A 57,179-nucleotide genomic window follows, 5' to 3' on the forward strand; every position below is an offset into this window, starting at 1 on the left:
CCAGACCCGCTACAACTTCGGCTACGTCGATCCCTACTTCACCCCCGATGGTGTGAGCCTGGGCTACAACGCCTTCTACCGCAGCACCGACTACGACGACCTCGACGTCGACGTGGCCAGCTATGCGGTGGACAGTTTGGGTGCCGGTGTCAGCCTCGGCTACCCGATCAGCGAGACCTCGCGCCTGACTTACGGCCTGACCGTGCAGCAGGACAAGTTGAAGACCGGCCGCTACACCGTCGATGAGATCTTCAAGTTCATCCAGGACGAAGGCGACAACTTCCTCAACTTCAAGGCTTCGATCGGCTGGTCCGAGTCGACCCTGAACAAGGGCGTGCTTGCCACCCGTGGTCACTCGCAGAGCCTGACCCTCGAGACCACCGTGCCGGGCAGCGACCTGTCGTTCTACAAGCTCGACTACCGTGGCCAGCTGTTCAAGCCGATCAACAATGACTACACCCTGCGCCTGCACACCGAGCTGGGCTACGGTGACGGCTATGGTTCGACCAATGGTCTGCCGTTCTACGAGAACTACTACGCGGGCGGCTTCAACTCCGTGCGTGGCTTCAAGGACAGCACCCTGGGCCCACGCAGTACGCCGAGCCGTGGCGCGGCCGTGACCGGCAACCAGGGCACCATCGCCGACCCGGACCAGGATCCGCTGCCGTTCGGTGGTAACGTCCTCGTTCAGGGTGGTGTGGAGCTGCTGTTCCCGCTGCCGTTCGTCAAGGACCAGCGTTCGCTGCGCACCTCCGTGTTCTGGGACGTGGGTAACGTGTTCGACACCAACTGCGGTTCCAAGCCGGATTGCACCAAGGTCGGTTTCTCGGACATGGCCAGCTCCGTCGGTCTGGGCGTAACCTGGATCACCGCGCTGGGCCCGCTGAGCTTCAGCCTGGCGATGCCGATCAAGAAACCGGACGACGCCGACACGCAAGTGTTCCAATTCTCTCTGGGCCAGACCTTCTGAGGTCGGCCCTTGCATAACGACAACGGATTATCCAGGAGTGCATCGTGCGTAAGTTGACTCAACTGGCCCTCGTGGCCGCGGCGCTGGTCGCCACCCCGGCTTTCGCCGAAATGAAAGTTGCCGTGCTGAACTATCAGATGGCCCTGCTGGAATCCGATGCGGCCAAGAAGTACGCCGTTGACGCGGAGAAGAAATTCGGCCCGCAACTGACCAAGCTCAAGGGCCTGGAAAGCAGCGCCAAGGGCATCCAGGACCGTCTGATCAAGGGCGGCGACAAGATGCCTCAGCCAGAGCGCGAGCGCCTCGAGCTCGAGTTCAAGCAAAAGGCCCGCGACTTCCAGTTCCAGTCCAAGGAACTCAACGAAGCCAAGGCCGTGGCCGATCGCGACATGCTCAAGCAGCTCAAGCCCAAGCTTGATGGCGCTGTCGAGGAAGTGATCAAGAAGGGCGGCTTCGACCTGGTGCTCGAGCGTGGCGCGGTCATCGATGTCAAACCTCAGTACGACATCACCCGCCAGGTCATCGAGCGCATGAACCAAGCCCGTTGATATGACCGTGACCATGACACTCGGCCAGCTGGCCGAAGCCCTCGGGGCCGAGCTCAAAGGCCCCGAGGCGCTGGAAATTACCGGGTTGGCCACCTTGCAGGAGGCCGTTTCCGGGCAGCTGAGTTTCCTGGCCAACAAGCAGTACCGCAAGTTCCTGGACGACTCCACGGCCAGCGCGGTACTGCTCAAGGCCGAGGACGCCGAAGGTTTCGCCGGCAACGCCTTGATCGTCGCCGACCCGTACCTAGCTTACGCGCGCATCTCGCACCTGTTCGATCCGAAGCCCAAGGCTGTGGCGGGAATCCATCCCAGCGCCGTGGTTGCCGAGGATGCCCAGGTGGATGCCAGCGCCAGCATTGGTCCGTTTGCGGTGATCGAAAGTGGTGCGCACATTGGCGCCAACGTGACGGTCGGCGCGCACTGTTTCATCGGTGCCCGTTGCCTCATCGGCGAGGGTGGCTGGTTGGCACCCCGTGTCACGCTGTATCACGATGTGACCATTGGCAAGCGTGTGGTCATCCAGTCCGGGGCGGTGATCGGTGGTGAGGGCTTCGGCTTTGCCAACGAAAAGGGCGTCTGGCGCAAGATCGCACAGATTGGCGGCGTCACCCTGGGCGACGATGTCGAGATCGGCGTGAACACCGCGGTGGACCGCGGCGCCCTGTCGGATACGCGCATCGGTGATGGCGTCAAGCTCGATAACCAGATCCAGATCGCCCATAACGTGCAGGTCGGTGACCACACGGCGATGGCGGCCTGCGTCGGTATCTCGGGCAGTACCCGCATCGGCAAGCACTGCATGATTGCCGGTGGTGTTGGGATGGTCGGTCACATCGACGTCTGCGACAATGTTTTCGTCTCCGGCATGACCATGGTGACCCGTTCTATTACCGAACCGGGTGGCTACTCTTCCGGAACGGCCATGCAACCTTTGGCTGAATGGCGCAAGAGCGCCGCTCGCATTCGCCAGCTGGACGAGATGTCCAAGCGTCTCCAGCAGCTGGAAAAGCGTGTCGACACCGTGACCTCAGGTGGCCAGCCGACATCAGAAGGCTGATACCATTTACTGAGCGAGCGTTACCGTCGCTAGCTGGCTCCTCTTTGGATCTGCAAAAGGAGCGTGTGGTCAGCACCTGCGCTCCCTATTCTTATACAGGCTTCCCCCCGAAATGATGGACATCAACGAGATTCGCGAATACCTGCCTCACCGTTACCCGTTCCTGCTGGTGGACCGGGTGACGGACCTGGACTTCGAGGCCCAAAGCATTCGTGCCTACAAGAATGTCAGCATCAACGAGCCGTTCTTCAATGGCCACTTCCCGGCACATCCGATCATGCCGGGCGTGCTGATCATCGAGGCGATGGCCCAGGCGGCCGGAATTCTCGGATTCAAGATGCTCGACGCCAAACCGGCTGACGGCACGCTTTACTACTTTGTCGGCTCCGACAAGCTGCGTTTCCGCCAGCCAGTGCTGCCGGGCGACCAGCTGGTCCTGGAAGCCAAGTTCCTCAGCCGCAAGAGCATGATCTGGAAGTTCGAATGTCGTGCCCTGGTGGACGGCAAGCCAGTTTGCTCGGCCGAGATCACCTGCGCGGAACGCTCCCTATGAGTTCGATTGACCCACGGGCGATCATCGATCCTTCGGCCAGGCTGGCCGAGGGTGTCGAGGTTGGCCCCTGGTCGATCGTAGGCCCCGATGTCGAAATCGGGGAGGGCACCATCATTGGCCCGCACGTCGTGCTCAAAGGGCCGACCCGTATCGGCAAGCACAACCGCATCTACCAGTTCTCCTCGATCGGTGAAGACACCCCTGACCTGAAGTACAAGGGTGAGCCGACGCGCCTGGTAATCGGTGACCACAACGTGATCCGCGAGGGTGTCACCATCCATCGCGGCACCGTGCAGGACCGTTCCGAAACGACGCTGGGCGATCACAACCTGATCATGGCCTATGCCCACATCGGCCATGACAGCGTCATCGGCAACCACTGCATCCTGGTCAACAACACCGCGTTGGCCGGGCACGTGCACGTGGGCGACTGGGCGATCCTGTCGGGCTACACGCTGGTGCACCAGTACTGCCATATCGGCGCTCATGCCTTTTCCGGCATGGGTACCGCGATCGGCAAGGACGTGCCGGCCTACGTGACGGTGTTCGGCAGCCCGGCCGAGGCGCGCAGCATGAACTTCGAAGGCTTGCGCCGTCGCGGTTTCAGCGACGAGGTGCTGCATGCACTGCGTCGCGCCTACAAGATAGTCTATCGCCAGGGCCTGACCGTCGAAGAGGCGCTCAAGGAGCTGGACGAGCTGGTGAGCCAGTTCCCGGAAGTCGACCTGTTCCGTCATTCGATCGCCAACTCCGCCCGCGGCATCACGCGCTGACATGGCCCAACTTTGCGTGGCGCTGGTCGCGGGCGAGGCCAGCGGCGACATCCTCGGTTCCGGCTTGATGCGTGCCATCAAGGCGCGCCACCCCGATGTACGTTTCATCGGCGTCGGTGGGCCCTTGATGGAAGCTGAAGGCATGACTTCCTACTTCCCGATGGAACGCCTGGCCGTCATGGGTCTGGTCGAGGTACTCGGGCGTCTGCGCGAGCTGCTCAAGCGGCGAAAGCTGCTGATCGAGACACTGATCGGTGAAAAGCCCGACGTGTTCATCGGTATCGATGCACCTGATTTCACCCTCAATATCGAACTCAAGCTGCGCCAGGCCGGGATCAAGACAGTGCATTACGTCAGCCCGTCGGTCTGGGCCTGGCGGCAGAAGCGTGTGCTGAAGATCCGCGAGGGGTGCGACCTGATGCTCACCCTGCTGCCGTTCGAGGCTCGCTTCTATGAAGAGCAGGGCGTGCCGGTGCGCTTCGTCGGCCACCCGTTGGCGGATACCATTCCCCTCGAGGCTGACCGTGGCGCGGCGCGTGCCGAGCTGGGCCTGGGCGATGGCCCGGTGATTGCCCTGATGCCCGGCAGCCGTGGCGGCGAAGTGGGGCGCCTGGGCGCCCTGTTCCTCGACGCGGCCCAGCGCCTGCGCGAGCTGGTGCCTGGCGCACGTTTCGTGCTGCCGTGCGCCAATGCCGCGCGTCGCGCCCAGGTCGAGCAGATGCTCGAAGGGCGCGAGTTGCCGCTGACCTTGCTCGACGGCCAGTCGCACAAGGCCCTGGCGGCGTGCGACGCGGTGCTGATTGCCTCGGGTACCGCCACCCTGGAGGCGATGCTGTACAAGCGGCCGATGGTGGTGGCCTATCGCCTGGCGCCGTTGACGTACTGGATTCTCAAGCGCATGGTCAAGAGCCCCTACGTGTCGCTGCCCAACTTGCTCGCCCAGCGCCTGTTGGTGCCCGAGCTGCTGCAGGACGCCGCCACCAGCGAGGCCTTGGCGCAAACCCTGGCGCCGCTGGTCAAGGATGGTACGCAGCAGACCGACAGCTTCGACCAGATCCACCGCACCCTGCGCCGCGATGCCTCCAACCAGGCGGCCGACGCGGTGCTTGCCCTGTTGAAGGACCACTGACATGCAGATGGGGCTGGATTTCAACCTGGTCGAGGAACTGGTGGCCGGCGTCGATGAAGTGGGCCGTGGTCCGCTGTGCGGCGCGGTGGTAACCGCAGCGGTGATTCTCGATCCGCGCCGGCCGATCCTCGGCCTGAACGACTCGAAGAAACTCACCGAGGCCAAGCGCGATGCGCTGTTCGACGAGATCTGCGAGAAGGCGCTGAGTTTCTGCATCGCTCGCGCCGAGGTCGAGGAAATCGACCGTCTGAACATCCTCCATGCGACCATGCTGGCCATGCAGCGTGCCGTCGAAGGGTTGCACGTCACGCCGAAGCTGGCACTGATCGATGGCAACCGCTGCCCGAAGCTTTCGGTGCCAGCGGCTCCGGTGGTCAAGGGGGATTCGCAGGTGCCGGCGATCGCCGCCGCATCGATTCTGGCCAAGGTCACCCGTGACCGCGAGATGAGCGCGTTCGAGCTGATCTACCCGGGTTATGGGATCGGCGGGCACAAGGGGTATCCGACTCCAGTGCACCTTGAGGCCCTGGCCCGTCTTGGGCCGACGCCCATTCACCGGCGCTCGTTCGCGCCTGTTCGAGCTGCCTGGGAAGCCCGTGAGGGCGCTTCCACCCTGCTGATCTGATCGGCGCCATTCATCGCGGGGCAAGCCTGCTCCCACGCCGAGTTGCGTGGGAGCAGGCTTGCCCCGCGATGCATTCTGCAATCAACCGCTGACCTGCAGGCGAGGCAAGCGCAGAGCAATACGCTACAATCCCGCCCTTGTCGTTCAGCACTGCTACAGGATCCTCCATGTCGGTCTCCTTCGTTCACCTTCGCGTGCACTCCGAATTCTCCCTGGTCGACGGCCTGGTGCGGATCAAGCCGCTGGCCAAGGCCCTGGCCGGGATGAACATGCCGGCGGTGGCGATCACCGACCAGAGCAACATGTGCTCGCTGGTGAAGTTCTACAAGACCGCCATGGGCGCCGGCATCAAGCCGATCTGCGGTGCCGACCTGTGGCTGGCCGGGGTCGATCCGGAAGCGCCGTTGTCGCGCATCTGTTTCCTGGCCATGAACCCCAAGGGTTACCGCAATCTCACCGAGCTGATCTCGCGTGGTTGGACCGATGGCCAGCGCAATGGCCTGGTGATCATCCAGCGCGACTGGATCGCCCCGGCCAGCGAAGGGCTGATTGCCCTCTCCGCCGGCAAGGAAGGCGACATCGGCATGGCGTTGATGGCCAATCGTCAGGACGAAGCCCAGGCCCTGCTCGCCGACTGGATGAGCATGTTCCCCGAGCGCTTCTACGTCGAGGTTCAGCGCACCAACCGCGCCGGTGACGAGGAGTACGTGCACGCTGCCGTGGCCTTGGCCGACAAGCTCGGTGCGCCGCTGGTGGCAACCAACGACGTGCGTTTCGTCAAGCAGTCGGACTTCGATGCCCACGAGACCCGCGTGTGCATCGGCGAGGGCTGGACCCTGGACGATCCGCGCCGCCCGCGTGGCTACAGCGACCAGCAGTACCTCAAGTCCGCCGAAGAAATGGCCGAGCTGTTCAGCGACCTGCCGGACGCCATTGCCAACACCGTGGAGATCGCCAAGCGCTGCAACATCACCGTGCAGTTGGGCAAGTACTTCCTCCCCGACTTCCCGACGCCCAACGGCATGGGCATCGACGACTACCTGCGGCATGTTTCCCACGAAGGCCTGGAGGAGCGCCTGGCGGTGCTCTGGCCGAAGGAGACCACGCCCAATTACGAAGAGAAGCGCCAGGTCTACCTGGACCGCCTGAAGTTCGAGCTGGACATCATCATCCAGATGGGCTTCCCCGGTTACTTCCTGATCGTTATGGACTTCATCAAGTGGGCGAAGAACAACGACGTGCCGGTCGGCCCGGGCCGGGGTTCGGGTGCCGGTTCGTTGGTGGCCTACGTGCTGAAGATCACCGACCTCGACCCGTTGGCCTACGACCTGCTGTTCGAGCGCTTCCTCAACCCTGAACGTATTTCCATGCCCGACTTCGACGTCGACTTCTGCATGGACGGCCGCGACCGGGTGATCGACTACGTGGCCGAGGCCTACGGGCGCAACGCGGTGAGCCAGATCATCACTTTCGGCACCATGGCCGCCAAGGCGGTGGTGCGTGATGTGGCGCGGGTGCAGGGCAAGTCCTATGGCCTGGCCGACCGCCTGTCGAAGATGATTCCGTTCGAAGTGGGCATGACCCTGGAGAAGGCCTACGAGCAGGAAGAGATCCTGCGCGACTTCCTCAAGGGCGATGAGGATGCGCGCGAAATCTGGGACATGGCCCTCAAGCTAGAGGGTGTGACCCGGGGTACCGGCAAGCACGCCGGTGGCGTGGTGATTGCACCGACCAAACTCACCGATTTTTCGCCGATTGCCTGCGACGAAGAGGGCGGCGGCCTGGTGACCCAGTTCGACAAGGACGATGTCGAGGCCGCGGGCCTGGTGAAGTTCGACTTCCTTGGTCTGCGGACGCTGACGATCATCAAGTGGGCGATGGAGATCATCAACCGCGAGCAGGCCAAGAAGAACCTGCCTGACGTCAATATCGACTTCATCCCGCTGGACGACCGCAAGACCTACGAGCTGTTGCAGAAGGCCGAGACCACCGCGGTGTTCCAGCTCGAATCACGCGGCATGAAAGAGCTGATCAAGAAGCTCAAGCCCGACTGCCTGGAAGACCTTATCGCATTAGTGGCGCTGTTCCGTCCCGGCCCGCTGCAGTCGGGCATGGTGGACGACTTCATCAACCGCAAGCACGGCCGTGCGGAGCTCGCCTACCCGCATTCCGATTACCAGTACGAGGGCCTCAAGCCGGTACTGGCGCCCACCTACGGCATCATCTTGTACCAGGAACAGGTGATGCAGATCGCCCAGGTGATGGCCGGCTACACCCTCGGTGGCGCCGACATGCTGCGCCGGGCCATGGGTAAGAAAAAACCCGAGGAGATGGCCAAGCAGCGCGGCGGTTTCATCGAAGGCTGCGTTGCCAACAACATCGATGCAGACCTTGCCGGTAACATCTTCGATCTGGTAGAAAAGTTCGCCGGTTACGGCTTCAACAAATCCCACTCCGCCGCCTATGGCCTGGTCTCCTACCAGACAGCATGGTTGAAGACCCACTATCCGGCGCCGTTCATGGCTGCGGTGCTGTCGGCGGATATGCACAACACCGACAAGGTAGTGGTGCTGGTCGAGGAAGTTCGCAGCATGAAGCTGCGTCTCGATGCCCCGGATGTGAACTTCTCCGACTTCAAGTTCACCGTCAACAACGATGGCCGTATCGTTTATGGCCTGGGTGCGATCAAGGGCGTGGGCGAAGGCCCGGTAGAGGCGATCGTCGAGGCGCGCGCGCAGGGCGGCCCGTTCAAGGACCTGTTCGATTTCTGTGAGCGCATCGATCTCAAACGCGTCAACAAACGTACCCTGGATGCGTTGATCCGCAGTGGCGCGCTGGATCGTCTCGGGCCGCACTTCCATGACGAGATCAAGGCCTACCAGGCCAACATCGACATCAATCGCGCGATCCTGCTCTCGGCACTGGGTGAGGCCGTCAAGGCCGCCGAACAGGCGGCTCATACCGCCGACAGTGGCCATGTCGACCTGTTCGGCGGCATGTTCGACGAGGTAGATGTCGACGTCTATGCCAATCATCGCAAGGTGCGCGAACTGACGCTCAAGGAGCGCCTGAAAGGCGAAAAGGACACCCTCGGCCTGTACCTCACCGGGCATCCGATCGATGAGTATGAGACCGAGATCCGCCGTTTCGCCCGTCAGCGCATTGTTGATCTGAAGCCCGCGCGGGATACCCAGACCATCGCCGGGATGATCATTGCCCTGCGCGTGATGAAGAACAAGAAGGGTGACAAGATGGGCTTCGTCACCCTCGACGACCGTTCCGGGCGCATCGAGGCCTCGTTGTTCGCCGATGCCTTCATGGGCGCCCAGGCCCTGCTGCAGACCGACGCCATGGTGGTGGTGGAAGGGGAGGTCAGCAACGACGACTTCTCCGGTGGCCTGCGCCTGCGGGTCAAAACGGTGATGACCATGGAGGATGCGCGTACCAAGCTGGCCGAAAGCCTGCGCCTGAAGGTCGCCCACGACGCGCTCAAGGGTGACCGCCTGAACTGGCTGGGCGAGCTGATCACCCGTCACCGCGGTGGCTGCCCGATCACCCTGGAGTACACCGGCAGCGACGCCAAGGCCATGCTGCAGTTCGGCGACCAGTGGTCCATCGACCCGGCCGATGGCCTGATTCAGGCGCTGCGTGACCAGTTCGGACGTGAGAACGTCTTCCTGCAATACCGTTGAAACGACGAATTTTAATCTCGACCTATATGCGCCTGATCCCTTAAGGTAGGGCGCCAAACGGATCAACCGGCCGGCCGCCTGGCCGTAGACCCAAGACGGAAGCCTATGAACCCGAATTTCCTCGATTTCGAACAGCCGATTGCCGACCTGCAAGCCAAGATCGAAGAGCTGCGCCTGGTGGGTAACGACAACTCGCTGAACATCAGCGATGAAATTGCCCGTCTGCAGGACAAGAGCAGCACCCTGACCGAGAGCATCTTCGGCAACCTGACCAGCTGGCAGATCGCCCGCCTGGCCCGTCACCCACGCCGCCCTTACACCCTCGACTACATCGACCACCTCTTCACCGAGTTCGAAGAGCTGCACGGCGACCGTCACTTCTCCGACGACGCCGCCATCGTTGGTGGCACCGCGCGCCTGGACGACAAGCCGGTGATGGTCATCGGCCACCAGAAGGGCCGTGAAGTGCGCGAGAAGGTGCGCCGCAACTTCGGCATGCCGCGCCCTGAAGGTTATCGCAAGGCCTGCCGCCTGATGGAAATGGCCGAGCGCTTCAAGATGCCGATCCTGACCTTCATCGACACCCCGGGCGCCTATCCGGGCATCGACGCCGAAGAGCGCAACCAGAGCGAGGCCATTGCCTGGAACCTGCGCGTCATGGCGCGTCTGAAGACGCCGATCATCGCCACCGTGATCGGTGAGGGTGGTTCCGGCGGCGCACTGGCCATCGGCGTGTGCGACCAGCTGAACATGCTGCAGTATTCCACCTACTCGGTGATCTCGCCGGAAGGCTGCGCCTCGATCCTGTGGAAGACTGCCGACAAGGCCGCCGACGCCGCCGAGGCCATGGGTATCACCGCCGAGCGCCTGAAGAGCCTGAACATCGTCGACAAGGTCATCCAGGAACCGCTGGGCGGCGCCCACCGTGATCCGGCCAAAATGTCGGCGAGCATCCGCGCCGACCTGATCGAACAGCTGGACATGCTCGGCAAGCTCGACAACGACGCGCTGCTCAAGCGGCGTTACGATCGCCTGATGAGCTACGGTCTCTGATGGATTCCAGGGGCCGCTTTGCGGCCCTTTCGCCGGCAAGCCGGCTCCCATGGGGGAATGCATACTTCTGTGGGAGCCGGCTTGCCGGCGAAAGGGGTGTGAAACGCCCCCCGCGATTTCCATCACGGTGAGGTCCAGGTGATCAACCTTACTCGCCAGTTTGCCCCTTGGCTCAACGCCCCCGCCTGGTACGTCGCCTTCTCCGGCGGCCTGGACTCCACCGTCCTCCTGCACCAGCTCGCCGATTACACCCGCAACCATTCAACGCCGCCCCTGCGCGCCATCCATGTCCATCACGGCCTGCAAGCCGCCGCCGATGCCTGGCCCGATCACTGCCGAGCGGTGTGTGCCGCCCTGGGTGTCGAACTCGATGTGGTCCCTGTCCAGGTCGCCCCTGGCGCCAGCCTCGAACAGTCGGCCCGCAACGCCCGCTACGACGCCTTCGAAAAACGGCTGGGCTCAGGCGAAGTGCTGTTCACCGGCCAGCACCGTGACGATCAGGCCGAGACCCTGCTGTTTCGCTTGCTGCGCGGCGCCGGCCTGCGTGGGTTGTCCGCCATGCCGCAACAGCGGCCGCTAGGGCAGGGCAGCCTGGTGCGCCCATTGCTGGGGCTGTCGCGCCAGCAGCTGCAGGCCTACGCCGACATGCACGGGCTGGTATGGATCGACGACCCTTCCAATAGCGATACGGCCTTTGCCCGCAACTTCCTGCGCGGCGAGGTCTTCCCAATCCTGCGCCAGCGCTGGCTACAGGCCGAAGCCAACCTGGCACGCAGTGCCGAACACCTGGGCGAGGCGATGGGCCTGCTGGACGAACTGGCCGCCACCGACCTGGCTCCGGCCTGCGACAATGCGCCGCTGCCCTGGCTCGGTCTTGCCTCCCTCGACCTCGCCGTACTCAAGGCGCTGTCACCGGCGCGCCAGCGCAATGCCCTGCAATACTGGCTCGGCCGCCGCACGCGCCAGCCGGACAGTCGCCACTGGGCCGGCTGGGACGACCTGCGTGACGCGGCAGGCGATGCCTGCCCGATCTGGCGCCTGACCGACGGTCAGTTGCAGCGCAGCCACGGGCGCATCTGGTGGCTGGACGGGCAATGGCTCCAGGCTCCGGCGGGTGAATGGGCGTGGCCGAACCCGTCCAGGCCCCTGGCGTTGCCGGGCAACGGCCAGGTGTGGCTGGAGGGCTGCGTGGACGCCGCCGGCCTGCGCATCGCCTACCGTCAAGGCGGCGAAGTGCTGGAGGTCAGCGGCCGTGGCCGGCGCGACCTCAAGCGTCTGCTCAACGAGCTGCAGGTCCCGCACTTCGTGCGCCCGCGCCTGCCGCTGCTGTACCGCGGCGAGCAATTGCTGGCGGTGGCCAATCTGCCCGGACTCGCTCAGGCCGAAGGCCAACTGCACTGGCAACCGCCGACGAACGTGCAAGGTTTGAGCTGAAGGGTACATTCCGGTAGACTACCCTCCCTTCTTGATACAACTTCTGTGGGTTCCGCGAAAACACAGAGGTTGCCGATTACCAAGCAGTTTTTTGCTGGGCTGATTTCTTAAAATGACGAGCGAGCTCCATGCCGGGGATACCCCTGGTCTGTACAGACGCGGCAGTTTTTCGAGATGCACTGTGATTGACGCAGGTGATCGGGGGCTTCGGCCTTCCTTCGCTTTCTCCGGCGGCGCTGGCCGCCTTAACGCAGACTTCTAGGGTTTTTCATGACGCGCTACATATTCGTCACGGGCGGTGTTGTTTCTTCATTGGGGAAAGGCATTGCCTCGGCTTCCCTGGCGGCCATCCTGGAAGCGCGGGGGCTTAAAGTCACCATGCTCAAGCTGGACCCGTACATCAACGTCGACCCGGGCACCATGAGCCCGTTCCAGCACGGTGAAGTGTTCGTCACCCACGACGGCGCCGAGACCGACCTCGACCTGGGCCACTACGAGCGGTTCATCCGCACCACGATGACCCAGAACAACAACTTCACCACCGGCCGTATCTACGAGCACGTGCTGCGCAAGGAGCGTCGTGGTGATTACCTGGGCGCGACCATCCAGGTCATCCCGCACATCACCGACGAAATCAAGCGCCGCATCATCAAGGGCGCCGGCGATGCCGACGTCGCGCTGGTCGAGATCGGCGGCACCGTGGGTGACATCGAGTCGCAGCCATTCCTCGAGGCCATCCGCCAGCTGCGCGTCGAAGTGGGCTCCAAGCGCGCCATGCTGATGCACCTGACCCTGGTGCCGTACATCGCCACCGCCGGGGAAACCAAGACCAAGCCGACCCAGCACTCGGTCAAGGAACTGCGCTCCATCGGCCTGCAGCCTGACGTGCTGATCTGCCGCTCCGACCACCCGGTCGACGCCTCGTCGCGCCGCAAGATCGCGCTGTTCACCAACGTCGAAGAGCGTGCGGTGATTTCGCTGGAAGACGTCGACACCATCTACAAGATCCCAGGCGTTCTGCATGCCCAGGGCCTGGACGACTTCGTCGTCGAGCGCTTCGGCCTGCAGTGCAACAGCGCCGACCTGTCCGAGTGGGACAAGGTCGTCGACGCCAAGCTCAACCCTGAGCAGGAAGTGACCATCGCCATGGTCGGCAAGTACATGGAGCTGCTGGACGCGTACAAGTCGCTGATCGAAGCGATGAGCCACGCCGGCATCACCAACCGCACCAAGGTCAACCTGCGCTACATCGACTCCGAAGACATCGAGAACCAGGGCACCAGCCTGCTCGAAGGCGCCGATGCCATCCTGGTCCCGGGCGGTTTCGGCCTGCGCGGCGTCGAAGGCAAGATCACCGCGGTGCAGTACGCCCGTGAGAACAAGGTCCCGTACCTGGGCATCTGCCTCGGCATGCAGGTCGCCGTGATCGAATTCGCCCGTAACGTGATGGGCTGGAAAGACGCCAACTCCACCGAGTTCGACCGCAACAGCGGCCACCCGGTTGTTGGCCTGATCACCGAGTGGGCCGATGCCACCGGCGCGGTCGAGACCCGTACCGAAGCGTCCGACCTGGGCGGCACCATGCGCCTGGGCGCTCAGGACTGCCAGCTGGCAGCCGGCTCCAAGGTGCACGACTGCTACGGTAAGGACATCATTACCGAGCGCCATCGTCACCGCTACGAAGTCAACAACGTGCTGCTGCCGCAGTTGGTTGAAGCTGGCCTGCAGGTATCCGGCCGCTCCGAAGATGGCGCGCTGGTCGAGGTGGTCGAGTCGAAGGATCACCCATGGTTTGTCGCCTGCCAGTTCCACCCGGAGTTCACCTCCACCCCGCGTGACGGTCACCCGCTGTTCAGCGGCTTCGTCAAGGCGGCCCTGGCACAGAAGAACAAGGCCTGATCCATGACTCAGAAGATCATTCGCGTCGGTAACATCGAGATCGCCAACGACAAGCCGTTCGTCCTGTTCGGCGGCATGAACGTCCTGGAGTCCCGTGACCTGGCCATGAAGGTCTGCGAGGAGTATGTACGAGTTACCGAGAAGCTCGGCATCCCGTACGTGTTCAAGGCCAGCTTCGACAAGGCCAACCGTTCGTCGGTCAGCTCGTACCGGGGCCCGGGCATGGAAGAGGGCCTGAAGATCTTCGAGGAGATCAAGCAGACCTTCAACGTGCCGGTGATCACCGACGTGCACGAACCTTACCAGTGCGAACCGGTGGCCAAGGTGTGCGACATCATCCAGCTGCCGGCCTTCCTGTCGCGCCAGACCGACCTGGTCGTGGCGATGGCCAAGACCGGCGCTGTGATCAACATCAAGAAGGCGCAGTTCCTGGCGCCCCACGAGATGAAGCACATCCTCGCCAAGTGCGTCGAGGCCGGCAACGACCAGCTGATCCTCTGCGAGCGTGGTTCGAGCTTCGGCTACAACAACCTCGTTGTGGACATGCTCGGCTTCGGCATCATGAAGCAGTTCGAGTACCCGGTGTTCTTCGACGTGACCCACTCGTTGCAGACCCCGGGCGGTCGCGCCGATTCCGCCGGTGGCCGCCGCGCCCAGGTTACTGACCTGGCCAAGGCCGGCATGAGCCAGGGCCTGGCCGGCCTGTTCCTCGAGGCACATCCGGACCCGGACAACGCCAAGTGCGATGGCCCGTGCGCCCTGCGCCTGGACAAGCTGGAACCGTTCCTCAGCCAGCTCAAGCAGCTGGATGACCTGGTGAAAAGTTTTCCGACGGTAGAAACCGCGTAAAGCTCATTTCTCGGGTAAAGTACCGCCCGTTCCACCCCTGACCTTTCGGTCAGGGGCTCCCTTCGCCAGGCCTGCCCGTGCCATGTCGCCTGGTGAACGGCAAGAATTCCCAAAGCTGCGTTGTTTTCGTCAATTCTGGAGTGCTTACAACAATGGCAAAGATCGTCGACATCAAAGGTCGTGAAGTTCTCGATTCCCGTGGCAACCCCACCGTGGAAGCCGATGTACTGCTCGACAACGGCATCATCGGCAGCGCCTGCGCGCCGTCGGGTGCTTCCACTGGCTCGCGCGAAGCGCTGGAGCTGCGTGATGGCGACAAGAGCCGTTACCTGGGCAAAGGCGTGCTGAAGGCTGTCGCCAACATCAACGGCCCGATCCGCGACCTGCTGCTGGGCAAGGACCCATCGGACCAGAAAGCCCTGGACCGCGCGATGATCGAGCTGGACGGCACCGAGAACAAGGCCAAGCTGGGCGCCAACGCCATCCTCGCCGTGTCCCTGGCTGCCGCCAAGGCCGCCGCCCAGGACCAGGACCTGCCGCTGTACGCGCACATCGCCAACCTCAACGGCACCCCGGGCCAGTACTCCATGCCGGTACCGATGATGAACATCATCAACGGCGGCGAGCACGCCGACAACAACGTCGATATCCAGGAGTTCATGGTCCAGCCGGTTGGCGCCAAGACCTTCTCCGACGGCCTGCGCATGGGCACCGAGATCTTCCACCACCTCAAGGCCGTACTGAAGGCCCGTGGCCTGAACACCGCCGTCGGTGACGAAGGTGGCTTCGCGCCGAACCTGGCTTCCAACGAAGACGCCCTGGCCGCCATCGCCGAAGCTGTCGAGAAAGCCGGCTACAAGCTGGGCACCGACGTGACCCTAGCCCTGGACTGCGCCGCTTCCGAGTTCTATGAAGACGGCAAGTACAGCCTGTCCGGCGAAGGCAAGTCGTTCGACGCCGAAGGTTTCGCCGAGTACCTGAAGGGCCTGACCGAGCGTTTCCCGATCATCTCGATCGAAGACGGCCTGGACGAGTCCGACTGGGCTGGCTGGAAGATCCTGACCGACAAGATTGGCGAGAAGGTTCAGCTGGTTGGTGACGACCTGTTCGTGACCAACACCAAGATCCTGAAAGAGGGTATCGAGAAGGGCATCGGTAACTCGATCCTGATCAAGTTCAACCAGATCGGCTCGCTGACCGAAACCCTCGAAGCCATCCAGATGGCCAAGGCCGCTGGCTACACCGCGGTGATCTCGCACCGTTCCGGTGAAACCGAGGATTCGACCATCGCCGACCTGGCCGTGGGTACTGCCGCTGGCCAGATCAAGACCGGCTCGCTGTGCCGCTCCGACCGCGTCAGCAAGTACAACCAACTGCTGCGTATCGAAGAGCAACTGGGCGCCAAAGCCGTGTATCGCGGTCGTGCCGAGTTTCGCGGCTAAGCAAGAGATGGTAAAAAGGCAGCAGCCGGGGCCCGCTGAACGTTCGTACTGATCGTTTGGCTGTCTCAACGGGTTTCTGTCGACGAAGCCTGGCCTCGGCCAGGCTTCGTGCTATCGGAAGCTCGCTGCGGCGGCCTTTTTTACCCTGGATATCTTCATGCGCAGTCCCTATTGGTTGTTCCTCGTCCTGCTCCTGCTGCTCGGCGGCCTGCAATATCGCCTTTGGGTAGGTAATGGCAGCCTCGCGCAAGTGACCGAACTCAAGCAACAGATCGCCGACCAGCATGCGGAAAACGAGCGCCTGCTGGAGCGCAATCGTGTGCTCGATGCCGAGGTCCTGGAGTTGAAGAAAGGTATGGAGACCGTGGAAGAACGGGCTCGTCATGAACTGGGGATGGTCAAGGAGGGTGAAACCCTCTACCAGCTGCCACAGAAATGACAAACGAACTGCCGGCCTTCTGGGCCGTGATTCCCGCCGCGGGCATTGGTGCCCGCATGGCTGCCGACCGGCCCAAGCAATACCTGCAACTGGGCGGGCAGACCATTCTCGAGCATAGCCTCGACTGTTTCCTCGACCATCCCATGCTCAAGGGGGTGGTGGTCAGTATTGCCGAACACGACCCTTACTGGCCCGGCCTGCGCTGTGCCAGCGATCCGCGTATCCAGCGTGCCCCAGGTGGTGACGAGCGCGCTGACTCGGTGCTCAATGCGCTATTGCTGCTGCACGCCCAGGGCGCGTCGGATGACGACTGGGTGCTGGTGCACGATGCCGCGCGGCCGAATCTGGCGCGCAGCGATCTGGACAAGTTGCTGTCAGCCCTGGCTGAAGATCCCGTCGGTGGATTGCTCGCCGTACCCGCTCGGGACACGCTCAAGCGTGCCGACGGCGAGGGCAGGGTGGCGGCGACGGTCGACCGCAGCACCGTCTGGCAAGCCTACACACCGCAGATGTTCCGCCTCGGCATGTTGCATCGGGCGCTGGCCGAGTGCCTGGTGTCCGATGTAGCAGTCACCGATGAGTCGTCCGCCATCGAGTGGGCCGGGTATGCGCCGCGCCTGGTCGAAGGGCGCAGCGACAATATAAAGGTGACCCGGCCAGAGGACCTGGAGTGGCTGCGCCAGCGATGGGCTGGGCGTTGCTGAAATAGGCGCTCCCACGCTGTTTAGAGAGTCCTATACTCTGGCAACTGCGCCAATCCTTCCTTGAGATAGTCCACCAACCGCCGCACCTTTGGTGACAGATGCCGCTGCTGCGGATACAACGCCCACACCGCTGTATTCGGCGGTTGGTGCCCCTCCAGCAGTGATACCAGCGCCCCGCTGTGCAAGTGTTCGAGCACGTAGTAGTCCGGCAACTGGCACAAGCCCATCCCCTGCAGCGCCGCATCCAGCACCGCCTGGCCGCTGTTGCAGCGCCAGTTGCCCTGCACCCGCTGGCTGATCTCGCGACCCTCCTGTTGCAGCGCCCACAGGTCGGAGCTGCCGACCAGGCAATTGTGCCGCGCCAACTCCGACACGCTGTGCGGCCGCCCATAGCGCTCCAGGTACGCCGGTGATGCGCACAGGAACATGCGCCGCGGCGCCAGGCGCGTGGCCACCAGCCGGGAATCCTGCAGGCGGCCCAGGCGGATTGCCAGGTCCATGCCTTCGTGCAACAGGTCTAAGGTGCGGTTGCTCAGTTCCACTTCCACCCGTAGCTGCGGATACAGCGCCATGAACCGCGTCACCAACGGCACGATGAAACGCTCGCCATAGGCCACCGCGCAGGTCATGCGTAGCAGGCCCTTGGGTTCGCTGGCCAGGTCGCCCATGGCGCGCAGCGCTTCCTCGCGGCCATCCTGCAGGCGCTGGCAGTGCTGGAGGAATGTCTGGCCGGCTTCGCTGAGGGTCACTCGCCGCGTGCTGCGGTACAACAGGCGAGTCTGTAGGCGCTCCTCCAGGCGGGCGATCTGCCGGCTGATGTGCGAAGACGACACTCCGAGGCGTTCGGCGGCGGCGGTGAACTGGCCCATTTCTGCCACCGCGACGAATTCGTCGATGCCTTCCCAGCGACTGCTCATGGATTATCCCTGCATGGCAATAATGTTTTGTGAATGCCTGGATTATTCACAAAAAGTCAGTGAATTACACTGACAGCCTGCAATCGACATCTTCTCTGGAGACCCTTGATGATCAAGTCCCGTGCCGCCGTCGCCTTCGAGGCCAAGAAACCCCTGGAAATCGTCGAAGTCGACGTAGCCATGCCCAAGGCCGGTGAAGTGCTGCTGCGCGTCGTCGCCTCCGGTGTCTGCCACACTGACGCCTACACCCTGTCCGGCGCCGACCCGGAAGGCATCTTCCCTTCGATCCTTGGCCATGAGGGCGGGGCGATCGTCGAGGCGATTGGCGAGGGCGTGACCTCGGTGGCGGTGGGCGACCATGTCATCCCGCTGTATACCCCGGAATGTGGCCAGTGCAAGTTCTGCCGCTCGGGCAAGACCAACCTGTGCCAGGCCATCCGCGCCACCCAGGGCAAGGGCCTGATGCCCGACGGCACCACCCGTTTCAGCTACAAGGGCCAGCAGCTGTTCCACTACATGGGCACCTCGACCTTTTCCGAGTACACCGTGCTGCCGGAAATTTCCGTGGCCAAGATCCAGAAAGAGGCTCCGCTGGAGAAGGTCTGCCTGCTCGGCTGCGGCGTGACTACCGGTATTGGCGCGGTGCTCAATACCGCCAAGGTCAAGCCGGGTGACACCGTTGCCATCTTCGGCCTCGGCGGCATCGGTCTGTCGGCAGTGATCGGCGCGGTCAAGGCCAAGGCTTCGCGCATCATCGCCATCGACATCAACCCGGCCAAGTTCGAGATCGCCCGCCAGCTGGGCGCCACCGACTGCATCAACCCGAAAGACTACGATCGCCCGATCCAGGAAGTGATCGTCGACCTCACCGACGGTGGCGTGGACTTCTCCTTCGAGTGCATCGGCAATGTGCAACTGATGCGCGCGGCGCTGGAATGCTGCCACAAGGGCTGGGGCGAGTCGGTGATCATCGGCGTGGCCGGTGCCGGCCAGGAAATCGCCACCCGTCCGTTCCAGCTGGTCACCGGTCGCGTCTGGCGCGGTTCGGCCTTCGGCGGTGTGCGTGGCCGCAGCGAGCTGCCGAGCTACGTGGAAATGTCCGAGAAAGGCGAGATCCCGCTGGACACCTTCATTACCCATACCATGGGCCTGGAGGACATCAACAAAGCTTTCGACCTGATGCACGAAGGCAAGAGCATCCGCAGCGTGATCCACTTCTGAGGCCCTCGCCATGACGCTGGAAAACATCTCTTGCCAGAAAAGCTACGGCGGCTGGCACAAGCGTTACCGGCACAGTTCCAAGGTGCTTGGCTGCGACATGGTGTTCGCGGTGTACCTGCCGCCCCAGGCCGAGCAGGGCGAAAAGCTGCCTGTTCTGTACTGGCTCAGCGGCCTGACCTGCACCGACGAGAACTTCATGCAGAAGGCCGGCGCCCAGCGCCTGGCCGCGGAGCTTGGGCTGATCATCGTTGCTCCGGACACCAGCCCGCGTGGCGAGCAGGTGCCGGGCGATCCGGATGGTGCCTGGGACTTCGGCCTCGGCGCGGGGTTCTACCTCAATGCCATCCAGCAGCCCTGGGCCCGCAACTACCAGATGCACGACTATGTGGTGCACGAGTTGCCGGCATTGATCGAGGAACATTTCCCGGCGTCCGACCTGCGCAGTATCAGTGGCCACTCGATGGGCGGGCATGGCGCGCTGGTCTGCGCCTTGCGCAACCCGGGGCGCTACCGCTCGGTGTCGGCGTTCTCACCGATCAGCAATCCAATGGATTGCCCGTGGGGCGAGAAGGCCTTCAGCCGCTACCTGGGCGAAGACCGGGCACAGTGGCGCGAGTGGGATGCCAGTGTGCTGCTGGCCGAGGCGGACGAGTGCCCGCCGTTGCTGGTGGACCAGGGGGATCGCGATGACTTCCTTGAAAAGCAGCTCAAGCCAGAGGCGCTGGAGCAGGCGGCGCGCAAGGGCGGCCATGGGCTGACCCTGCGCCTGCAGCCAGGCTACGACCATAGCTACTACTTCATCGCCAGCTTCATCGATGAACACCTGCGCCATCATGCGGTGGCACTGGGCAGGGTCTGAGCCGCAGGGCCGTGAAGCAGCCCCATTACCGCAAAAGCAGGTAGAATCACGCCCTGACTCAATCAGGGCGTTTTCTATGCGTATTGGCCACGGCTACGATGTCCATCGTTTCTGCGACGGTGATTTCATTACCTTGGGCGGGGTGCGTATCCCCCACAAGTTCGGCCTGCTGGCCCACTCCGACGGCGACGTGCTGTTGCACGCCCTGAGCGATGCCTTGCTGGGCGCCGCGGCGCTGGGCGACATCGGCAAGCATTTCCCCGACACCGACCCGCAGTTCAAGGGCGCCGACAGCCGGGTGCTGCTGCGCCACGTGGTCGCTGTCGTGCGCGACAAGGGCTGGAAGGTCGGCAACATCGACGCCACCATCGTCGCCCAGGCACCGAAGATGGCCCCGCACATCGAGACCATGCGCCAGCAGATCGCCGCAGACCTGCAGGTCGAGCTCGACCAGGTCAACGTCAAGGCCACTACTGAAGAAAAGCTGGGCTTCACCGGTCGCGAGGAGGGCATCGCCGTGCATGCGGTCGCCCTGCTGCTATCAGCATGACCGAACTGGAACTGCTGGGCCCTCGGGCCTCGGGCGATGTCTTGGGCACCGCGGTGCTCAAGGCGGTGGCTGAAGACTTCCAGGTTGATGAAGTCCTGGATATCCCGCTGTCCGGCCAGGGCGAACACCTGTGGCTGTGGGTCGAGAAGCGCGACCTCAACACCGAGGAGGCGGCTCGCCGCCTGGCCCGCGCCGCCGGCGTGCCGGTGCGCGCCATCAGCTATGCCGGCCTCAAGGACCGCCAGGCCCTGACCCGCCAGTGGTTCAGCCTGCATCTGCCGGGCAAGGCCGACCCCGACCTGTCCCGTGCCGAGGACGACACCCTGCGCGTGCTCAAGCAGGTGCGCCACCAGCGCAAGCTGCAGCGTGGTGCGCATTCGGCCAATGGCTTCACCTTGCGCCTGACCGCGCTGCAGGCCGACCACCAGGCCCTCGATGCCCGCCTGGAGCAGCTCAAGCAGCAGGGCGTGCCCAACTACTTCGGTAGCCAGCGCTTCGGCCATGGCGGTGGCAATGTACACGACGCCCAGGACTGGGCCGCTCGCCAGGCGCTGCCCGAGCAGCGCAACTTGCGTTCGCGGCTGCTGTCGGCCGGGCGCAGCTACCTGTTCAACCAGGTGCTTGCCGCCCGTGTCGCCGACGGCAGCTGGCAGCGCGCCCAGGTCGGCGACCTGCTGGCCTTCACCGACAAGCGCAGCTTCTTCGTGGCCGGCGAGGCCGAGTGCAACGACCCGCGCCTGGCCATTCTCGACCTGCACCCGACCGGCCCGCTGTGGGGCGCCGGTGCGGCACCGAGCCAGGGCGCGACCCTGGATCTTGAGTCCACGGTGGCCGGACGACATCCGGCGCTGTGCGATTGGCTGGCGCAAGCGGGCATGGATCACGAACGGCGCATCCTGCGGCTCCCTATTGGGCGGCTGACGTGGCATTATCCCGAGCCTGATATCCTGCAACTGGAATTCGTCCTTCCGGCCGGATGCTTCGCCACCGTGGTGGTGCGCGAACTCGTCGATCTGGTGCCGGCAGGGCAGACGGACAGCCCATGCGTATTCTGATTTCGAATGACGACGGTGTTACCGCACCCGGCCTCGCCGCGCTGCATGAAGCGTTGGTGGACCATGCCGAGTGCGTGGTGATTGCCCCGGATCAAGACAAGAGCGGTGCCGGCAGTTCGCTGACACTGGACCGGCCGCTGCACCCGCAGACCTTGGCCAACGGCTTCATCAGCCTCAACGGCACGCCCACCGACTGCGTGCACCTGGGGCTCAACGGCCTGCTGCCGGAAACCCCCGACATGGTGGTGTCCGGCATCAACCTGGGCGCCAACCTGGGGGATGACGTGCTCTATTCGGGCACGGTGGCTGCGGCGTTGGAGGGGCGCTTCCTCGGCGGCACCTCGCTGGCCTTCTCGCTGCTGTCGCGCCTGCCCGATAACCTGCCGACCGCCGCCTACATTGCCCGGCGCTTGGTCGAGGCGCAGTCGCGCCTGGCGTTGCCGCCGCGCACCGTGCTCAACGTCAACATCCCCAACCTGCCGCTGGAGCATATCCGTGGCATCCAGCTCACCCGCCTGGGGCACCGCGCGCGGGCCGCGGCGCCGACCAAGGTGGTCAATCCGCGGGGCAAGGAAGGCTACTGGATCGCCGTGGCCGGCGATGCCGAAGACGGCGGCCCGGGCACCGACTTCCATGCCGTGATGCAGGGCTACGTATCGATAACGCCACTGCAGCTGGACCGCACCTTCAACGATGCCTTCGAGCGCCTCGACGGTTGGCTGGAGGGCCTGCTCTGATGCGCGAACAGGACGATCTGCAGCGCCGCGGCATCGGCATGACCTCCCAGCGTACTCGGGAGCGGCTGATCCAGCGGCTCTATGAGGAAGGCGTGTCGAACGCCAAGGTGCTCGAAGCCATTCGTCGTACCCCGCGCCACCTGTTCGTCGATGAAGCCCTGGCCCATCGCGCCTATGAAGACACGGCGCTGCCGATCGGCCACAACCAGACGATTTCCCAGCCGTTCATGGTCGCGCACATGAGCGAGCTGTTGCTCGAGGCGGGCCCCTTGGACAAGGTGCTGGAGATCGGCACCGGTTCAGGCTACCAGACCGCGATCCTCGCCCAACTGGTCGAGCGGGTGTTCTCGGTGGAGCGCATCAAGGTGCTGCAGGACCGGGCCAAGGAGCGTCTGGTCGAACTCAACCTGCGCAATGTGGTGTTCCGCTGGGGCGACGGCTGCGAAGGGTGGCCGGCGCTGGCGCCGTACAACGGCATCATCGTCACCGCAGTCGCGCCTGAAGTGCCGCAGGCACTGCTCGATCAGTTGGCGCCAGGTGGGCGCATGGTGATCCCGGTCGGGCCGGCGGGGGAGACCCAGCAACTGATGCTGATCGTGCGCGAAGAGCATGGCTTCTCGCGCCGGGTACTTGGGGCCGTGCGCTTCGTGCCGTTGCTCAATGGCCCACTGGCCTGAACGGGGCCACGGAATATTTGCGCCGACGACGAATTCTTGCGTCTGGGCCCTGTCTATCTGGCGTGGCGCTTTTCGGACACCGATCAGGCCAACAGCGAGTCACCCCAAGCAGGATGGCTCGGTTATAATTGAAACAATATTGCATTTTGTATCGTCATTTTTGACAGCATGAGGGGAGCGCGGGTGGGTCACACAGGCATGCGGCAGCGCAAGGATCGGTCGGTATTGAAGCTTCTGGTGATCGCGCTGGCCATGGGGACCCTGCTGGCTGGCTGTTCCAGCACCAGCTCGAACGGCGCCCGCGTGGTCGACCGCAACAACGCCGCGCCCAAGCGCCCGACCGTCACCTCTGGCCAGTACATCGTCAAACCCGGCGACACGCTGTTCTCCATCGCCTTCCGCTACGGTTGGGACTACAAGGAGCTGGCGGCGCGCAACAATATTCCCGCCCCCTACACCATCCGCCCGGGCCAGCCGATCCGTTTCAGCAGCGGCGCGGGGGGCAGCACGACGGTCGTCGGCAGCACTTCGTCGTCGAGCCGGACCACCGTGATCCGCCGGCCGGTCGCCACCACGGCACCGGCGACCAGCAATGGCAAAAGTGCCACAACTGCCCCTTCCACCACCTCGCAAACGGTTGCCCAGGTGCCCGCCGCAGAGCGCGCCGTCGGCGGTTGGACGTGGCCGGCGAACGGCGTGCTGATTGGAAAATTCGCTTCAAACGGTAGTTTGAATAAAGGCATTGATATCGCCGGTGATTTGGGACAGCCTGTTTTTGCTGCGTCTGATGGAGCGGTGGTCTACGCCGGCAGTGGCTTGAGGGGCTATGGCGAGCTCATCATCATCAAACACAGCGATACCTACGTCAGTGCCTACGGTCATAACCGCAGGCTTTTGGTTCGTGAGGGGCAGCAGGTCAAGGCAGGGCAGACGATCGCAGAAATGGGGTCCACGGGCACTGATCGGGTGAAGCTGCATTTCGAGATTCGCCGCCAGGGCAAACCCGTCGATCCACTCCAGTTCCTGCCACGCCGTTGATCATTGTCCCAGCCTGTTCCTTGGATGTAGAGGGGACAGGCTCCAGCGCTGCCATGGAAGGGTGACGCTCGAGTCTGAGTTCGAACTCAGCAAAGGACTATAACAATGGCTCTCAGTAAAGAAGTGCCGGAGTTTGACATCGACGATGACCTGCTTCTGATGGAGACGGGCATCGTTTTGGAAACGGATGTGGTGTCAGACGAACCTGCTGTACCTTCGGTTCGGACCAAGTCGAAACAGGGCGCATCGCTCAAGCAGCACAAGTACATCGACTACAGTCGGGCACTTGATGCGACCCAACTGTATCTCAACGAAATCGGCTTCTCGCCCCTGCTTTCGCCAGAGGAAGAAGTGCATTTCGCGCGTCTGTCGCAAAAAGGCGACCCGGCCGGCCGCAAGCGCATGATCGAAAGCAACCTGCGCCTGGTGGTCAAGATCGCCCGCCGTTACGTCAATCGCGGCCTGTCGTTGCTCGACCTGATCGAGGAAGGCAACCTGGGGCTGATTCGTGCGGTAGAGAAGTTCGACCCCGAGCGCGGCTTCCGCTTCTCGACCTACGCGACCTGGTGGATCCGCCAGACCATCGAGCGGGCGATCATGAACCAGACCCGCACCATTCGCCTGCCCATCCACGTGGTAAAGGAGCTCAACGTCTACCTGCGCGCTGCCCGCGAGTTGACGCAGAAACTCGACCACGAGCCGTCGCCGGAAGAAATCGCCAGCCTGCTGGAGAAACCGGTGGCCGAGGTCAAGCGCATGCTTGGCCTGAACGAGCGGGTGTCTTCGGTGGATGTCTCGTTGGGGCCGGACTCCGACAAGACACTGCTCGACACACTGACCGATGATCGTCCAACCGACCCATGCGAACTGCTGCAGGATGATGATCTGTCGCAGAGCATAGACCAGTGGCTGGGTGAGTTGACCGACAAGCAACGTGAGGTGGTGGTACGACGCTTCGGCCTGCGTGGGCATGAAAGCAGTACCTTGGAGGATGTCGGGTTGGAGATCGGCCTGACCCGCGAGCGGGTACGGCAGATTCAAGTCGAAGGCCTGAAGCGCCTGCGTGAGATCCTTGAGAAGAATGGCCTGTCTAGCGAGTCGCTGTTCCAGTAGCCGGTGACAGGTGCCAGGTAAACGCCCCGACCCGTTCGGGGCGTTTTCGTTAGCGGCTTGCAAGAGTGGTTGCAACGAAAAGCCCCGCCATCAAGGCGGGGCTTTTCATTCAACGCAACGTGCAACCGTTACTGGATCTGGCTGACCGAGCGTGGTGCCACCGGCTGGTTGTCGTTGGAGATGGTTACTTCCACACGACGGTTTTGCGCGCGGCCGGAGTTGCTGCTGTTGTCAGCAACCGGATACTCCTTGCCGTAACCCTGGGCAACGATGCGCGCAGGATCCACACCGGCACGCACCAGGGCCATGCGCACTGCGGAGGCGCGACGTTCGGACAGGGTCTGGTTGTAGTTGGCAGAACCAACGCTGTCGGTATAGCCCTCGACGATCACCTTGCGTTCAGGGTTCTCCTGAAGGAACTGCGCCAGCTTGGTGACGTTCGGGTAGGCGCTGCTCTTGAGCTCCGCCTTGTTGAAGTCGAACAGCACGTCGCCGAAGGTCACCAGGGTGCCACGGTCGGTCTGCTTGGCGTTGAGGCTGTCCTGCAGTTTCTTGATCTGCGCATCGCGGGCGTCGAGCTTGGCCTGGGCGCGTTGTGCCGCGGCGTTTTTCAGTTCACCCTCTGCGGTGCGCAGGGCAATGGTCTGCTTGGCCACTTCAACGCGTTGATTGGTGAGGTAGGCGAGCTGGTCGACCTTCTTCTCATCCTCGCGATCCATGTAGGCCTTGTCGGCCTTGTTCAGCCAGTCCTGAGCGTCCTTGGTCTCGAGCGCGGCCACTTTGCTCGACTGCGGATCGCTCTGCAGGGCGGAGAAATTGGTGCGGGCCGACTCGAGGTTGGCGTTCGGGTCGTGGGAGCAGGCGGCGAGGCCGACGCTGAGGGCCAGCAGGGCGGGAATCATGACGTAATTGCGCATAGTGTTCATCCTTTGATCTTTAACGAAGGCAGTGGAAGCTGAGCAGGCTTATTCAGCGCTGCGCAGGCCTTCCTCACGTACGTCCTGGACACCCTGGCGAGCATCCTGCACGGCCTTCTGGGCCTTGGCTGCCTGGGCTTTGCGCTCGGCAAGGCGAGCGTCCCATTCGGCTTGCTCGGCCAGCAGCTTGGCCTCGTCATACTTCTTGTCGTGCATGGCGATTTCGGCTTTCTTGAACTTGTCCTGGGCAGCCTTCATCTCCACTGCTGCGAACTCGGTGCCACCGGCACTGACCGCCGAGTTGACCGCCGATTGGGTCACGGCGTATTGCTCGGTAGGCGGCTTGCCCGCGCAGCCGGCCAGCACCAGGCTGCTGCCCAGGGCCAGCGCGGCCAGCTTGAGCCCGCGCAGATGAGTGGAGGAAGGTTGTGCGATGCGGGTCTTCATGGTGGTCAACTCCATTGGGTCACTCCTGTTAAACGACGATGCCACGCCGTGACAATCGCTGTTCCCCTGTTGCCAGTGTCGGGCGCAAAGGCCCGTGTTTACAGGGTTTTGCCGTGATGGCTATTGGCTGTGACCGGAGTGTTTTTTGAATAGTTCAGAAAAATTTGCACGCTAAAGGTATTTTTTTCTGACTAATCAGTCAGCGGTTTTCGCCTGGAACTTCCGCTGTAAATGACGGTATGCCGGGCAGTGCCCGGCACCCGAAGTGGCTCAGTGCGAGGGGTCTTTATGCACACGGCCAAGGGCTTGCAGATGGCGCCTGGAGAGAGCCAGAAAGCGCGGAGTAGGGCCGATGTCCTCGTACAGCGGGTCACCTTCCTCGTCGGTGGCAATCACTTGCTGGCCCTTGACGTAGGGGAAGCTGGCCTCCAGCTCTTCCAGTGCCGCCGCCACCAACTCGCCCAAGAGCTCCTCGGGGCTACGCTTGGGATACATGTCGATCAGCGCGGCCAGACGCGCTTCTGCTTCCATGTCCAGGTGCAGGACATGGCCGGTGGGGCTCAGGCGGCCGGCGGCGTTTTGTTCCCAGTGCTGGGCGAGTTGGCGAATTTTCATGATGACCTCTGTCAAAGCCTGGAGTGGCATTGCTTCGAATGATCTGTGTTCACTTTAGTTGCTTTGGCAGCATGCGCCTTGCCAGGAATGGTCGCGAGTGGGCACTCTTGGGCGCATGCGGTTTCCTGGAGTGGAGAAGGCTGATGAGTGATATCGATCTGCGCTTGCGCGAGGATGTGCACCTTTTAGGAGAACTGCTTGGCGAGACTATCCGCCAGCAGCATGGCGAGGCATTCCTGCAGAAGATCGAGGATATCCGCCACAGCGCCAAGGCCGACCGCCGTGGAGCGGGCGAGCAACTGAGCTCGACCCTGGGCGACCTGGCCGAGCAAGACCTGCTGCCGGTGGCGCGGGCGTTCAACCAGTTCCTCAACCTGGCCAACATCGCCGAGCAGTACCAGCTGATCCGCCGCCGTGACGCTGGCCAACCCGAACCGTTCGAGGCGCGGGTGCTCCCCGAGTTGCTGGCGCGCCTGAAGGCCGCTGGCCATGGCAACGATGAGCTGGCCAGGCAACTGGGCAAGTTGAACATCGAACTGGTGCTCACCGCGCACCCCACCGAGGTGGCGCGCCGCACCTTGATCCAAAAGTACGACGCCATTGCCGCGCAGCTGGCCGCGCAGGATCACCGCGATCTGATCCCGGCCGAGCGCCAGCAGGTGCGCGAACGCCTGCGCCGGCTGATCGCCGAATCCTGGCACACCGAGGAAATCCGCAGGACCCGGCCCACACCGGTGGACGAGGCCAAGTGGGGCTTCGCCGTGATCGAGCACTCATTGTGGCAGGCTGTGCCCAGCCACCTGCGCAAGGTCGATGCGGCTCTGTTCGAGGCGACTGGCCTGCACCTGCCGCTGGAGGCGGCGCCGATTCGCTTCGCCTCGTGGATGGGCGGTGATCGTGACGGCAATCCCAATGTCACGGCGGCGGTAACCCGCGAAGTGCTCTTGCTGGCGCGCTGGATGGCCGCCGACCTGTTCCTGCGCGATATCGACTACCTGGCCGCCGAGCTGTCCATGCAGCAGGCCAGCGCCGCGCTCAAGGAAAAGGTCGGGGACAGCGCCGAACCATACCGGGCGCTGCTCAAGCAGTTGCGCGACCGCCTGCGTGCCACCCGCGCCTGGGCCCACGCCTCGTTGGCCGCGACGCAGCCGGCCAGCGCGGCGGTGCTGGTGGACAATCGCGACCTCATCGCGCCGCTGGAGCTGTGCTACCAGTCGCTGCATGAGTGTGGCATGGGCGTGATCGCCGACGGCCCGTTGCTCGACTGCCTGCGCCGGGCGGTGACTTTCGGTCTGTTCCTGGTGCGCCTGGACGTACGTCAGGACGCTGCCCGCCATCGCGACGCGCTGTCGGAAATCACCGACTACCTCGGCCTGGGCCGCTACGCCGAGTGGGACGAAGAGCGACGCATCACCTTCCTCCAGACCGAACTGAAGAACCGCCGCCCCCTGCTGCCGGCGTATTTCCAGCCCCAGACCGATACCGCCGAAGTACTCGCCACCTGCCGCGAAATCGCTGCGGCCCCGGCGGCGTCGCTGGGGTCGTACGTGATTTCCATGGCCGGCGCGGCGTCCGATGTACTGGCGGTGCAGCTGTTGCTCAAGGAGGCCGGGCTGACCCGGCCGATGCGCGTGGTACCCCTGTTCGAGACCCTGGCCGACCTTGACAACGCAGGCCCGGTCATGGAGCGCCTGCTCGGGCTCCCCGGCTATCGTGCCGGCCTGCACGGCCCGCAGGAGGTGATGATCGGCTATTCCGACTCGGCCAAGGATGCCGGCACCACGGCGGCGGCATGGGCCCAGTACCGCGCCCAGGAAAACCTGGTACGTATCTGCCGTGAGCACCAGGTAGAGTTGCTGCTGTTCCATGGTCGCGGTGGCACGGTCGGGCGTGGCGGCGGCCCAGCCCACGCGGCGATCCTGTCGCAGCCGCCGGGGTCGGTGGGTGGCCGTTTCCGCACCACCGAACAGGGCGAGATGATCCGCTTCAAGTTCGGTCTGCCGGGCATCGCCGAACAGAACCTCAATCTCTACCTGGCCGCGGTGCTGGAGGCGACCCTGTTGCCACCGCCGCCGCCTGAGCCGGCCTGGCGCGTACTGATGGACCAGCTGGCCGCCGACGGGGTCAAGGCCTACCGGGCCGTGGTGCGCGAAAATCCGGACTTCGTCGAGTACTTCCGTCAGTCCACCCCCGAGCAGGAGCTTGGCCGCCTGCCGCTGGGCAGTCGCCCGGCCAAGCGCCGCGCCGGCGGCATCGAAAGCCTGAGGGCGATCCCTTGGATCTTCGGCTGGACCCAGACACGGCTGATGCTGCCGGCCTGGCTCGGCTGGGAGACCGCGCTGAGCAATGCCCTGGCACGCGGGCAGGGGGCGCTGCTGGCGCAGATGCGCGAACAATGGCCGTTCTTCCGTACCCGCATCGACATGCTGGAGATGGTCCTGGCCAAGGCCGATGCGCAGATCGCCGAGGCCTACGACGAACGTCTGGTGCAACCCGAACTGCTGCCGTTGGGCGCGCACCTGCGCGACCTATTGTCGCAGTCGTGCCAGGTGGTACTGGGTCTGACCGGGCAGTCGGTGCTACTGGCGCACAGCCCGGAAACCTTGGAATTCATCCGCCTGCGCAACACCTACCTGGACCCGCTGCACCGCCTGCAGGCCGAGTTGCTGGCACGCTCGCGCAGCCGCGAAGCCGCTCTGGACAGCCCGTTGGAGCAGGCCTTGCTGGTGACCGTGGCCGGGATCGCGGCTGGGTTGCGCAACACCGGTTGAGTTCAGCCCAGTCCGGGCGTGGTGAGGGCCGCGCTGGATCGTGATCGGTCCTCGCGCGGCCGGTTGCGCCTGGCGCAACCTGTCCTCTGGCAGGCTACAAGTGGCGCGTTCCTGCCACTTTGGGACGCTTGTCGGGGGGGCGGGTGCTGTGTATCTTGAGCAGCCTTTTGACCGATTTTGCGGTCTCGACCGATTTTTCCGGAATTGGCCTTGTGCGCCGAATCCGTTGATTTGCATAAAAAATATGAGGAGCACAAGATGCGCGTAATTCTGCTGGGAGCTCCCGGGGCCGGTAAAGGTACTCAGGCAAAGTTCATCACCGAGAAGTTCGGTATTCCCCAGATCTCCACCGGTGACATGCTGCGTGCCGCCGTCAAGGCCGGTACCCCACTGGGCCTGGAGCTGAAAAAGGTCATGGATGCCGGCCAGCTGGTCTCCGACGAGCTGATCATCAGCCTGGTCAAGGAGCGCATCGCGCAGGCTGACTGCGCCAACGGCTGCCTGTTCGACGGCTTCCCGCGCACCATCCCGCAGGCTGAAGCCATGGTCGCCGCTGGCGTCGACATCGACGCAGTGGTCGAAATCGCCGTGGACGACGAAGAAATCGTCGGCCGCATGGCTGGCCGCCGCGTGCACCTGGCATCCGGCCGCACCTACCACATCCAGTACAATCCGCCGAAGGTGGAAGGCAAGGACGACGTCACCGGCGAAGACCTGATCCAGCGCGATGACGACAAGGAAGAAACCGTGCGTCACCGCCTGTCGGTCTACCACAGCCAGACCAAGCCGCTGGTGGACTTCTACCAGAAGCTGTCGGCCGCCAACGCCGGCAAACCGAAGTACAGCCACATCGAGGGCGTCGGTTCGGTCGAATCGATCACTGCCAAGGTGCTGGCAGCCCTGAGCTGATCCATCACCGTGTGTCACGACGGCCCGCTTGCGGGCCGTTGTCGTTTATACTGCCGCTCTTTTCCCTGTTGCCTGGATACCTTGCTCGATGACCACCTTGCTGGCCCTGGATACCGCTACCGAAGCCTGTTCCGTCGCCCTGCTGCATGACGGCAAGGTGACCAGCCATTACGAGGTGATCCCGCGCATGCACGCGCAGAAGCTGCTTCCGATGATCAAGCAGTTGCTGGCCGAATCGGGCGTGGCGCTGAGCGCGCTGGATGCCATCGCCTTCGGCCGTGGCCCGGGCGCCTTCACCGGCGTGCGTATCGCCATCGGCGTGGTCCAGGGCCTGGCTTTCGCCTTGGAGCGCCCAGTGCTGCCGACATCCAACCTGGCGGCCTTGGCTCAGGGCGCCTTGCGTGAGCGTGGCGTGCAGCAGGTGGCCGCGGCCATCGATGCGCGCATGGACGAGGTGTACTGGGGTTGCTACCGCGCCGAACAGGGCGAGATGCGTCTGGTCGGCCACGAGGCGGTACTGCCACCGGAGGGTGTGGCCCTGCCACAAGGCGCGGGCGAGGCATGGTTCGGTGCCGGTACCGGCTGGGGCTACGCCGAGCGCCTGGCCGTGCAGGTATCTGCCATCGATGCGGGTGCGTTGCCCAGCGCCCTGGATATCCTCTCCCTGGCCGGCTTCGCCTGGGCACGGGGCGAGGCGGTGGTCGCCGAGCAGGCGCAACCGGTCTACTTGCGCGATAATGTGGCTACGCCCAAGGCGCGTTGAAGGCATTTCGTCGGCTATCGCCGTTCACGATAAAACCTTTTGCGCGAACTGTGGTCCAGTTATCAGTTCGGGCATTAGCGAAGGATTCCTGATGCTGCTAAATTGCCATCATTGATCCTGAGTGCCTTTGTCATGCGTATCGACGGCTTCTCCTCACAGAGCTACCCCATCAAGCGTGCGCCACGCAAGGCGCCGGCGCGTGACGAAGCCATCGATGAAGCCGATGCCGAGATCATCGAGGACATCGACGCGCAGATCAGCCGCGCCAGCCGTCGCGGCGAGAACCTGCCGGCCCGCCAGCAGGACCTGATCTTCCCCCGCGCCCGCAACCGCCGTACCTCCACCGCCCTGGCCAGCTACCTGACCACCGCCGGCTTCACCGACTGGGAGATGGAAGTGCTGGGGCTGGACCTGTACATTTGATGGATGACGCCATCATCTCTGCCTTATTTCCTCGGTTGCCCGTCCTGGGCTGAAAACGCCTGGCGCGATTACCTCTATCCCGCCGACGCCCGTAGCGGCGAGTTCCTCGGGCTCTACAGCCAGGTATTCAACGCCGTTGAAGGCAATACCACCTTCTATGCCCGTCCCGCGCCGGCGACCGTCGAGCGTTGGGCGCAGATCATGCCGTCGGGGTTTCGCTTCACCGCCAAGTTTCCCGGCGATGTGAGCCATGCCGGCGACCTGCGTGAACAACTCGATGCGGCCGTCGACTTCACTCGGCTGATGGCTCCCCTGGGTGAGCGCGTGGCGCCGTATTGGCTGCAGTTGCCGGCAATGTTCGGCCCGTCGCGGCTGGGCGAGCTGGCGCATTTCCTTGATGAGATCGGTGTGGCGGTAGCGGTTGAGGTGCGCAACGACGCCTTCTTCGCCCGGGGCGAGGAGGAGCGTCAGCTCAATCGCCTGCTGCATGAACGTGGAGTCGAGCGTATCTGCCTGGATCCGCGTGCGTTGTTCAGTTGCACCTCGCGCGAGCCCGCGGTGCTCCATGCCCAGGCTAAGAAGCCCAAGGTGCCGCCGCGGCCAGCGGCCTTCAGCCAGTCTCCGCAGGTGCGCTTCATCGGCCATCCGCAGCTCGAGGCCAACGAGACCTTCCTCACCCCATGGATCGACAAGGTCGCTGCATGGATTGAAGAGGGCCGCAGCCCCTACGTGTTCCTGCATACCTCCGACAATCGCCTGGCGGCGGCGCTGGCCCAGCGTTTTCACCAGCGGCTGATGGCTCGCCTGCCGGGCCTTGCAGCGCTGCCTGAATTGCCCCGCGCCCCTGAGGTCGAACAACTGGGGTTACTTTGATCTGACTGCCGGGAGGTTGAACCATGGATGTGCAAACCCTGCGAGCCGAAGCTTTCAAGGCGCTCCACGAGCGAGATGGCGCGTTCGTCATCCCCAACCCGTGGGACGCCGGCTCCGCCAGGCTGTTGGCCAGCCTGGGATACGAAGCGCTGGCCACGACCAGCGCGGGGCTGGCGTTCAGCCTGGGGCGGCCGGATGCCGAGGGCGCGCTGACGCTCGAGGAAACCCTGGGCAACGCCCAGGCGATCGTCGATGCCACGCCATTGCCGGTGGCGGCGGACCTGGAAAACGGCTTCGGCGAATTGCCCGAAGACTGCGCACAGAGCATTCTGCGCGCCGCCGAGGTGGGGTTGGTGGGCGGTTCGATCGAAGATGCCAGCGGTCGCGCCGAAGTGCCGATCTACGACTTCGACCTGTCCGTGGCGCGTGTACGCGCCGCCGTGCAGGCTGCCCGCGGCCTGCCGTTCCCCTTCACCCTTTGCGCGCGCGCCGAGAACCTGCTGCACGGGCGTCTCGACCTGGATGACACCATTCGCAGGCTGCAAGCCTATGCCGAGGCCGGCGCCGATGTGCTGTATGCCCCGGGGCTGCGCAGCGTCGATGAGATCCGTGCGGTGGTGCAGGCCGTGGCGCCAAGGCCGGTGAACGTGCTGATGGGCATGGCGGGCGTACCCTTGAGCGTGAACCAGTTGCAAGACCTGGGCGTCAAGCGCATCAGTGTCGGCTCATCGCTGGCGCGTGCCGCCCTGGGCGCTTTGCAGCGGGCCGCGCTGGAGATCCATGAGCAGGGCACTTTCAGTTATGGCGAGCAGGCTTTGCCATTCGCTCAGCTCAATGACCTTTTCCGTCGCTGAGGCTGCATGGGCAAAACGTTGACCGTACTGGCCAGCCTGCTGCTGGCCGTGCTTGTTGCCTGGTGGCTCGGTTTGCGCCCGGCGGATGCCTGGAACCCATGGGCGGTGCTGGATGTGCGGCAGCCGCCGAACCTGCTGACACCCTACAAGCTGTCGCGCCTGCGCGCCGACCCCGAGCTGTGCCGCCAGGCCTTGCAGACTTCATCATTGCGCTATCGGCCGCAAAGCGACAGCCCGGCGGCGGCCAACTGCCCGTTGCGCAACGTCTGGCGCATCGAAGGCGGGCAGGCGCGGCTCAGCAGCAGCTTCCTCGCCAGCTGCCCGCTGGCCGTGGCCTATGCGCTGTTCGAAGTGCATGGGTTGCAACCGGCTGCGCAGCGGGTGTTCGGCCAGCCAGTGACCCAGGTCGATCACCTGGGCAGCTTTGCCTGCCGCAACGTCTACCACCGCAAGCAAGGTCGGCTCAGCCAGCATGCCAGCGCCAATGCCCTGGATATCAGTGGTTTTCGCCTGCAGGACGGCCAGCGCATCGTGCTGGCGCGGGACTGGCAGGGAGATGGGCGCAAGGCGGACTTCCTGCGCCAGGTGCAGGAGGCGGCGTGCGCAAGTTTCAGCACGGTGCTGGGGCCGGAGTACAACGCCGCCCATCACAATCACTTCCATGCGGACATGGGTTTCTGGCAGATCTGCCGCTGAGGTTCAGGCGTGCAGGCGCACGTTGTTCAGCACAACCGGGCGCGCCCAGTGGATATCGAATTCCAGGTCGTTCTGCTGTTTGGCCAGCGTGCTGTCGTCGAAGGGCTCGGGCGCAGGGTCGAGCAGGCCGGTCTCGAACTCGGCGATGGGCAGGAACAGCGGGCGTGGCGTTGGGCCAGGGCCGGGCTCGGCGATGGGGTGGCCCTGGCTCATGACCACTGGACGCACCCAGCTGTTGTCGATGTCGAGCTGGCGTTGCTGCTCGATCAACTCGACGGTGTCGAAGGGCTCGGGGGCAGGTGGCAGCAGTTTGGCCTCGAGTTCCGCCTTGGGCAGGAACAGCGGCTCGGGTGGTGCCACCTCGGTGTCGTGAACCGGCAGGGCGCGCTGGGCATCGATCAGGGCCAGGGCGCGGGCGCCGCCGATCGGTTCGCCGCTCTCCTGGTCGCACTGCATCAGCGCCTGGCTGAAACCGTCGACTTCGCCTTTTTGTTGCTCTGCCATGGCGCGGGCAAAGAAATCCTGCCACAGGTGGCTGACGCCACCCAGTGCCTGGGTATTCTGTCGACCGTAGTTGCCGACGGGCGACAAGTAGGTCAAGCCAATGGGAAGAGTGTCTGTCATGGCAGTCGCGGGCGTTGTGCTCTGGCAGAATAGCGGGATATTGCCTGTATCGGCTCTGGCCGGGGTTACATTAATTTTTTTCGAGTGCGCGAATCGATGTTAGAGCAACAACAGGCGGCGGGTATCAGGGTCGAGGCGTTGGCCGCGCAATTCCAGGCGCAGGCCGAAGCATGGGCGCAGCGACTGGGCTTGCCGCTGGTTGACGAGGCGGCGGAGTTTGCCGTGCAGCTGGGCGCCGAGGGCCTGCAGATCCAGCAACTGGGGCCGCAGGCGCCCGGGCCTGTGCGGGTGGATTTCGTCGAGGGGCAGGCGGCGCATCGACGGCTGTACGGCGGTGGCAACGGGCAGATGATCGCCAAGGCGGTCGGTATCGCCCAAGGCGTGCGGCCGCGGGTGCTCGATGCCACGGCGGGGCTGGGCAAGGACGCGTTCGTGCTGGCCAGCCTGGGCTGCGAGATGACCCTGATCGAGCGCCAGCCATTGATTGCCGCGCTGCTGGAGGACGGTTTGGCGCGGGCGCGGGGGGATGCCGAAATCGGCCCGATCGTCGCGCGCATGCAACTGCTGACAGGCAATGCCATCGAGCGCATGCGTGCGTGGGAGAGGGAGGCGCCGCAGGTGATCTACCTCGATCCGATGTTCCCGCATCGCGACAAGAGCGCGCTGGTGAAGAAGGAGATGCGGGTGTTCAGGCCGCTGGTCGGCGATGACCTCGATGCACCTGCCCTGCTCGAGGCCGCCCTGGCGCTGGCCACCCACCGGGTGGTGGTCAAGCGGCCGCGCAAGGCGCCGATCATCGAGGGAGGCAAGCCGAGTCACAGTCTCGAGGGGAAATCGAGCCGGTACGATATCTATCCCAAGAAGGCGCTGAAGGGGTGAATGTCGGTCGTTGACTCAATCTGTGGGTTGTGGCGACCCCTGCGCCCGGCGATACCGCCCGGCGGGTCTGCCGCGGTGGCGCAGACTCGGTTATACTCGCGGGCTTTTCACCGAATTCGCACGAGAGCTGCCCGCCCATGGAAATCCAACCGATCCTGAACACCATCAAGGACCTCACCGAGCGTTCCCAGTCTATTCGGGGGTATCTTTGACTACGATCACAAACATGATCGTCTGGTCGAAGTAAACCGCGAGCTGGAAGACGCCGCAGTCTGGAACAAGCCCGAGTATGCCCAGGCCTTGGGCCGTGAGCGCGCGATGCTGGCACAGGTGGTCGAGACCCTCGATAAACTGGCCAACGGTCTGTCCGACTGCAAGGACCTGCTCGACATGGCTGTCGAAGAGGGCGATGAAGGCGCTGTCGGCGATGTCGAGACCGAGCTGCAAGGGCTCGAGGAATCCCTCGCCCAGCTCGAGTTCCGTCGCATGTTCAGCGGCGAGATGGACATGAACAACGCCTATCTGGATATCCAGGCCGGCTCCGGCGGCACCGAGGCCCAGGACTGGGCCAACATTCTGCTGCGCATGTACCTGCGCTGGGCCGACAAGCGCGGCTTCGACGCCACCATCATCGAACTGTCCGAAGGTGAAGTCGCCGGCATCAAGGGCGCCACCGTGCACATCAAGGGCGAGTACGCCTTCGGCTGGCTGCGCACCGAGATCGGCGTGCACCGCCTGGTGCGCAAGAGCCCGTTCGACTCCGGCGCCCGTCGCCACACCTCGTTCTCGGCGGTGTTCGTCTCGCCCGAGATCGACGACAAGGTCGAGATCGAGATCAACCCGTCCGACCTGCGCATCGACACCTACCGCTCCTCCGGCGCCGGTGGCCAGCACGTCAACACCACCGACTCGGCGGTGCGTATCACCCACGTGCCGACCAACACCGTGGTGGCTTGCCAGAACGAACGTTCCCAGCACGCCAACAAGGACACCGCCATGAAAATGCTGCGGGCCAAGTTGTACGAGCTGGAGATGCAGAAGCGCAATGCCGCCTCGCAGGCGCTGGAAGACAGCAAGTCGGACATCGGCTGGGGTCACCAGATCCGTTCCTACGTGCTCGACGACTCGCGCATCAAGGACCTGCGTACCGGCGTCGAGCGCAGCGACTGCCAGAAGGTCCTGGACGGCGACCTCGACCAGTACCTGGAAGCGAGCCTCAAGCAGGGGCTGTAAGCATCACCGCCGTGGCGGGCCCGTGGGAGCGGGCTTGCCCCGCGATCCCTCACCCGCGAGGGCAACGAACACCTGATGGAAAGAATGACGACATGAGCGACCTCAAGACCGAAGCGCAAGACCTGCAACAGGAAGAAAACACCCTGATCGCGCTGCGCAAGGAAAAACTTGCCGCCGAGCGCGCCAAGGGCAACGCCTTCCCCAACGACTTCCGTCGCGACAGCTACTGCAACGACCTGCAGAAACAGTACGCGGACAAGACCAAGGAAGAGCTGGAAGCCGCCGCCATTCCGGTCAAGGTTGCTGGTCGCATCATGCTCAACCGTGGCTCGTTCATGGTCATCCAGGACATGACCGGCCGCATCCAGGTCTACGTCAACCGCAAGACCCTGCCGGAAGAGACCCTGGCCGCGGTCAAGACCTGGGACCTGGGCGACATCATCAGCGCCGAAGGTACCCTGGCCCGTTCCGGCAAGGGCGACCTGTACGTCGAAATGACCAACGTGCGCCTGCTGACCAAGTCGCTGCGCCCGCTGCCGGACAAGCACCACGGCCTGACCGACACCGAGCAGCGCTACCGCCAGCGCTACGTCGATCTGATGGTCAACGAGGAAACCCGCCACACCTTCCGTGTGCGTTCGCAGGTGATCTCGCACATCCGCAAGTTCCTCATCGAGCGCGACTTCCTCGAAGTGGAAACCCCGATGCTGCAGACCATCCCCGGCGGCGCCGCGGCCAAGCCGTTCGAAACCCACCACAACGCGCTGGACATGGCCATGTTCCTGCGCATCGCCCCGGAGCTGTACCTCAAGCGCCTGGTGGTCGGTGGTTTCGAGAAAGTGTTCGAGATCAACCGCAACTTCCGTAACGAAGGCGTTTCGACTCGTCACAACCCAGAATTCACCATGCTCGAGTTCTACCAGGCCTACGCCGACTACCGCGACAACATGGACCTCACCGAGGAACTGTTCCGCGAGCTGGCGCAGCTGGTGCTGGGCAGCACCGACGTGCCGTACGGCGACAAGGTGTTCCACTTCGGCGAGCCGTTCGTGCGCCTGTCGGTGTTCGACTCGATCCTCAAGTACAACCCGGAACTCACCGCCGCCGACCTGCAGGACGTCGACCGTGCCCGCGAGATCGCCAAGAAGGCTGGCGCCAAGGTGCTCGGCCACGAGGGCTTGGGCAAGCTGCAGGTGATGATTTTCGAAGAGCTGGTCGAGCACAAGCTGGAGCAGCCGCACTTCATCACCGAGTACCCGTTCGAAGTCTCGCCGCTGGCCCGTCGCAACGACGACAACCCGGCCGTGACCGACCGCTTCGAGCTGTTCATCGGTGGCCGCGAGATCGCCAACGCCTACTCCGAGCTCAACGATGCCGAAGACCAGGCCGAGCGCTTCCTGGCCCAGGTGGCCGAAAAGGACGCCGGTGACGACGAAGCCATGCACTACGACGCCGATTTCGTCCGCGCACTGGAGTACGGCATGCCGCCGACCGCCGGTGAAGGCATCGGCATCGACCGCCTGGTGATGCTGCTGACCAACTCGCCGTCGATCCGCGACGTGATCCTGTTCCCGCACATGCGTCCACAGGCCTGAGTGATCTGAACAAGCCGCCTTTCGAGGCGGCTTTTTCTTGCCTGAAACTTTATGTTGTTTCTACGGGCCCCGCGATGAGGCCGGTACAGGCAACCCACTGTTCGTGAGGTAAACCCGAGTGACCCCCGCCATGCCCCACCAGGGCGCCGCCGGCATCGCCACCGCCGTCGCCGAAAGCGTGCAGTACCAAGGCCGCAAGACCGCCCGACAGGGCAGCGAGCAACGCCGCCAGCAGATCCTCGACGCCGCCATGCGCATCGTCGTGCGCGATGGCGTGCGCGGTGTGCGCCACCGCGCCGTGGCCGCCGAGGCCGGCGTGCCGCTGTCGGCCACCACCTACTACTTCAAGGATATACAGGACCTGCTGGCCGACACCTTCGCCCAGTACGTCGAGCGCAGCGCGGCCTACATGGCCAAGCTCTGGACCAACACCGAAGGCGTGCTGCGCCAGTTGCTGGCCCAGGGCGACGGCAGCCACGAGGCACGGGCGCACCTGGCCGATGAAGTGGCGCGCATGCTGGCCGACTACGTGCTGCGCCAACTGAACAACCGCCGCGACTTCCTCATGGCCGAACAGGCCTTCCGCCAGGAGGCGCTGCTGTGCCCGCGCCTGGCCGAGCTGGTGCAGGCTCACGAGCAGATCCTGCTGCATGGCGCGCGCCAGATACTGCAGGTGGTCGGCTCGCGCCAGCCGGAACAGGATGCCCAGATGTTGACGGCGATTATCGAGCAGATGGAATATCAGGGCCTGCTCAAGGATGCGAATGCGCAGGCCGATGAGCAGATGCTCGCTATCCTTGTCCGATACCTGCAGATGGTGCTGGCCTCGGCCTGAGTGGCGAACGATTTTTCAAGGAGAACCTGATGAAAGCCTGGCGTGTGGTGTTGTTGACCTTATCATTCCTCCTGCTGGGCGGTTGTCTGGTGACCTTCGACGAACCGCTGCCGGCCAACCAGCCAGCGCCTAAGGCCCTACTCGGGCAGTGGAGCAGCAAGGACGCCTGGGGCCAGCCGCTCAAGCTGAGTATCAGCCGTGCCGGTGGCAACACCTACAAGGCAGTGGCCCGTGCCCAGGGCAAGGCGCCCGAGGAATACGTCTTCACCGTGGCCCGGCACGGCAACCGCTGGTACCTGTCGGCGGGCGTGCCCAAGCGGCTGGGTGGCAACTTCCTGATCGGCGGCTTCGAGGTAATCGACGGCAAGCAACTGGTGGTCTACAACCTCGATGTCGAGCAGGTCCAGCAGGCCGTGGACGAGAAGGAGCTGAGCGGACGCAGCACCCAGGTGCCCGAGGACAATGGCCCCGGCGTGGTGATCGACAGCCCGACGGAGCGTGTGCTGGCTTACCTGGACGACCCGGCCAACTCCGACCTGTTCGTCGAAGTGGCACGCTTCCAGCGTTCCGCCAAATAGCACTGAGCATACCGGCCTCCTCGCGGGGCAAGCCTACTTCCACGCAACGTTGCGACAGGCTTCAACAAGGAGTCCCCGGTGGACGAATACCAGCAAACCATCCGCAGCCTGTCCGATCGCATTGTCGCCACGCAGACCCCGATCCGCGTGCTTGACGCAGTGAAATGGGACGACGGCATCCGCCAGGGCTTCCTCAAGGCCAAGGGCAAGGAGCCGCCTGCGGTGGATCGCGCCTATTACCAGAACCGGCCGTTGTCGTTCGATTCCAGCGCGGTGAAGGCCGAGTTCCAGAGCATCGAGCGCGACATCACCCGGCAGCTGGGCCAGTTCAACCCGGTCGGCCAGATCATGCGGCGCATGTGCAAGGAGTACCGCATGGTGGTGCGTATGCTCGAGGCGCGAGGCACGGAGGATTTCGGCCTGATCTCCCAGGAGCTCTATGGCGCCGCCTCCGATGCCTTCCACGCCGGTGACCCGACCCTGGCCGACCTGGGCCTGATGCTCTCGGACTACCTGAACAACATCGACGGCCGCGGCGACCTGAAGGACGAGCCGAAGAATCTCACCGCCAAGGAAGCGGTGGAGATTCTCCAGCGGCGTTTGAACAAGGTGTTCGGTGAAGCCGAGGAAACAATCCGCGTGTTCGAGTCTGACGGTATCGTCGCCGACGCGGCGGCCGGTGCCGACTACATCAAGGTGCGCGCCGACGCCATGTTCAACAGCCGCGACGTGCGGGCCCTGGAGGTACACGAAGGGTTGGTGCATGTCGGCACCACCCTCAATGGCCTGAACCAGCCGATCTGCACCTTCCTGGCCAAGGGGCCGCCCTCGTCGACGGTGACCCAGGAGGGCCTGGCGATCCTCATGGAAGTGATCGCCTTCGCTTCCTACCCCAGCCGCCTGCGCAAGCTCACCAACCGCACCCGGGCCATCCACATGGTCGAGGAGGGCGCGGACTTCCTGCAGGTCTTCGAGTTCTTCCGTGGCCAGGGCTTCGAGATGGGCCAGAGCTACAGCAACGCCAGCCGCGTCTTCCGTGGCTCGGTGCCCAACGGCCTGCCATTCACCAAGGACTTGTCCTACCTCAAGGGCTTCATCATGGTTTACAACTACATTCAGTTGGCCGTGAAGAAGGGCAAGCTCGAACAGATCCCGTTGTTGTTCTGCGGCAAGACCACCTTGGAAGACATGCGCACCCTGCGCCAACTGGTCGAAGAGGGGTTGGTGGAGCCGCCCAAATACCTGCCGGAACAGTTCCGCGACCTCAACGCGCTGTCGGCGTGGATGTGCTTCTCCAACTTCCTCAACCACCTGAGCCTGGACCGTATTGAAGCCGACTACGCGAACATTCTCTGACGCCTGCCGTCACCTCGCCTTCGGCCTCGGTTTGCTGCTGCTGGGGGGCTGCAGCAGCCTGCTGTTCTACCCCGAGCCGGGCCAGCCGTTCACTCCGGCACAGGCGCATTTGCAGTATCAGGACGTGAGCCTCGCCGCCGCCGACGGCACGCGCCTGCACGCCTGGTGGATCCCGGTGCCGCAGGGGGTCGAGGTCAAGGGCACCGTGCTGCACCTGCATGGCAACGGCGGTAACCTGGCCTGGCATCTAGGTGGCAGCTACTGGCTCCCGAAAGAGGGCTACCAGGTGTTGATGCTTGACTATCGCGGGTATGGGTTGTCCCAGGGCAAACCGACGTTGCCCGAGGTGTATGGCGACATCGGCGCGGCCCTGGACTGGCTGCACGCCGCTCCCCAGGTGCAAGACAAGCCGCTGGTGCTGCTGGGCCAGAGCCTCGGCGGGGCGATGGCCATTCACTATCTGGCACAGCATCCCGAGCAGCGTCGGCGTTTCAGCGCCTTGGTATTCGACGGTGTGCCGGCCAGCTACCGGGCCGTGGGGCGTTATGCCCTGAGTACCTCGTGGATGACCTGGCCGCTGCAGGTGCCGCTGTCGTGGCTGGTGCCCGATGGCGACAGCGCGATCCACTCGATCGAGCGTCTGGACAGCCCGCCGAAGCTGTTCTTCCACAGCATCGACGACAACCTGGTGCCGCTGGACAACGGCCTGCGCCTCTACCGACATGCACCACCGCCGCGGGTGCTGCAACTGACTCGTGGCGATCATGTGCAGACCTTCGCCGACCCGACCTGGCGCCAGGTGATGCTGCGCTTCCTGGACGATCCCACGCACTTCAACGGCCTGCGTCGGCTGGCCGAAGTACCCAACTATCCTGACGAGAAGAACAAGCAATGAGTGAAGAACGCAACGCCATCCCACTGATCCTGACCGGTGTCGGCAGCATCATCGTGACGGTGGGAGCCCTCTGGTACTACGGTTACCTGCATTTCGCCAAGCCGGAGGACGCCCTGTTGCTGCAGGACTTCACCATGCTCAAGACCATTCCCGGCGAGGACTACAAGCTCTCGCTGACCCCGGCGCCGCAGGTGGCGCAATGTATCGACGGCGTGCTGGTGCTGTTCGATACCGAGCAGAAAGGGCTGACCGGCGTACTGGTGGACAACCGCAAGCGCGCGGTGCGTTGCGCCGGGCAGGAGACGCCGCAGCAGGAGCTGCAGTGACAGGCACCCCAGGCAAGGGGCTCGTCCGCTGCCACCGGCCCGGCCGGCGTCATTCGTCGTCGGCAGTGCCGTCGGCCCGCCAGTAGGCGGCAGCCTTGAGGGCGTCTTCCTGCACGCCCTTTTCCAGCAGCAGCGCCTTGGCCTGCCGGGTCAGTGCCTTCTCCAGCGCCACCCAGCCATACAGCCGGCCTTGAGGCAGCGCCAGGTGCTTGACCCGCTCCAGCAGGTCTTCTGCATGCCGGCGCACCCAGATCACCTCCACTTGCGCCTTGCTGGCCAGTGCCTGGCGCTCTTGCTCGTCCTCGATCTGGATCACCGCGAGTACCTGGCGCCCCGCCGGCAATTCTTCAAGGCGCCGGGCGATGGCCGGGATTGCGGTTTCGTCACCGATCAGCAGGTAGCTGTCGAAGATGTCCGGCACCACCATCGAGGCGCGTGGGCCGGCGATGTCCAGGGTCTGGCCGGGCGCCGCCTGGGCGGCCCAGGTGGAGGCGGGGCCGTCGCCATGCAGGACGAAGTCGATATCCAGTTCAAGGTTCTCCAGGTCGATACGCCGTGGCGTGTACTCGCGCATGGTTGGTCGGGCGCCGCCGTCGCGGCCGAGGTTGCGGGCGTCGATGGCCTGCTGTTCTTCGGGCGTGCAGGCGAACAGCAGCTTGATGTGGTCGTCGCTGCCGACGCTGGCGAAGCCCACCAGCTCCGCGCCACCCAGGGTGATGCGGCGCATGCGCGGGGTCAGGTCGGTGACCCGCAGCACGTTGAGGCGGCGTTGGCGGATCTCGTGGTTGACGCGGTGGATGGTGTTGCTCATGGGGTGTTCTCCGTAACAGGGATGGCCGGCCCGGAGGCGATGGCCTTGGCGGTTTCGTTGAGCAGGTTGCGCACCCGCTCGATCTCTTCGGCGCTCCAGCGGCCGCTGTGCATGTGCAAGGCATGGCGCAGGTTGCCGACGGCTTCGTGGATTTCCGCGGGGCGGTCATGACCGCGCAAGGCACGCTTGCTCACCTCGATGCGCATGCGCACGCCATCGAGGGCAACGGCCTGTTCCGCCAGGGCGCTGCGACCGGCATCGGTGATGGCGTAAAGGCGCTTGCTGCCCTGGATGGCGCCAGTGACCAGCTCGGCTTCCTCGAGGTAGCTGAGGGTCGGGTAGATCACCCCGGGGCTGGGGCTGTAGCTGCCGTCGAATAGGCTCTCGATCTGGCGGATCAGGTCGTAGCCGTGGCCCGGTTGCTCGGCCAGCATCGACAGCATCAGCAGTTTCAGGTCGCCCGGGGCGAATACCCGTGGGCCACGTTCGCCGCGGCCGGGGCGGCGTTCGAAGGGATCGTGGTCACGCATGGAGAGGGCTCCGTCTGTTTAGATATATCGCAAGATATTACTCAAGATATATCTAAAGACAAGCCTTCAAATGCAGATGATTATCATCTGTTTTCTTGATGATTCACGACTGGCCCGCCACCTGCGGCGCCTTGCAGGCGGTTGGGTTGCCTGGTTCCAGGTAGGGCATGAGGATCGGCGCCATGCCCTTGAGCACCTGCACCGGCAGTGCCGAGGTAAAGGTGAAGGCCTCGGCCGTGCGCCCCGGAACGAACGCGGTGAGGGTGCCGAAGTGGTTGTCGCCGAGGAAGAACACGAAGGTGGCGGTGCGGTTCAGCGAGCGCGAGCCGATCAGCCGGCCGCCGGCGCCGAAGCTTTCGATACGGTTGTCGCCGGTGCCGGTCTTGCCGCCCATCACCAGCGGCGTGCCGTCGTGCAACTTGAAGCTGCCGGAGATGCGCCGCGCGGTACCGGCATCGACCACCTGCGACATGGCGCCCTTGAGCGCCCGGGCGACCTCGACGGGCAATATCCGCTGACCGCGGTCCGGATCGCTGATCAGTTGCGTCTCGTACGGGGTGTTCTGGGCGAAGTGCAAGGTGTCGATGCGCAGGGTCGGCAGGCGCACGCCATCGTTCTGGATGATCCCGACCAGTTCGGAGAGGGCGGCCGGCCGGTCGCCGGAGCTGCCGATGGCGGTCGCCAGCGACGGTACCAGGTGGTCGAACGGATAACCCACGCGCTTCCAGCGCTGGTGGATGTCGGTGAACGCCTCGATTTCGACCATGGTGCGGATGCGGCTGTCGCGGGCGCCCTGGTGGCGGCTCTTGAACAGCCAGCTATAGACCTCCTGGCGTTCGAAGCGGCTGGCGTTGAGGGCGTCCTTGAGCGATGCGCCAGGGTTTTTCAGCAGGTAGCCGAGCAGCCACAGGTCCAAGGGGTGGACCTTGGCGATGTAGCCCTGGTCGGGCAGGTCGTACTTGCCCGGGCCATAGGCCTCGTACATCTCCACCAGACGGCCATCGGTGAGCTTGGCCATGGCCTTCTTGTCGTCCTTGCTGTGGGCGCGGACGAAGGCGTTGAAGGTTTCCTGGCCGGCTTCGGGGAACAGGTAGCGGTGCACCGCGGCCAGGCGCTGCGGGGTCACGCGCATGCTGTCGAGGAAGGTGTCCAGGCGCTGCTGCGAGGTCTTGCGCTGGTATTTCTTCCAGAAGCGCATGGTGTAGTTGGAGCCTTCGCGGTCGGCGAAACGCGCCAGGTATTCCTGGCGGCGCGGGTCGCTGTCGTCCCTGAGCAGCGGCTCGCGATTGAACGGCTGCTGGTAGGTGACGTAGCGCACGATGTCGCGCATCAGGCGGATGAACGGCAGGTTGATCGACTCGCGCAGGGCATCCTTGAGGGTCGGGTTGCGGTTGTTGTCTTCCTTGCGGAAGTTGTTGAACACGTGCATGCCGCCGCCGGTGAAGAAGGCTTCGCCGGTGTTGGCCGAGTACTTGCGCTCGAGGGCTGCATCGAGCATGGCGTCCAGGCTCTGGTTCTTGCCGTTCTGCATCAGCCATTCGAGTGACCACTGGCTGATGCGGTCGAGCTCGGCCACCGGGACTTTCTTCAGTTCGGCGGCGGGTTTGCCGGCGTATTTGTCGTGCAGCTCGGCAACGATTTCCAGGTAGGTGGTAAGCACCCGCAGCTTGGCGGTGGAGCCCAGTTCAAGCTTGCTGCCTTCGTTGATGTCGAAGGGCTGGTTGGTGCTGTCGGTCTGCACCCGTACCCGCGAGCCGTCGGCGGTGCGTTCGAACAGGGTGAAGCTGTAGCTGACCTGGTCGGTGGTCTTGCTGGTCAGCAGGCGTTCGCCGATCAGGCCGAGCTGTGCGGCGAACGCCGGGTCGGCGAGGTTCTTCAGATACTGGCTGACCTGCACTTGCAGGTCGGCCTGCAGGGTGCTGGTGGCTGACAGGTCGAGGCGGTCGAGGTCGTACAGCGGCCGGTTGAGCATGGCTGCCAGGCGGTTACGGGCCAGGCTGATGCCTTTGTTGGTGATGATCGGCACGATGGTCGGCTGGGCCACCCAGTCGCGGTACACCGCCTTGCTGGCAAGGGCAGCGTCGGCCAGTGGACGGTCGATGACTGCGTTGGCGGCGAGTACCCGTATATGCGAATCGGTCAGTTCCGCCAGTTCGATGCGGCCCTTGGACAGGTAATGCGAGGGGCGGCGCTGGGCGATCATCAGCGACAGCACCTGGCGCAGGGCCAGTCCGCGCTCGGCCATGCTCTTGTCGTCGGTGGCGGTGGAGGTGAGGGCCTGGTTGACCTGATCGAAGTCGGCGCCGTACCACACCCGCAAGCCTTCCGCCATGCCGTGCACCTCACCGTGGCCAGGGACGGCCGACAGCGGCACGCTGTTGAGGTAGTCGCGCACGATGCGTTCGCGGGCCTCGGTGGTGTCGGTGCCGCCCTGGTAGGCGCGTACGCTGGCGGAGATCATCTGGCGGATCTTCTCGGCGCCGGAGACGGTCAGCCCGTCCGGCGAGTGGCGATACTTCTCAAGCTGGGTGGCCAGGGTGCTGCCACCGGCAGATTGGCCGGGCAGGGCCAGGTATTTGGCAATCTGGCTGTAGGCCGCCTTGGCGAAGCGGGGCCAATCCACCGCCGGGTTGTTCTGCGGGTCCTTCGGGTCGAGCAGGTCGCGGTTCTCGATGAACAGCAGGCTGTTGACCATCACCGGCGGGATCGCGGCGAAATTCGGATACAGGTGCTGCGGGTAGTTGTACTGGTAGAGCATGTCGCCGCGGCAGTCGGTGATCGACAGGCCAGCCTGGATCTTCTCCACGTAGGGCACGAACAGGCCGTGTTCGACGTAGTTCATCAGCGCCGGGGAGAAGCGCACTTGCTGGTTGATCAGGTAGTCGCGCTTGAGCAGTCGTGGCAGGAACTCGCCCAGGGCGCTGTAGCCCAGGCGTTTGTCGAACGGGCCGTCGCCCGGGTAGACGATGGCATCGCTCGGGCCGGGCTCCAGGGCATAGGTCAGGGTGCCGGCCAGGCGGCTGAATTCACGGGACTGCAGGCGCGAGGTCTGGAATTCGTCGTAGGCGGCCAGACCTACCGCCACCAGTGCCACCAGCAGGATAAGCAGGATCAGGCGCCACCACAGGCGGCGCTGACGTGGAGTCTTGGACAAGGGGGCTTCAGCCTGAGTTTCTTTGGGTGCTTCCGTTCTGGTTGGTTCCGATTGCCACAGTGCGCCCATAGTCTTGAGTCCGGCCAGGTGTTTTCGCGTTGCTTGTCTGAAGCTTAGACGGTGGCCGAGTTTGGTGAAAAATTTGTAAGTAGCTTCGGGGAATCACGTATGAACATGCGCCTTTGGTGCGACTTCCATTCTTCGGCAATGTTGCTAAGGTAGCTGCCCCATTCCTGTGCATGGGCGGAGCGAGGCCAGGATGCCCCTCCGGTGAAGGGGATTTGGCCGAGAATTCTCGCCAAATTTCCTGCTGTATATAGTGAAAAGCCCTACAAGCTGCTTCCTATACTGCTCGCCCCCTTCGACCCGTCGGTGCTGTGTGCCCGGCGGACAGGCCCGCCCACAAGGCGGCCTGGCGAGACGACGCCCCGCCTATCGGCGCGGCCGGTGCTGCACGAAGGTCAAATCCAATAACAAAATGAGGTTGTATTGCTATGCCAGTCGGCAACCACCCTGCCCAGGGCGAGTCCGCCCAGGGCGGCCCGCTCAAGCGCGAGCTGGGCGAACGGCACATCCGTCTGATGGCCCTCGGCGCCTGTATCGGCGTCGGTCTGTTCCTCGGTTCTGCCAAGGCCATCGAAATGGCCGGCCCTGCCATCATGCTTTCCTACATCATCGGTGGCCTGGCCATCCTGGTGATCATGCGCGCCCTCGGCGAAATGGCCGTGCACAATCCGGTCGCCGGGTCGTTCAGCCGCTACGCCCAAGACTATCTCGGCCCGCTGGCGGGCTTCCTGACCGGCTGGAACTACTGGTTCCTGTGGCTGGTGACCTGCGTCGCCGAAATCACCGCGGTGGCCATCTACATGGGCATCTGGTTCCCCGACGTGCCGCGCTGGATCTGGGCGTTGATGGCCCTGGGCAGCATGGGCGCGATCAACCTGATCGCGGTCAAGGCATTCGGTGAGTTCGAGTTCTGGTTCGCCCTGATCAAGATCGTCACCATCATCGCCATGGTGCTGGGCGGCATCGGCATCATCGCCTTCGGTTTCGGCAACGACGGTGTGGCCATGGGCGTCTCCAACCTGTGGAGCAACGGCGGCTTCATGCCCAACGGCGTGACCGGCGTGCTGATGTCGCTGCAGATGGTGATGTTCGCCTACCTGGGCGTGGAGATGATCGGCCTGACCGCCGGCGAAGCGCGCAACCCGCAGAAGACCATCCCCCAGGCCATCGGCTCGGTGTTCTGGCGCATCCTGCTGTTCTACGTGGGCGCGCTGTTCGTGATCCTGTCGATCTACCCGTGGAATGAGATCGGCAGCCAGGGCAGCCCGTTCGTGATGACCTTTGAGCGCCTCGGCATCAAGACTGCCGCCGGCATCATCAACTTCGTGGTGATCACCGCCGCGCTGTCGTCGTGCAACGGCGGCATCTTCAGCACCGGGCGCATGCTCTACAGCCTGGCGCAGAACGGCCAGGCCCCGGCCACCTTCGCCCGCACCTCGAAGAGCGGCGTGCCGCGCAACGCCTTGCTGCTGTCGATCGGCGCGCTGCTGCTGGGCGTGCTGGCCAACTACCTGGTGCCGGAGAAGGTGTTCGTCTGGGTAACCTCGATCGCCACCTTCGGCGCGATCTGGACCTGGGTGATGATCCTGCTGGCGCAACTGAAGTTCCGCGCCGGGCTCACCACCGCCGAGCGCAACGCGCTGAAGTACCGCATGTGGCTGTGGCCGCTGAGCTCGTACCTGGCGCTGGCGTTCCTGGTGCTGGTGGTGGGCCTGATGGCGTACTTCCCGGACACCCGCGTGGCCCTGTACATCGGCCCGGCGTTCCTGGTGCTGTTGACGGCGCTGTACTACACCTTCCGCCTGGCGCCCAAAGAGGCGCAGGGTACGGTGAGTACCGCCTCCTGATGAACAAAGCCCCGGCCAGTGCCGGGGCTTTGTTTTCATGTGGTGACCATCGTGGCCTGGCCTGTGAGCGGGCTTGACCTGCGATGAAGTCTGATCAGGCCGCTACCTCGCTGTGCGGCTCGAAGCTGTCCGCCCGCGCCAACTGCCACATCCGCGAATAGAACTGCCCGTTCACCTCGCCGGTGAGCAACTCACCCGGCTTGAGGAACACATGCATCTGCGAGAACAGCTTGATCTCGGTAGCCGAGATACGCCGCACCAGGTGCTTGGCCTCCAGTTGCGCTGGGTGCTCCAGCCCTGCGGCGGCGAGCATTTCGGCCAGGGCGCGCAGGGTGTTGTGATGGAAGTTGTACACCCGCTGGGCCTTGTCTGGCACCACCAGTGCGCGCTGGCGCAGGGCGTCCTGGGTGGCCACGCCGGTCGGGCACTTGTTGGTGTGGCAACTCTGCGACTGGATGCAGCCGATGGCGAACATGAAGCCGCGTGCCGAGTTGGCCCAGTCGGCGCCGATGGCCAGCACGCTGGCGATGTCGAAGGCGCTGACGATCTTGCCGCTGGCGCCGAGCTTGATCTTGTCGCGCAGGTTCAGGCCGACAAGGGTGTTATGCACGAACAGCAGGCCTTCGCGCAGCGGCACGCCGATATGGTCGGTGAACTCCACCGGGGCGGCGCCGGTGCCGCCTTCCTTGCCGTCGACGACGATGAAGTCCGGGAGGATGCCGGTTTCCAGCATGGCCTTGGCAATGCCCATGAACTCCCACGGGTGGCCGAGGCAGAACTTGAAGCCCACTGGCTTGCCGCCGGACAGCTCACGCAACTGGGCGATGAACTGCATCATTTCGATCGGCGTGGAGAAGGCGCTGTGACGCGACGGCGAGATGCAGTCCTCGCCCATCAGGATGCCGCGGGTCTCGGCGATCTCCCTGGTCACCTTGTGCTTGGGCAGGATGCCGCCGTGGCCGGGCTTGGCGCCCTGGCTCATCTTGATCTCGATCATCCGTACCTGCGGGCTCTGCGCCTGGGCGGCGAAGCGCTCGGGGTCGAAGCGGCCATCCGCGGTGCGGCAGCCGAAGTAGCCACTGCCCAGCTCCCACACCAGGTCGCCGCCGTGCTCGCGGTGGTAGGGGCTGATGCTGCCTTCGCCGGTGTCGTGGTGGAAGTTGCCCAGCTTGGCGCCCTGGTTGAGGGCGCGGATGGCGTTGGCGCTGAGCGAGCCGAAGCTCATGGCCGAGATGTTGAAGATCGACGCGGAGTACGGCTGGGTACATTGCGGGCCGCCGACCACGACACGAAAGGCGGCCGGGTCGGCCAGCGGCGCGGGGCGCATGGAATGGCCGATGAATTCGAAGCCCGACTCGTACACATCGATCAGGGTGCCGAAGGGTTTGTCCGAGGCCTCGTTCTTGGCACGGGCATACACCAGCGAGCGCTGGGCGCGGGAGAAGGGCAGCGCATCGCTGTCGGACTCCAGCAGGTACTGGCGGATCTCCGGGCGGATGCCCTCGACCAGGTAGCGGATATTGCCGAGGATCGGATAGTTACGGCGCACCGCGTGGCGCTGCTGCAGCAGGTCGAACACGCCGATCAGGCTCAGGACGCCGGTGGTCAGGGCGAACGGCCACAGCCAGTCGTGGGCGAGGAACGGCAGGCTGGCGAGGGTGAACAGCACGCAGGCGGCGAAGAAGGCGTAACGGCTGAGAAGTGACAGGCTCATACGGGGTCCTTGCGGATGGCTCGGTCAGGCTCAGGGGCCTGGGCAAAGGCCGACCATAGCCCGGTTGGGCGGCGTTTTGCCAGCGCACCGGGCGGCAGAAAAATGAAAACTCGTGTATCGAAAATCATTCGCATTGTGATACGTTATAAAGTATCGCTATTGCTTTCCAGGAGATTGCGTCATGAAAGCTGGCATTCACCCCGACTATCGCCCGGTGCTGTTCCACGATACGGCTGCCGATGTGTACTTCCTGATCGGTTCCACGGTGGATACCGATCGCACCCAGGTGCACAGCGATGGCCAGACCTACCCCTACGTCGCGCTGGATGTCTCCAGCGCCTCGCATCCGGTGTACACCGGGCAGCAGCGCAAGACCACGGTGGAAGGGCGGGTGGCCGGGTTCAACAAGCGCTTCGCCGGGTTCCAGGCCAAGGGCTGAACCTGCGGTAGCGGCGGTACACCGCCGCTCTCTAGGTTGCTGTACCGCGCAACAGAAGCTGGCGCCAGTGCTCCTGTTCGCTGGCCGCTGCCTCGACCGCAAACAGGTACTTCCCTGCCACGCGACTGGCGACTGGCACCCCGTCGCGGTACAGCAGCCGATTGCCCGCCACTGCCGGCATTTTCGTTCCCGGCAGCAGGGTGCCGACCAGATTCAAGGGGTCGCAGCCGCTGACCACCACCAGTTCCCCGCCTGGCGCGCGGTTGCGCACCTGGCGCAGCAAAACTACCGCTTCGGGCAGGGCGAACTGCTCGCCCGCCAGCCCGGCAATGAAGCGCCCCCCGCGGATCTCGCCTCGCGCCTCGAGACGCTGATAGCAGCGCAACAGTGCGCGCCACGGGGGCAGCACATCGCTCTCGCGCTCCAGCAAGCGCCAGCACACCACGCCATAGCGGCGCAGCAGGCTGCGGGCCACATGTTCCAGGCGCTGGTCGCTGTCGACCGTGGTGGCCGAGCGGCGCAGCAAGGCCCAGCGCCCGGCATGGACCATGCTGCTCGACAGTGCTGGGTGCCCACGCCGGCTGGTGCGCGGCCTGCGCCTGGCCGCTGGGCTGATGAGGCTGCGCAGGCCGCTGAAACCGTCGGCGCTCGCCAGGCCTGAGCCCACCAGTTCCTGCAGCGCCGATTCCAGTTCGCTGGGCAGCAGGTGGGCTTCATGGGCCAGTTCGTCGAAGAACAGCGCGCCTTGCTCCTGCAAGGTCTGCAGGACCCGATGCGCGCGGGCACCCAGTTGTTCGAGGTCGGGCGCGGGGGTGAGGCTGCGCCACAGCCCCAGGTGCTCGCGGGGCAGCAGCACCAGGGGCGTGCTGGCCAGGGTGCTGGCCGCCAGCGTCGCCGCCAGCCGACTCCAGGCCCACTGGCCGCTGCGGCAGGCCTCATCGAGCCAATGGGGGCTGTAGTCCTTGATTCGCGCTGGCAGCAGGTCGCTCTCCCAGGCCCCGGCGGCAGCGGGAAAACCTTGCAGCTGGGCGAGCACCTCGGATACCGCCTGCGGCCCACGCAGCCGGGTTTCGCCGCTCATGTGCTGCCAGTCGAACAGGAAGCGCAGGTAGTCCTGCAGGCTGACCGGTTCGATCTCCTGGCGCAGGCGTTTGACCGTGTAGCGATGAATACGCGCCAGCAGGTGCCGTTCGCACCACTGCAGGCGCGGCTGGCCGGGGCTGAAATGACCACGCATCACATGGCCCTGGCCCTCCAGGCGGGCCAGGGCCTGTTCGCAGTCGCCGGCCTTCAGCGCCAGAGGTGTCGCGATCTGCTCCAGCGTCATCGGGCCAAAGCCATCTAGGCGGCAGCGCAGCAGTTCCGTGAGGGCGGTATCGCTGTCGACGGGGGCGTCATAGCCCGGCAATAGCGGCATGTCCGGTTCCAGGCGAGCGTCCGGGTATAGCGTCAACAGCGCCTGCTGGCGCTCACGGGCCAGCCACAGACGGTGTTCGCCCGTATCCAGGCGACAGGCCCGGCCCGCCTTGGCCAATTGCTGCAACAGGTCGCGCCAGGCGCCATTGGCATCTACTTCGTGCTCGGCCACAGCCCCCAGGCTCATCAGCGTCTCATGCATTTCATCGGGGTTACGAGCCTGGGGCCAGGCTTCGGCCTGCACCGCGGCAATGGCGTCGGCGTCGAGCGCGCCCAGGTCGTCGGCGCTATGCACGTCGCTCCAGCGTCGGTTGAGCACGGCCTGGGTGCGTCGCTCTTCCAGCGGCGCGTCGTCGAGGAAGGTGTAGGGGCGGGCATTGAGGATCGCCGAGGCCAGCGGCGAGGGGGCCGGCAAATCGCGACTGAGCAAGCCTACTTCACCGTGCTCCATGCGCCGCAGCAGCGCCAGCCAGCCTTCGCTGTCCATGGCCTCGTGCAGACAGTCGTCGAGGGTCTGCTCGACCAATGGATGATCGGGGATTTGCCGCTCGCCGACGATGTTCTCCAGGCAGGCGAGCTGGTCGGGAAATACCGACGCCACCAGGTCCTCGCTTTTCATGCGCTGGATCTGCGGCGCCACCTTGCGCCCGCCCACGTAACGCGGCAGGGCCATGGTCACCGCGGCATTCCAGTGCCAGCGCACGCCGAACAGCGGGGCGTCGAGCAAAGCCTGGATCAGGATCGCTTCGGCACTGCCGCTGTTCAGGTAGCGCCACACCTCGTCCAGGTCGAAACTGTGGCTGGTGGACAGTGACAGCACGATGGCGTCCTCGCTGGCCGCCGCCTGCAGTTCGAAGTTGAAGGTGCGGCAGAAGCGCTTGCGCAAGGCCAGGCCCCAGGCGCGGTTGATACGGCTGCCAAAGGCCGAGTGGATGATCAGCTGGGTGCCGCCGGACTCGTCGAAAAAGCGCTCCATCACCAGCGTCTGCTGCGAGGGCAGGGCGCCGAGTACCTGCCAGGTACGGCCGAGGTAATCCAGCAGCTGGCTGGCGCAGGCTTCGTCCAGTTCATAAGTCGCCTGGAGCCAGGCCTGCACCTGTTGAGCGTCGCCGTCCTGCAATTGCTGGTCGAGACGCTGCTGCAGCCGGGCTACCGCAGCAGACAGCTCGTCACTGCGCCCAGGCGCCTCGCCGAGCCAGAACGGAATGGTCGGTGGCAGGCCGTGCGCGTCCTCGACCCGCACCCGCCCGGGCTCGACGCGCAGGATGCGGTACGACGCGTTGCCCAGCTGGAAGATGTCACCGGCAATGCTCTCGACGGCGAAATCCTCGTTGACGCTGCCGATGTTCAGCGCCTGGGGTTCGAGCAGCACGGCGTAGTCGGCCGTCTCGGGGATGGTGCTACCGCTGGTGAGCGCGGTGAGTTGGCTGCCGCGACGCCCGCGCAGGGTGCCGTTCACCGCATCGCGGTGCAGGTAGGCGCCGCGCACCCCCTGGCGGCCGTTGTAGCCCTCGGCGAGCATGCGCAGCAAGGCCTGGTAATGGCGCTCGTCCAGCTCGGCATAAGGCGTCGCCTGGCGCAGCAGGTCGAACAGGGCGCGTTCGGACCACGGCTGATTGCTGACCTCGGCGACGATTTGCTGGGCCAGCACGTCAAGCGGCGCGTGAGGGATGTGCAAGGTATCCAGCTCGCCCTGGCGCACGCAGTCGAGCAACGCCACGCATTCGATCAGGTCATCCCGCGAGGTGGGGAACAGGCGGCCCTTGGGGGTGCCATTGACCTGGTGGCCGGAGCGTCCGACCCGCTGTAGGAACGCGGCAATCGAGCCGGGCGAGGCGATCTGGCAGACCAGGTCGACATCGCCGATATCGATGCCCAGCTCCAGCGACGCGGTGGCCACCAGCACCTGCAGTTCGCCAGCCTTGAGCCGCTGCTCGGCGACCAGGCGATGTTCCTTTGCCAGGCTGCCGTGATGGGCGGCGACCGCGTCGTTGCCCAGGCGCTCGCCCAGGTGACGCGTCAGGCGCTCGGCCAAGCGTCGGGTGTTGACGAATACCAGCGTGGTGCGATGCTCGCGGGCGAGCACCGCGAGCCGGTCGTAGACCAGGCTCCAGACATCGGTGGCCATGACCGCGCCCAGTGGCACAGGCGGTACTTCCAGAGCCAGGTCGCGTTGGCGGACATGACCGATATCGACGATGGCGCAGGGCTGTCCGTGGCCAACCAGAAACTGCGCCACGCGCTCCACCGGCCGTTGGGTCGCGGACAGGCCGATACGCCTCAAAGGTCGGCCAGCGAGGGCCTGCAGGCGTTCCAGGGTCAGCGCCAGGTGGCAGCCACGCTTGTTGCCGGCCAGGGCATGGATCTCGTCGACGATCACCGTGTGCACACTGGCCAGCCCCTGGCGACCGGAGGCCGAGCCCATCAGTACATACAATGATTCTGGCGTGGTCACCAGGATGTGCGGCGCCAGCTTGCGCATGGCGGCGCGCTCCTTCTGGGGCGTGTCGCCGGTGCGCACGGCGGTGGTGATGCGCGGGGCCTTGAGACCCAGTTGGGCGAGCTGGTGGCCGATGCCCTCGAGCGGCGCATCGAGGTTGAGGCGAATGTCATTGGACAGCGCCTTGAGCGGCGACACATAGACCACCTGGGTTTGCGCAGGTAGCTCGCCGTCCTGTTCCAGCCCTTGGCGGAACAACTCGTCGAGCACCGCGAGGAAGGCGCTGAGGGTCTTGCCCGAGCCGGTCGGCGCGGCCAGCAGCATCGACTGGCCGGCATGGATCAGCGGCCAGGCGCCGGCCTGGGCTTCGGTGACCGTGGCAAAGCTTTGGCGGAACCAGGTGGCGACGGCGGGGTGGAACAGGTCGAGCACCGGGTGCAGGGGGGCGGGCAGGTTCATGGGTTGGTTATGGCGGGTAAGCAGGGCAATGGCAAGGGGCCGTTCGTCTGCCTGTTCTGGCTCAATCGCGGGGCAAGCCCACTCCCACGACAGCCCTGCCAGGTACTCATGGGAGCGGGCTTGCCCCGCGATTGAGCCTTGTCAGGTATTCTGCGCAACTGGAGTAAACCGAGTGTCCACCATGCCCAATACCATCCGAATCGCCGCCGCCCTGCTCATTGACTCCCAGGGGCGAACCCTGCTGGTACGCAAGCGCGATACCCTGGTCTTCATGCAGCCGGGTGGCAAGATCGACTCGGGCGAGTCTCCGGCGCAGGCGCTGGTGCGTGAGCTGCACGAGGAACTGGGGCTGCGCGTCGATCCCGCCCAGGCCGTCCACCTGGGCCGCTTCAGTGCCCCGGCCGCCAACGAGCCGGGCTTTGAGGTCGAGGCCGAACTGTTCCGTGTCGAGTGCCGCGAGGCGGTGGTCCCGGCGGCGGAAATCGAAGAGGTGATCTGGCTGGCCGTCGACCAAGCGAACACGCTGAACCTGGCGCCGCTGACTCGCGACCTGATCCTGCCGCTGTGGCGCGAAGGCTTCAACGCACCGCGCTGACTCCGTCGAGCGTGGCGAACGAGGTGTCCTTGGCGGTCAGCAGGAAGTCGCGCATGTACGGGGCGTCGAGCATGTCGGTGCGCACTGCCGCGTAAAGGGTGGCGAACAACCCTTTGTCGCCCAGTCGCTTGCCCTTCACATAGCCGCGCGAGCTGTACTCGTGCAGGGCCCAGTGCGGCATGCCGCACACGCCACGGCCGCTGGCCACCAGTTGCATCATCATCACCGTCAGCTCCGAGGTGCGCACCGCGGCCGGCTCGATGTCGGCCGGCTCCAGGAAGCGGGTGAAGATGTCCAGGCGGTCGCGTTCCACCGGGTAGGTGATCAGGGTCTGGTCGAGCAGGTCCTCGGGCACGATATAGGGCTTGCCGGCCAACGGGTGCTGGTTGGCAACGGCGAGCATGGCCTCGTAGGTGAACAACGGCACGTACGTGATGCCGGCCAGGTCCACCGGGTCGGAGGTCACCACCAGGTCGAGATCGCCGCGGGCCAGGGCCGGCAGTGGCGCGAAAGCAAAACCCGATGCCAGGTCCAGTTCCACCTCCGGCCAGGCATCGCGGAACTGGTCGATGGTTGGCATCAGCCACTGGAAGCAGCTGTGGCATTCGATGGCCATGTGCAGGCGCCCAGCGGTGCCGCCGGCAAGGCGGGCGATATCACGCTCGGCGCCACGTAGCAGGGGTAGGGTGGCGTCGGCCAGTTGCAGCAGGCGCAGGCCGGCGCTGGTGAAGCGGATCGGCTTGGTCTTGCGCGTGAACAGTGGCAAGCCGAGGCGTTCTTCCAGT

The 57,179-nt window shown here is 64.4% G+C and carries 52 protein-coding genes (2 of these 52 cut by a window edge); 41 read left to right on the forward strand and 11 right to left on the reverse strand.

From position 1 onward, the window contains the following. The 15 genes from bamA to ispD all read left to right on the forward strand — a co-directional run. A protein-coding gene (gene bamA / locus C3F42_RS23555; protein ID WP_094012423.1) for an outer membrane protein assembly factor BamA crosses the window boundary here: on the forward strand, positions 1-970 show its 3' portion. Its footprint begins 1,391 nt before the window's first position; the window shows 970 of its 2,361 coding nt (coding positions 1,392-2,361); its start codon lies off the left edge, out of view; its stop codon occupies positions 968-970. Between the two features lie 44 nt (positions 971-1,014). After that, a complete protein-coding gene (locus C3F42_RS23560; RefSeq protein WP_023629834.1) occupies positions 1,015-1,518 on the forward strand; it encodes an OmpH family outer membrane protein in 504 nt (167 codons plus the stop codon). Between the two features lies 1 nt (position 1,519). Further along, positions 1,520-2,575, forward strand: coding sequence for a UDP-3-O-(3-hydroxymyristoyl)glucosamine N-acyltransferase (gene lpxD, locus C3F42_RS23565; RefSeq protein ID WP_094012422.1), 1,056 nt, complete (start codon positions 1,520-1,522; stop codon positions 2,573-2,575). Positions 2,576-2,687: 112 nt separating this feature from the next. Then, the gene (gene fabZ / locus C3F42_RS23570) at positions 2,688-3,128 is read left to right on the forward strand and encodes a 3-hydroxyacyl-ACP dehydratase FabZ (protein ID WP_003252314.1); all 441 of its coding nucleotides are present in this window, start codon (positions 2,688-2,690) and stop codon (positions 3,126-3,128) included. Further along, positions 3,125-3,901, forward strand: coding sequence for an acyl-ACP--UDP-N-acetylglucosamine O-acyltransferase (lpxA, locus tag C3F42_RS23575; RefSeq protein WP_023629836.1), 777 nt, complete (start codon positions 3,125-3,127; stop codon positions 3,899-3,901). The genes fabZ and lpxA overlap by 4 nt, the downstream gene beginning before the upstream one ends. Position 3,902: 1 nt before the next feature. Beyond that, positions 3,903-5,030, forward strand: a complete 1,128-nt coding sequence (gene lpxB / locus C3F42_RS23580; protein WP_038706686.1) for a lipid-A-disaccharide synthase — start codon at positions 3,903-3,905, stop codon at positions 5,028-5,030. A 1-nt stretch (position 5,031) separates the two neighbouring features. After that, complete coding sequence (gene rnhB / locus C3F42_RS23585) at positions 5,032-5,655, forward strand: ribonuclease HII (protein ID WP_023628727.1); 624 nt, start codon at positions 5,032-5,034, stop codon at positions 5,653-5,655. 167 nt (positions 5,656-5,822) lie between these two features. Next, a complete protein-coding gene (gene dnaE, locus C3F42_RS23590) occupies positions 5,823-9,347 on the forward strand; it encodes a DNA polymerase III subunit alpha (RefSeq protein ID WP_023628728.1) in 3,525 nt (1,174 codons plus the stop codon). A 105-nt stretch (positions 9,348-9,452) separates the two neighbouring features. Continuing rightward, positions 9,453-10,400 carry an acetyl-CoA carboxylase carboxyltransferase subunit alpha gene (locus C3F42_RS23595; RefSeq protein WP_023628729.1) on the forward strand — a complete coding sequence of 316 codons (948 nt, stop codon included), beginning with the start codon at positions 9,453-9,455 and terminating at the stop codon, positions 10,398-10,400. Positions 10,401-10,538: 138 nt separating this feature from the next. After that, complete coding sequence (gene tilS / locus C3F42_RS23600; protein ID WP_038706685.1) at positions 10,539-11,834, forward strand: tRNA lysidine(34) synthetase TilS; 1,296 nt, start codon at positions 10,539-10,541, stop codon at positions 11,832-11,834. A 270-nt stretch (positions 11,835-12,104) separates the two neighbouring features. After that, positions 12,105-13,733 (forward strand): CTP synthase, encoded by a 1,629-nt coding sequence (locus tag C3F42_RS23605; RefSeq protein ID WP_023630712.1) that lies wholly within the window; start codon positions 12,105-12,107, stop codon positions 13,731-13,733. Between the two features lie 3 nt (positions 13,734-13,736). Then, the gene (kdsA, locus tag C3F42_RS23610) at positions 13,737-14,582 is read left to right on the forward strand and encodes a 3-deoxy-8-phosphooctulonate synthase (RefSeq protein ID WP_094012421.1); all 846 of its coding nucleotides are present in this window, start codon (positions 13,737-13,739) and stop codon (positions 14,580-14,582) included. 152 nt (positions 14,583-14,734) lie between these two features. After that, positions 14,735-16,024 (forward strand): phosphopyruvate hydratase, encoded by a 1,290-nt coding sequence (gene eno / locus C3F42_RS23615; protein WP_023630710.1) that lies wholly within the window; start codon positions 14,735-14,737, stop codon positions 16,022-16,024. A gap of 157 nt (positions 16,025-16,181) precedes the next feature. Continuing rightward, on the forward strand, positions 16,182-16,463 hold the full coding sequence (gene ftsB, locus C3F42_RS23620; protein WP_011535259.1) for a cell division protein FtsB: 282 nt from the start codon (positions 16,182-16,184) through the stop codon (positions 16,461-16,463). Beyond that, the gene (gene ispD, locus C3F42_RS23625; protein ID WP_094012419.1) at positions 16,460-17,167 is read left to right on the forward strand and encodes a 2-C-methyl-D-erythritol 4-phosphate cytidylyltransferase; all 708 of its coding nucleotides are present in this window, start codon (positions 16,460-16,462) and stop codon (positions 17,165-17,167) included. The genes ftsB and ispD overlap by 4 nt, the downstream gene beginning before the upstream one ends. 20 nt (positions 17,168-17,187) lie before the next feature. On the opposite strand, the gene C3F42_RS23630 is transcribed toward ispD, so the two are convergent. Then, entirely contained in the window at positions 17,188-18,084 is an 897-nt protein-coding gene (locus C3F42_RS23630; RefSeq protein ID WP_038706683.1) for a LysR substrate-binding domain-containing protein, read from the reverse strand. 108 nt (positions 18,085-18,192) lie between these two features. Here C3F42_RS23630 and C3F42_RS23635 point away from each other — a divergent pair, with 108 nt between their 5' ends. From C3F42_RS23635 to rpoS, 8 genes are all read left to right on the forward strand, one after another. Then, entirely contained in the window at positions 18,193-19,305 is a 1,113-nt protein-coding gene (locus tag C3F42_RS23635; protein WP_031315222.1) for an S-(hydroxymethyl)glutathione dehydrogenase/class III alcohol dehydrogenase, read from the forward strand. A gap of 10 nt (positions 19,306-19,315) precedes the next feature. Then, positions 19,316-20,164 (forward strand): S-formylglutathione hydrolase, encoded by an 849-nt coding sequence (fghA, locus tag C3F42_RS23640; RefSeq protein WP_094012418.1) that lies wholly within the window; start codon positions 19,316-19,318, stop codon positions 20,162-20,164. A 76-nt stretch (positions 20,165-20,240) separates the two neighbouring features. Next, positions 20,241-20,714, forward strand: coding sequence for a 2-C-methyl-D-erythritol 2,4-cyclodiphosphate synthase (gene ispF, locus C3F42_RS23645; RefSeq protein WP_023630834.1), 474 nt, complete (start codon positions 20,241-20,243; stop codon positions 20,712-20,714). Beyond that, positions 20,711-21,769 (forward strand): tRNA pseudouridine(13) synthase TruD, encoded by a 1,059-nt coding sequence (gene truD / locus C3F42_RS23650; protein WP_104444983.1) that lies wholly within the window; start codon positions 20,711-20,713, stop codon positions 21,767-21,769. The genes ispF and truD overlap by 4 nt, the downstream gene beginning before the upstream one ends. Further along, positions 21,757-22,506 (forward strand): 5'/3'-nucleotidase SurE, encoded by a 750-nt coding sequence (gene surE / locus C3F42_RS23655; RefSeq protein ID WP_038706681.1) that lies wholly within the window; start codon positions 21,757-21,759, stop codon positions 22,504-22,506. The genes truD and surE overlap by 13 nt, the downstream gene beginning before the upstream one ends. 38 nt (positions 22,507-22,544) lie before the next feature. After that, the gene (locus tag C3F42_RS23660) at positions 22,545-23,183 is read left to right on the forward strand and encodes a protein-L-isoaspartate(D-aspartate) O-methyltransferase (RefSeq protein ID WP_162175259.1); all 639 of its coding nucleotides are present in this window, start codon (positions 22,545-22,547) and stop codon (positions 23,181-23,183) included. A 183-nt stretch (positions 23,184-23,366) separates the two neighbouring features. Further along, complete coding sequence (locus C3F42_RS23665) at positions 23,367-24,221, forward strand: peptidoglycan DD-metalloendopeptidase family protein (protein ID WP_038706680.1); 855 nt, start codon at positions 23,367-23,369, stop codon at positions 24,219-24,221. A gap of 105 nt (positions 24,222-24,326) precedes the next feature. Further along, the gene (gene rpoS / locus C3F42_RS23670; protein ID WP_011535249.1) at positions 24,327-25,334 is read left to right on the forward strand and encodes an RNA polymerase sigma factor RpoS; all 1,008 of its coding nucleotides are present in this window, start codon (positions 24,327-24,329) and stop codon (positions 25,332-25,334) included. Between the two features lie 128 nt (positions 25,335-25,462). Here rpoS and C3F42_RS23675 read toward each other — a convergent pair whose 3' ends face one another. From C3F42_RS23675 to C3F42_RS23685, 3 genes are all read right to left on the reverse strand, one after another. Continuing rightward, positions 25,463-26,251 (reverse strand): OmpA family protein, encoded by a 789-nt coding sequence (locus tag C3F42_RS23675; RefSeq protein WP_023630102.1) that lies wholly within the window; start codon positions 26,249-26,251, stop codon positions 25,463-25,465. 48 nt (positions 26,252-26,299) lie between these two features. Beyond that, positions 26,300-26,713, reverse strand: a complete 414-nt coding sequence (locus C3F42_RS23680; RefSeq protein WP_023630101.1) for a DUF4398 domain-containing protein — start codon at positions 26,711-26,713, stop codon at positions 26,300-26,302. A gap of 255 nt (positions 26,714-26,968) precedes the next feature. Next, the gene (locus C3F42_RS23685) at positions 26,969-27,313 is read right to left on the reverse strand and encodes a hypothetical protein (protein ID WP_023630100.1); all 345 of its coding nucleotides are present in this window, start codon (positions 27,311-27,313) and stop codon (positions 26,969-26,971) included. A gap of 143 nt (positions 27,314-27,456) precedes the next feature. Between C3F42_RS23685 and ppc the strand changes: the two genes are divergently transcribed. From ppc to C3F42_RS23720, 7 genes are all read left to right on the forward strand, one after another. Next, positions 27,457-30,084: a phosphoenolpyruvate carboxylase gene (gene ppc, locus C3F42_RS23690; RefSeq protein WP_104444984.1), complete on the forward strand. Its 2,628-nt coding sequence runs from the start codon at positions 27,457-27,459 to the stop codon at positions 30,082-30,084. Between the two features lie 258 nt (positions 30,085-30,342). Continuing rightward, positions 30,343-30,993 (forward strand): adenylate kinase, encoded by a 651-nt coding sequence (adk, locus tag C3F42_RS23695; protein ID WP_023632584.1) that lies wholly within the window; start codon positions 30,343-30,345, stop codon positions 30,991-30,993. Positions 30,994-31,081: 88 nt separating this feature from the next. Beyond that, positions 31,082-31,756: a tRNA (adenosine(37)-N6)-threonylcarbamoyltransferase complex dimerization subunit type 1 TsaB gene (gene tsaB, locus C3F42_RS23700; RefSeq protein ID WP_094012414.1), complete on the forward strand. Its 675-nt coding sequence runs from the start codon at positions 31,082-31,084 to the stop codon at positions 31,754-31,756. A gap of 132 nt (positions 31,757-31,888) precedes the next feature. Then, a complete protein-coding gene (locus C3F42_RS23705) occupies positions 31,889-32,179 on the forward strand; it encodes a hypothetical protein (protein ID WP_038707592.1) in 291 nt (96 codons plus the stop codon). A 3-nt stretch (positions 32,180-32,182) separates the two neighbouring features. Beyond that, positions 32,183-33,052 carry a DUF72 domain-containing protein gene (locus C3F42_RS23710; RefSeq protein WP_094012413.1) on the forward strand — a complete coding sequence of 290 codons (870 nt, stop codon included), beginning with the start codon at positions 32,183-32,185 and terminating at the stop codon, positions 33,050-33,052. A gap of 23 nt (positions 33,053-33,075) precedes the next feature. Beyond that, positions 33,076-33,906, forward strand: a complete 831-nt coding sequence (locus C3F42_RS23715) for an oxaloacetate decarboxylase (RefSeq protein WP_094012412.1) — start codon at positions 33,076-33,078, stop codon at positions 33,904-33,906. 6 nt (positions 33,907-33,912) lie between these two features. Next, complete coding sequence (locus tag C3F42_RS23720) at positions 33,913-34,602, forward strand: extensin family protein (protein WP_094012411.1); 690 nt, start codon at positions 33,913-33,915, stop codon at positions 34,600-34,602. Between the two features lie 3 nt (positions 34,603-34,605). Here the strand turns inward: C3F42_RS23720 and C3F42_RS23725 are convergent, their stop codons facing one another. Further along, on the reverse strand, positions 34,606-35,226 hold the full coding sequence (locus C3F42_RS23725; RefSeq protein WP_094012410.1) for an energy transducer TonB: 621 nt from the start codon (positions 35,224-35,226) through the stop codon (positions 34,606-34,608). A 96-nt stretch (positions 35,227-35,322) separates the two neighbouring features. Between C3F42_RS23725 and C3F42_RS23730 the strand changes: the two genes are divergently transcribed. The 8 genes from C3F42_RS23730 (at position 35,323) to C3F42_RS23765 (ending at position 42,923) form a co-directional block, all read left to right on the forward strand. Then, complete coding sequence (locus C3F42_RS23730; protein WP_094012409.1) at positions 35,323-36,105, forward strand: class I SAM-dependent methyltransferase; 783 nt, start codon at positions 35,323-35,325, stop codon at positions 36,103-36,105. Between the two features lie 137 nt (positions 36,106-36,242). Beyond that, a protein-coding gene (gene prfB / locus C3F42_RS23735) for a peptide chain release factor 2 (protein WP_104444985.1) occupies positions 36,243-37,338 on the forward strand; the annotation gives its coding sequence in 2 pieces (ribosomal slippage) (positions 36,243-36,314 and positions 36,316-37,338; 1,095 coding nt in all). Positions 37,339-37,430: 92 nt separating this feature from the next. Further along, on the forward strand, positions 37,431-38,933 hold the full coding sequence (gene lysS, locus C3F42_RS23740) for a lysine--tRNA ligase (RefSeq protein ID WP_023630948.1): 1,503 nt from the start codon (positions 37,431-37,433) through the stop codon (positions 38,931-38,933). Positions 38,934-39,063: 130 nt separating this feature from the next. After that, positions 39,064-39,768 (forward strand): TetR/AcrR family transcriptional regulator, encoded by a 705-nt coding sequence (locus C3F42_RS23745; RefSeq protein WP_046854423.1) that lies wholly within the window; start codon positions 39,064-39,066, stop codon positions 39,766-39,768. Between the two features lie 29 nt (positions 39,769-39,797). Further along, positions 39,798-40,346, forward strand: a complete 549-nt coding sequence (locus C3F42_RS23750) for a hypothetical protein (protein WP_094012408.1) — start codon at positions 39,798-39,800, stop codon at positions 40,344-40,346. Positions 40,347-40,424: 78 nt separating this feature from the next. Further along, positions 40,425-41,702 (forward strand): flavohemoglobin expression-modulating QEGLA motif protein, encoded by a 1,278-nt coding sequence (locus C3F42_RS23755; RefSeq protein WP_023632436.1) that lies wholly within the window; start codon positions 40,425-40,427, stop codon positions 41,700-41,702. Continuing rightward, complete coding sequence (locus tag C3F42_RS23760; RefSeq protein WP_023632435.1) at positions 41,674-42,597, forward strand: alpha/beta hydrolase; 924 nt, start codon at positions 41,674-41,676, stop codon at positions 42,595-42,597. The genes C3F42_RS23755 and C3F42_RS23760 overlap by 29 nt, the downstream gene beginning before the upstream one ends. Then, positions 42,594-42,923 carry a hypothetical protein gene (locus tag C3F42_RS23765; RefSeq protein WP_094012407.1) on the forward strand — a complete coding sequence of 110 codons (330 nt, stop codon included), beginning with the start codon at positions 42,594-42,596 and terminating at the stop codon, positions 42,921-42,923. The genes C3F42_RS23760 and C3F42_RS23765 overlap by 4 nt, the downstream gene beginning before the upstream one ends. A gap of 49 nt (positions 42,924-42,972) precedes the next feature. Here the strand turns inward: C3F42_RS23765 and C3F42_RS23770 are convergent, their stop codons facing one another. The 3 genes from C3F42_RS23770 to C3F42_RS23780 form a co-directional block, all read right to left on the reverse strand. Further along, complete coding sequence (locus tag C3F42_RS23770) at positions 42,973-43,734, reverse strand: siderophore-interacting protein (protein WP_094012406.1); 762 nt, start codon at positions 43,732-43,734, stop codon at positions 42,973-42,975. Beyond that, entirely contained in the window at positions 43,731-44,264 is a 534-nt protein-coding gene (locus C3F42_RS23775; RefSeq protein ID WP_038706671.1) for a PadR family transcriptional regulator, read from the reverse strand. Before C3F42_RS23775 ends, C3F42_RS23770 begins: the two co-directional genes overlap by 4 nt. Before the next feature lie 103 nt (positions 44,265-44,367). Further along, positions 44,368-47,487 carry a biosynthetic peptidoglycan transglycosylase gene (locus tag C3F42_RS23780; RefSeq protein WP_104444986.1) on the reverse strand — a complete coding sequence of 1,040 codons (3,120 nt, stop codon included), beginning with the start codon at positions 47,485-47,487 and terminating at the stop codon, positions 44,368-44,370. A 425-nt stretch (positions 47,488-47,912) separates the two neighbouring features. On the opposite strand from C3F42_RS23780, the gene C3F42_RS23785 reads away from it, so the two are divergent. Continuing rightward, complete coding sequence (locus C3F42_RS23785; RefSeq protein ID WP_046854430.1) at positions 47,913-49,331, forward strand: amino acid permease; 1,419 nt, start codon at positions 47,913-47,915, stop codon at positions 49,329-49,331. A gap of 94 nt (positions 49,332-49,425) precedes the next feature. Here C3F42_RS23785 and C3F42_RS23790 read toward each other — a convergent pair whose 3' ends face one another. After that, positions 49,426-51,045 (reverse strand): FMN-binding glutamate synthase family protein, encoded by a 1,620-nt coding sequence (locus C3F42_RS23790; RefSeq protein ID WP_104444987.1) that lies wholly within the window; start codon positions 51,043-51,045, stop codon positions 49,426-49,428. 181 nt (positions 51,046-51,226) lie between these two features. Here C3F42_RS23790 and C3F42_RS23795 point away from each other — a divergent pair, with 181 nt between their 5' ends. Continuing rightward, the gene (locus tag C3F42_RS23795; protein ID WP_046854432.1) at positions 51,227-51,484 is read left to right on the forward strand and encodes a type B 50S ribosomal protein L31; all 258 of its coding nucleotides are present in this window, start codon (positions 51,227-51,229) and stop codon (positions 51,482-51,484) included. A gap of 31 nt (positions 51,485-51,515) precedes the next feature. Here the strand turns inward: C3F42_RS23795 and C3F42_RS23800 are convergent, their stop codons facing one another. Continuing rightward, positions 51,516-55,799: a DEAD/DEAH box helicase gene (locus tag C3F42_RS23800; protein ID WP_104444988.1), complete on the reverse strand. Its 4,284-nt coding sequence runs from the start codon at positions 55,797-55,799 to the stop codon at positions 51,516-51,518. Between the two features lie 181 nt (positions 55,800-55,980). Here C3F42_RS23800 and C3F42_RS23805 point away from each other — a divergent pair, with 181 nt between their 5' ends. After that, positions 55,981-56,394 carry an NUDIX domain-containing protein gene (locus C3F42_RS23805; protein ID WP_104445336.1) on the forward strand — a complete coding sequence of 138 codons (414 nt, stop codon included), beginning with the start codon at positions 55,981-55,983 and terminating at the stop codon, positions 56,392-56,394. Here C3F42_RS23805 and metR read toward each other — a convergent pair. Then, positions 56,378-57,179, reverse strand: the 3' portion of a protein-coding gene (metR, locus tag C3F42_RS23810; RefSeq protein WP_094012402.1) for a transcriptional regulator MetR. 116 nt of this gene lie beyond the right edge of the window; the window shows 802 of its 918 coding nt (coding positions 117-918); its start codon lies off the right edge, out of view; the stop codon is at positions 56,378-56,380. The genes C3F42_RS23805 and metR overlap by 17 nt on opposite strands.

The organism is Pseudomonas sp. PONIH3 (assembly GCF_002934345.1).
Taxonomy (GTDB): Bacteria; Pseudomonadota; Gammaproteobacteria; order Pseudomonadales; family Pseudomonadaceae; genus Aquipseudomonas; species Aquipseudomonas soli.

Bases quoted from the DNA above. Each gene is read 5' to 3' on its own strand.
- dnaE (WP_023628728.1), top strand. From the start codon at position 5,823: ATGTCGGTCTCCTTCGTTCACCTTCGCGTGCACTCCGAATTCTCCCTG.
- C3F42_RS23775 (WP_038706671.1), bottom strand. From the start codon at position 44,264: ATGCGTGACCACGATCCCTTCGAACGCCGCCCCGGCCGCGGCGAACGT.
- lpxD (WP_094012422.1), top strand. From the start codon at position 1,520: ATGACCGTGACCATGACACTCGGCCAGCTGGCCGAAGCCCTCGGGGCC.
- ppc (WP_104444984.1), top strand. From the start codon at position 27,457: ATGAGTGATATCGATCTGCGCTTGCGCGAGGATGTGCACCTTTTAGGA.
- C3F42_RS23805 (WP_104445336.1), top strand. From the start codon at position 55,981: ATGCCCAATACCATCCGAATCGCCGCCGCCCTGCTCATTGACTCCCAG.
- lpxA (WP_023629836.1), top strand. From the start codon at position 3,125: ATGAGTTCGATTGACCCACGGGCGATCATCGATCCTTCGGCCAGGCTG.
- C3F42_RS23800 (WP_104444988.1), bottom strand. From the start codon at position 55,799: ATGAACCTGCCCGCCCCCCTGCACCCGGTGCTCGACCTGTTCCACCCC.
- truD (WP_104444983.1), top strand. From the start codon at position 20,711: ATGACCGAACTGGAACTGCTGGGCCCTCGGGCCTCGGGCGATGTCTTG.
- C3F42_RS23635 (WP_031315222.1), top strand. From the start codon at position 18,193: ATGATCAAGTCCCGTGCCGCCGTCGCCTTCGAGGCCAAGAAACCCCTG.
- C3F42_RS23675 (WP_023630102.1), bottom strand. From the start codon at position 26,251: ATGCGCAATTACGTCATGATTCCCGCCCTGCTGGCCCTCAGCGTCGGC.
- tsaB (WP_094012414.1), top strand. From the start codon at position 31,082: ATGACCACCTTGCTGGCCCTGGATACCGCTACCGAAGCCTGTTCCGTC.
- C3F42_RS23750 (WP_094012408.1), top strand. From the start codon at position 39,798: ATGAAAGCCTGGCGTGTGGTGTTGTTGACCTTATCATTCCTCCTGCTG.
- C3F42_RS23780 (WP_104444986.1), bottom strand. From the start codon at position 47,487: ATGGGCGCACTGTGGCAATCGGAACCAACCAGAACGGAAGCACCCAAA.
- C3F42_RS23790 (WP_104444987.1), bottom strand. From the start codon at position 51,045: ATGAGCCTGTCACTTCTCAGCCGTTACGCCTTCTTCGCCGCCTGCGTG.
- surE (WP_038706681.1), top strand. From the start codon at position 21,757: ATGCGTATTCTGATTTCGAATGACGACGGTGTTACCGCACCCGGCCTC.
- C3F42_RS23745 (WP_046854423.1), top strand. From the start codon at position 39,064: ATGCCCCACCAGGGCGCCGCCGGCATCGCCACCGCCGTCGCCGAAAGC.
- lpxB (WP_038706686.1), top strand. From the start codon at position 3,903: ATGGCCCAACTTTGCGTGGCGCTGGTCGCGGGCGAGGCCAGCGGCGAC.
- rnhB (WP_023628727.1), top strand. From the start codon at position 5,032: ATGCAGATGGGGCTGGATTTCAACCTGGTCGAGGAACTGGTGGCCGGC.
- C3F42_RS23660 (WP_162175259.1), top strand. From the start codon at position 22,545: ATGACCTCCCAGCGTACTCGGGAGCGGCTGATCCAGCGGCTCTATGAG.
- ftsB (WP_011535259.1), top strand. From the start codon at position 16,182: ATGCGCAGTCCCTATTGGTTGTTCCTCGTCCTGCTCCTGCTGCTCGGC.
- C3F42_RS23720 (WP_094012411.1), top strand. From the start codon at position 33,913: ATGGGCAAAACGTTGACCGTACTGGCCAGCCTGCTGCTGGCCGTGCTT.
- fabZ (WP_003252314.1), top strand. From the start codon at position 2,688: ATGATGGACATCAACGAGATTCGCGAATACCTGCCTCACCGTTACCCG.
- C3F42_RS23680 (WP_023630101.1), bottom strand. From the start codon at position 26,713: ATGGAGTTGACCACCATGAAGACCCGCATCGCACAACCTTCCTCCACT.
- lysS (WP_023630948.1), top strand. From the start codon at position 37,431: ATGAGCGACCTCAAGACCGAAGCGCAAGACCTGCAACAGGAAGAAAAC.
- C3F42_RS23770 (WP_094012406.1), bottom strand. From the start codon at position 43,734: ATGAGCAACACCATCCACCGCGTCAACCACGAGATCCGCCAACGCCGC.
- C3F42_RS23705 (WP_038707592.1), top strand. From the start codon at position 31,889: ATGCGTATCGACGGCTTCTCCTCACAGAGCTACCCCATCAAGCGTGCG.
- ispF (WP_023630834.1), top strand. From the start codon at position 20,241: ATGCGTATTGGCCACGGCTACGATGTCCATCGTTTCTGCGACGGTGAT.
- fghA (WP_094012418.1), top strand. From the start codon at position 19,316: ATGACGCTGGAAAACATCTCTTGCCAGAAAAGCTACGGCGGCTGGCAC.
- C3F42_RS23765 (WP_094012407.1), top strand. From the start codon at position 42,594: ATGAGTGAAGAACGCAACGCCATCCCACTGATCCTGACCGGTGTCGGC.
- C3F42_RS23795 (WP_046854432.1), top strand. From the start codon at position 51,227: ATGAAAGCTGGCATTCACCCCGACTATCGCCCGGTGCTGTTCCACGAT.
- kdsA (WP_094012421.1), top strand. From the start codon at position 13,737: ATGACTCAGAAGATCATTCGCGTCGGTAACATCGAGATCGCCAACGAC.
- C3F42_RS23630 (WP_038706683.1), bottom strand. From the start codon at position 18,084: ATGAGCAGTCGCTGGGAAGGCATCGACGAATTCGTCGCGGTGGCAGAA.
- C3F42_RS23730 (WP_094012409.1), top strand. From the start codon at position 35,323: ATGTTAGAGCAACAACAGGCGGCGGGTATCAGGGTCGAGGCGTTGGCC.
- C3F42_RS23725 (WP_094012410.1), bottom strand. From the start codon at position 35,226: ATGACAGACACTCTTCCCATTGGCTTGACCTACTTGTCGCCCGTCGGC.
- C3F42_RS23715 (WP_094012412.1), top strand. From the start codon at position 33,076: ATGGATGTGCAAACCCTGCGAGCCGAAGCTTTCAAGGCGCTCCACGAG.
- C3F42_RS23595 (WP_023628729.1), top strand. From the start codon at position 9,453: ATGAACCCGAATTTCCTCGATTTCGAACAGCCGATTGCCGACCTGCAA.
- rpoS (WP_011535249.1), top strand. From the start codon at position 24,327: ATGGCTCTCAGTAAAGAAGTGCCGGAGTTTGACATCGACGATGACCTG.
- C3F42_RS23605 (WP_023630712.1), top strand. From the start codon at position 12,105: ATGACGCGCTACATATTCGTCACGGGCGGTGTTGTTTCTTCATTGGGG.
- adk (WP_023632584.1), top strand. From the start codon at position 30,343: ATGCGCGTAATTCTGCTGGGAGCTCCCGGGGCCGGTAAAGGTACTCAG.
- eno (WP_023630710.1), top strand. From the start codon at position 14,735: ATGGCAAAGATCGTCGACATCAAAGGTCGTGAAGTTCTCGATTCCCGT.
- C3F42_RS23785 (WP_046854430.1), top strand. From the start codon at position 47,913: ATGCCAGTCGGCAACCACCCTGCCCAGGGCGAGTCCGCCCAGGGCGGC.
- ispD (WP_094012419.1), top strand. From the start codon at position 16,460: ATGACAAACGAACTGCCGGCCTTCTGGGCCGTGATTCCCGCCGCGGGC.
- C3F42_RS23685 (WP_023630100.1), bottom strand. From the start codon at position 27,313: ATGAAAATTCGCCAACTCGCCCAGCACTGGGAACAAAACGCCGCCGGC.
- C3F42_RS23710 (WP_094012413.1), top strand. From the start codon at position 32,183: ATGACGCCATCATCTCTGCCTTATTTCCTCGGTTGCCCGTCCTGGGCT.